The sequence below is a fragment of the Modicisalibacter coralii genome (genome assembly GCF_004117855.1).
GTDB classification, from domain to species: Bacteria; Pseudomonadota; Gammaproteobacteria; order Pseudomonadales; family Halomonadaceae; genus Modicisalibacter; species Modicisalibacter coralii.
Map to the genome: position 1 here is coordinate 1 of NZ_QWBW01000018.1, position 57236 is coordinate 57236.

Genomic DNA, 57236 nt, shown 5'->3' on the forward strand with positions numbered 1-57236 from the left:
GGCCGGATCATCGGGCCACCTCCACGGCGACGAAGCGCTTCGGGCGATGACGCGGCGGCACCGGCACACCCTGCACCACCAGACGTTGCTCCCAGGCCAGCAACGCCGCCAACGCCAGTTCCTGCTCCTCGGCATACTCGCTCAGCGACAGTTGCCGGGATGAGGCATGAAATAGATGGCCCAGCCAGTAGGCCTGTGTCGAGGTCAGCTCGTTCATGGTGCCCTCCTTCATGATGGGAGGCACCAGTCTGTCGTTGATGAATCGTGCCCGGAAGATGGGGTTTATGGAGCGCTTACCAGAACAGCACGCCCACCGCCAGGGTGGTGCACAGGGTGATCGAGAACCAGCGCCAGCGCGACAGCAGTGGCGTGGCGTCGTCGCCACCGATGCGGATCGTGCCCAGCGGCGAGAAATAGACCACCACCGCGAGCAGCAACAGATAGAGGCTCCCCAGGCTGAACAGCCACGAGAAGCGATCGAGAATCGCGTCGTTGAGCGCGCTGGCGGTCGCCAGGAACGCATCGAGATCGACATAGCTGGCGACCACCGCCGCCATCAGGATCAGGAAGGTCGGCCAGAACACCAGCGGCCGCAAGGCAGTCTGCATCAGGTTTCTCCGATTGTCATTGTCACTCGTCCCATGCGTCGAGATCATGCAACGACACTCTACCCAGGCTCAGCGCCGCGGGGACAAACGAACAATCGGTATGGGGCCATGCGCTACACGCATGGCCCGGGCAGGACTCGCGCCACTCTCGCCCAGGGCACGGCCGCCCGCGACGCGAGCGCGACAGACGACCGGCAAAGCGACAATCGCCGCTTGCGCTCCGTCAGTGGGCGCGAATCATCGCCGCCAGATCCTCGGAAACCGGCTTCAGCACCTTCGACCAGGAGAGATAGGGCATGCTGGCGGTGCCGTTGACCAGCACGCTGAACGAGCCCCGGTGCCTGAAGGTGGCGGCGCCGGAGCTGCGGTCGGAAAGGCAGCCCTCGGTCAGCCTTCGGCCATGCAGTCGCGATGCACCTTTTCCTGGAAAGACTCTACCGGGTTGCTGCCGCTGATATCGTAGGCGTAGGCCTTCTCCGACAGCGAACGCCACCAACGGCTCGCCTTGCCCATATCATTGGTCTCCAGGCCTCTCATGACCTGGCTCTTAGAGAGTCCATCCAAGCGTTTTTGCATGATGTCTTTCGCCACCGAGGCTTGTATCATGCAATCCGCCTCGTGCTGAGCCGGGTTATTGGCGGCCTGCGCCTGCCCCAGTGTCAGCAGGCTGCCCATCATTACTGCTACAATCTTGAGTTTCATGAACCCAGCCTCCTTGTAGAAATCAGGAAACAAAAAAAACGAAGCCCATGCTACGCGGAACAGAGAAATGAAAACCTATCGCGCAAACACGCCCTCATTCAAAACGAAGGATCAAGAAAGCCTTTTTCTTTAAGAAGACTTATGAAATTATTATATTTTTCACCAGACTGCCTATCATTAAATATTTTGACAACATCAATTGCTGAACGCCCATGAATATCTTCTCTCTCAGGATCAGCACCAGCTTCCAGTAGTGCCAAGGCGGTCTCATACTCATCACCAACCACAGCATTTATGAGTGGCGTCCTTCCGAACTGGCCGGAGAAATCAACATCAGCTCCAGAGTCTATCAAGGCTTCCACTTGCTTCAACCGCTTATCAGTCATAGACAAGAAAAGCAGTGTGTCATGCTCATCGATAAGCGTATTGGGATCAGCCCCTGCGCTCAAGACAGCCTTAATAAAATTTGGATCTGGGTTTTTATAAGCCTGATATAAGAGAAAGGTTTTATCATCAGGATTTTCCTTATCCCTTATGGTCAGATTAGGATCTCCTCCATGTTCCAGTAGATAACTCAAGCCATTTATATTAAGCTGCATCGTTACAACCCAGAAAAGCGGCGTCATCTCATCTTTGCCAGCTGCGTTGGGATCAGCACCTCGATCCAGCGCCCGCTGCATCGCTTGGATGTCACCGTCGCCAGCCGCTCGGGCCAATGCCAGCTGGGCTTCATCCTTGAAATAATACGCGGGCTGTTTGGAGTATCCCGTACAGGCCGGTAAAGTCAGCATCGACAGCAGTGCCGCACACAACCACATTGTCAATCGCATCAAAGGCTCCTTGCCTTTTATTCAAGCGGGTCAGCCTATACTTCGCTTTCAGGGCTTTCCCTGCCGGAGTTCAGGGGCAGTTGGATTTCATCAGTCCATGGTATGCTAGAAAACCAGTGCTAACAAACAATGCCACTCCTGTTGCACAAGCAGTTCTCAGACTCATCTGGTTAATCCCTATCTAGTTGCCCCCTGTACCGAGGCACTCTGCCGCCTAGCGTCACATCTCAGGAAAACTTCCAGAATGCTTATAGACCGACTACTGGCCGTGTATGGAATCGCTCAACCGCTGTAACACACTGGCGTGTTGATTTTCCCACACCATCGAAAATGGTGGGTCAACAGTACCGCCACCAGAACACCGGTGATAACCATGTATTCAACCACACCGGCGGCTCGTTGCCGCCAACATACGGATTTAGCCATACTTATTGAATACCGCACATCCTGCCGTGCTTAAAAAGCACACTCCAAATTTATTGGAAAATTCTTCACGACTGCTCCTGAGTTCTCTCGCAAACTAAAAATCAAAATCACCTAACGGAACCGCCAAGCATTTACAGAAATATTTTTTCATCAAAAACCTCCCTGCTTTCTCTGCATCCACTTCAGCCATATCAGCCATTTTTTTTGAATAGCCTTCCTTGTACTCCTTCTCTAAAATCGGATAAATCACCCCTCTAGGATCGTAGGTATCTTTGATCTGATCCATTAGCGATGACAATGACATTCTGTTTGCCGCTTCGGTAGCTCCGGCCTTCATATACATCTCATGGGACTTATAATACCCCATGGGAATTGTTGCACCACCTGCCACCGCCACGCGACATTCAGAGTATCTTTTTTGTTTTGCAACCATCTCCTCATACTTTTCTTCGTCGCCACTTTCTGCATAATACTTAACCCTGCGATCATAAGGCGGGGGGTCCGCAGGCATTGCACCGGGGCAGTTCTTCGCTTCCCAGTCATCGACAAACAGTTTCTTCTCACCTTCAGCTGAAACTGCTAACAATGGATAAAAAATGAGCGCAATCCAGAACACCCTGCAGAACAAAAAATTAACATTACTCACACCTCCCCCCCTCAAGAAATTATTACCAATCAAACGAGACAAAAACCGAAACTGACTCACACCATAAACCATCACACCCATAGGCAGGCTCTTGCTATCTTTGCCATGACTATGCGCGCCAGATTAACCGTTGCCCCAACTTCCACGCAGAAGCTAAAACGAAGGGTCAAGATAGCCCTTTCCTTTTAACGCCTTTACAAATTTCCTATAATCCTCACCAGACTCTCTATCATGAAACAACTTAACAGTATCTACAACAGATTTCCCGTTAGAATTTTCCAAACCAGGATCACCACCAGCATTCAAAATCGCCAAGGCAGTCTTATATTCTTGACCGATGACAGCAGAATATAAAGGGGTGTAATCGAATTTACTCCTAATGTTGACGTCCGCACCATATTTAATGAGCATTTCTATCTGGCCCAGGCGTTTATCCGCCATGGACTGGGATAGGAGAGTATTTTGATCATCATCCACGATGATATCTGGGTTAGCACCCGCCTCAAGAACCGCTTCGATAAACGCCGGTTCCGGGTTCCTATAGGCTTGATACAGCAAAATAGCCTTACTACGGCCAGGCGCGTCTTTGTCCACCGTTACCAAGTCAGGATCACCACCATGGGCTAACAGGTAACGGACTGCCTCGATATTCGGTTGCATGGTTACCGCCCAGAAGAGCGGTGTCATGCCATCCTCCCCCATGGTATTAGGGTCAGCGCCGCGATCAAGCGCCCGCTGCATCGCCTGGATGTCACCGTCGCCAGCCGCTCGGGCCAATGCCAACTGGGCTTCATCCTTGAAATAATAAGAGGGTTGTTTGGAGTACCCCGCACAGGCCGGTAGAGTCAGCATCGACAGCAATGCCGCACACAACCACATTGTCAATCGCATGAAAGGCTCCTTAACTTTGGTCCGAATGGCAGCAGCTTTTGATGCGCTTCAAGGGTACTCCCTGCCGAATTTTCCGGGCGAGAGATATCGCCATTCCATGACGACTGGAAGAGCATGAATCATTAGACAATCTGCCACCCAGCTACAAAACAATTGGCTTTACATTGAAAGCCCAGTCGTCAAGACTGCACAAACCCCAGAAGCATGGCTTACCGGATGATTCCCTCTTTCTCATTGCCCCCCCTGTCACCCACACGCACCATGCACGACCTTATATTCAAGGCCATACTAGCGTTTCTCAAAATGCTGCCATGGCAGGGAAAGGCACTCGCAAAAACACTTTTCCATCATCAATTCTTTTGCCTTGTCGGGTGACGACTCTGCCATGCTGACCACTTCTTCAGAATAGGCTTCTCGATACTCTTTTTCCAAAATCGGATAGATTGGCCCATTAGGGTCATATTGATCTTTTGCTTTTTCCAGGATGGATTCCAGCGACATCCTTTCCGCCGTCTCGACCGCTCCAGCTTTCATGTACATCTGATAAGAACGATAATGCGCTACAGGTATCACCACACCAGAGGTTATAGCAACATTACAACTCACATATCGATCATGCTTCGCCACCACTTCGACATATTTATTCTGGTTATCCATTTCCGCATAGTGCTTAATTCTACGCACATAGGGCGATGAATATATATCCTCTGCCGGCACTGCCCCAGGACAATTGGCAGCCTGCCAATCATCTGGCTCTGGTGTACCTTCTTCTGCCATGGCAAAGAGCGGAAAAAGGGCTAGTACCAGGAAGTATGGGAACCGCGGCAAAACTGTGAGACCGAACATCTCGACTCCTCGAATCATGAACAGCCCGGTGCGCAGAGACACTCATTCGCCTTGGTGAAACGCCCTATCAGGGATAGGCAAAGGATGGCATGCAAGACCGATGGACAGGCTGCCAGGCTTTGTAAGAAAACTGTCTGGACTCGGCAATACAGCGTTAAAAATCGGCTGGAGCGCCAGCCCGAGCTCGGCGCCCCCGTCAAAATGCTCATTTACACCCCGTAAACTGGTACGCCAGCCCGGTCCGCTTTTCGCCGATTTTTGCCTTGTCTTGCCTTCCCTCGCCGACTTTTCGTACAAACCCTAAAGAGCCTTGAGCAATCACTTGTCCCGTCGCCAGGGCATGCGCACACCACCATCAGTCGAGGGGGCAAAGTCTCAGGACAGAACGAAACGCACTCGGAAACGACCGGCAGTCTATCACTCGCTCGTCGGCCATCCTGTCAACGGGTGCGCAATCCGGCGTGCGACTTTCAAGGCAATTCTTGTAAGCAATGTCTTACCCATGCCCCTCGCAGATGCGGCGGATCTCTCAATAAGCGCGAATCATCGCCGCCAGATCTTCAGAGACCGGATCGAGGACCTTCGACCAGGAGAGATAGGGCGTGCTGGCGGTGCCGTTGACCAGCACACTGAACGAGCCCCAGCGCCCGCTCCGGGTGCGGAAGTAGCCGCCCAGGGCGCGCACCGCGAAGGGCTGGTTGAGCGTGCCGGTCTTGAGCATCACGTGGTCCTGGAACAGCGGGTCGCCGCGGCGGATGAAGCGCATCGGGCCGTTGACCGGCAACTGCAGGCCGGCGACGAAGGTGGGAAACAGCGCCGGGCGCTGGTACATGGCCGCGAGCAGCGTGTTGACGCCCTGGGCGGTGGTGCGGTTCTCGGTGGTCAGGCCGCTGCCGCTCTTCAACGTCAACGGGCCGTGACCGGGCAGCGACTCGGCGAACGCCGCGACCGCCGCGCCGCCCTCGGGCAGCGAGGCGCGGGGGGTGTCGACCAGATCCAGGCTCAGGGTGTCGGCCATGAAATTGTTGGAGTAGTTGAGCGTGCGCAACAACAGCTCCTGCAGCGGCTTGCCGTCGACCGCGGCCAACCGGGTCGCCGCCACGGGGGGTTGGGTCCTGCTCACCGCCGCCCCACCGGAGACCTCGATCCCGGCGCGACCGAGCATCGCCAGCAGGGTCTGGGCGGTCTGTTCGGCGGGGTCGGAGCTGGCACGATAGATGGCCCGGGGGTAGGTCCCCTGGGCGATCTTGCCGCGCACCACCAGCACGTCGCCCTGGGCATCGGTGACCCGCTCGGCATCGAGCCGGGTATCCCCGCCCTCGGCGACGGTGGTCACGTGGTTGTCGATGCGCGTGGTGGGTTTGACGGTATCGCAGCTGAGGATGCGCGCCTCGCCGCCCACCGTGTGCCCGGGCAATACATTGAGACACCAGCTGCCGTAGTTGACCGCCGCCGCGGAAAGCAACGCGCTGTAGGCGTTGTCGGCGCGGGATTCGGCCCGGCAACGGTCGGTGGTCACGCACTCGACCGGGCCGAAGCGCCACTGGCTGACCACCAGTTGGCCCTTGACCGACTCGACGCCCTGCTGACGCAGGCGCTGGATCAGCCGCCACAGGTCCTCGGAGACCAGCGCCGGATCGCCACCGCCCTCGAACACCAGATCGCCATGCAGGACGCCACGCGAATCGACCGCCCCGGTCGACACCAGCCGGCTGGTGAAGCGATGTTGCGGCCCCCAGCGATCCAGCGCCGCGGCGGCCATGTAGAGCTTGGACACCGAGGCCGGCGCCAGCGACCGCTGCGGGTCGATCTCGGCGAGCACCTCGCCGCTGTCGAGCAGCCGCGCCTGGGCGCCGATCCGGTAGCCCTGGTCGGCGAGTCTCGCCACGTGATCGAAGCCCGCGGCCAGGACGGACGACGCCCCGCCCATGAGGAGCAGGCACAGGACGGTGATGAAGGCACGCGGCATGATGTTTCCTCGACGTAGGGGATGAGTGGCCCGAACCGAAGACACTAGCCTAGTGGGCCGAGACGTCCGAGAAAACCTGAATCACCACCACCCCGCCGATGATCATCGCAATGCCCAGTACCGCCGGCAGATCGAGCGACTCGCCGAACCACACCACCCCGATCAGCGTGACCAGCACGATCCCCAGCCCCGCCCAGATGGCGTAGGCGATGCCCACCGGCAGGGTGCGCAGTACCAGGGTCAGCAGATAGAACGCCAGGGCATAGCCGACCACCACGCCCACGCTCGGCCACAGCCGGGTGAACTGCTGCGAGGCCTTGAGTGCGCTGGTACCGATCACTTCGGCGACGATCGCCATGAACAGGTAGACGTAGGCCATTCGGCTCCCTCCCGAAAGAATCTCGCTGCACGCCAGCGTTGCAGCCTGGTCCGATGGCCAAGGATTCTACGCTTTGTCTGAAAAATGTCTGCGCTCGGCCATACGGCGTTAAAATTTGACTCAAAATGCTCATTTACGGCTTGTAAACTCCGCTTTTTCGTCAATTTTTGCCTTGTCTGGCCATCGCTCGTCGATTTTTCAGACAGAGCTTGGCCGTGATCCCGGGGATGTCGAATCCTCAAGGCCCGGGCACGAGCCCCGGATCGTGGGGCAGATCGAGACACAGCCGCCACAGGGGCTGGCCGCTTTCGGCGTACTTGCGCTCGAAGGGCGTGAGGTAGCTCCCCGCCGGCGCGAAGGCACCCACCGCCGGCGCCGCGAGGCCGGCCTCGGCCGTTGCCAGCGCGAACTCCTCGACATAGACGCGCCAGTTGGAGCGCAATTCGAGACGCCCGCCCAGCGCCAGCAGCGTCGGAAAGACCGAATGACCGTGCCAGCGCAGCTTGAGCTGGGAGGCCTTGGGATAGGGGTTGGGATAGAGCAGATAGTGATGGCTGGGCCGCCAGCCCTCGGCCAGCGCCAGGCGCCAGAAGTCCACCAGATCGGCCCGCACCAGCAACGCGTTGTCGGGCAGCTCGCCGTGGTCGCGCGCCAGGCGATCGGCGCTGCGATCGATGCCGATCACCGCATGGCCGGGATGACGCCGGGCCAGCTCGCGGCTCGACAGGCCCACCCCGCACCCGGCATCGAGAATCAGCGGCCGGTCCTGCGCGGCGAACCAGTCCCTGGCGCGGGCGAAGGCGTCGCGGGTGTGATCGGCGATCGGCTTGCGCCAGGGGTGGCTCAGGGCGCGGGCAACGCGACGCGGGAGAGCATCGTGGGGGCCGCGCTGATTACTGGTGACGGAGCGGGAAATGGCGTGCATGAGCATTCGGTTGACGTGGACGGCGCCCAGTCTACCAGCCCCCGCCGGCAAAAAAACGGCGCATCCGGAGAGAACGCGCCGACACCAACTCGTATGACTCAAACAGCCGTTTCATCATAGCCCGATTCATGAGCGCATTCAAACAATCGTTTGACGACCGGATCGATCGATCTCCTCCTCTCGGGGTCGCTGCGTCGTGCCCGCGGCATGACGCCACTACGGGCCAGGTGCTATCATCGCGCTCCGGGCCCGGCATGGCGCACGCTGCGGCCCGGCTGTCTCGCACACCGATGCAACCCTGACGGTGCTGCGCTGTCAGGACTCGTAGACTCAACAGCACAACGAGGGATGTGGCTTGTCACAGTTACCCGTGATTGTCGGCATGGGCGGTGTCAATGCCGCCGGCAGAACCTCGGGCCACCAGGCGTTCAGACGTACGGTGCTCGACGCCCTGCCCGCCGAGGAACAGCAGCGCACCGTGGTCGGCCTCGCCGCCATGATGCAACTGGTGACCCGCCAGGCCGACGGCCACTGGCAGGACATTCACGGTAATCGCCTCGACGACGCCGAGATCGCCGCGCGCTTCCGCCAGCAGGTGATCGATCACACCCTGATCCGACGCATCGAGGACGAGGCCTTCAACGCCGACGGCATCCCCGCCAACCGTCAGGCCCAGTTGCGCCTCGACGCGCCACTGGTCTTCAAGGTGCGTCGCCGCCAGCTCCCCGACCCGCTGCCGGAAACCTGGCAGGTGCGCGATCTCGACGGCCGTCAGGTCGAGGTCAGCGTGCCCGCCGGCGTGCTCGATGTGCTGCTGCCGGAGCGCCGTCAGGCGCTGGTGCGCGCCGCCGGCCAGCTGCCCAGCGGCTTCGCCCCCGACCGTCTCTACCGCAGCGTGCACCACCCGCGCGGGCTGTCGATGGCGGTATTCGGCGCCAGCGACTGCCTGGGCCAGAGCGGACTCGACTGGGAGTCGCTGCGCGACGGCCTGGACCCCGACCAGATCGCCGTCTATGCCGGCAACTCCATCGGCCAGCTCGACGATCCGGGCTGGGGCGGCCTGCTCAAGAGCTTCGTCTCGGGCAACCGCGCCACCTCCAAGCAGATGCCGCTGGGCTACGGCCAGATGCCCGCCGACTTCATCAACGCCTACGTGCTGGGCAGCGTCGGCGCGACCGGGGCCATGCTGGGCGCCTGCGCGAGCTTTCTCTACAACCTGCGCCTGGGCATCGAGGACATCCGCAGCGGCACCCGCCGGGTAGTGATGGTCGGGACCAGCGACGCTCCGATCACCCCGGAAGTCGTCGAGGGCTTCCGCAGCATGGGGGCCCTGGCCGACGACGACAGCCTCAAGGCGCTCGACGCCCTGAGCCTGCTCACCGACGCCGACTACCAGCGCGCCTGCCGGCCCTTCGCCCGCAACTGCGGCTTCACCATCGCCGAGGCGAGCCAGTTCGTGCTGCTGATGGACGACACCCTGGCCCTGGAGACCGGCGCGCAGATTCTCGCCTCGGTGCCCGGCGTGTTCGTCAACGCCGACGGCTGGAAGCGCTCGATCTCCGCCCCGGGCATCGGCAACTACATCACCCTGGGCAAGGCGGCGACGCTGGCCCGCGAGATTCTCGGCGAACGGGGCCTGCGCGAGCGCACCTTCATTCACGCCCATGCCACCAGCACGCCCAAGAACCGGGTCACCGAGTCCCACGTGCTCGATGCCGTGGCGCGCGCCCATGACATCACCGACTGGCCGGTCGCTGCGGTCAAGGCCTTCGTCGGTCACTCCCAGGGCAGCGCCGCCGGCGATCAGCTGGTCAGTGCCCTGGGCAGCTTCGCCCATGGGCTGGTGCCGGGCATCCCCACGCTCGACGCGGTCGCCGACGACGTCCACGGCGAGCGGCTGCGGCTGTTCCGCGAGCCGCTGACCTTCGAGGCCGACGCCGCCTTCATCAACGCCAAGGGCTTCGGCGGCAACAACGCCACCGGCCTGCTGCTCTCGCCGGCGGCGACCGAGCGTCTGCTGGTCAAGCGCCACGGCCAGGCGGCCGTCGACGCCTGGCGCGAGCGCGCCGCCGATGTCCGGGCGCGCGGCGAAGCCTACCTGGCACGCGCCGATGCCGCCGACTTCGCGGTGATCTATCGCTTCGGCGAGGGCGTGCTCGAAGGCCCCGAGCTGGGTGTCGACGCCGACGGCATCCGGATTCCCGGTTACGCCCGCCCGGTCTCGCTGGCGGTGGACAACCCCTTCGGCCGGCTCGACGATTGATGCCGCGCCGCCGCGCGGGCGATTGTCGCGGTACCGGCCCTCGGCTACGCTGAGGGCCGACCCCGGCGGCACGTCAGGCCCGGACGACAGCGCAAGGCGTCGGCCGCAGCCCGTTTCGAGACAGGATTTGCCCATGAACATCGTCGTCTACCCCGGCACCTTCGACCCCATCACCAACGGCCATTTCGATCTCATCGAGCGTGCCGCGCGCATCTTCGACAAGGTCGTGGTGGCCATCGCGGCGAGTCCCGGCAAGCGCCCGGTGATGGATCTCGATGTCCGGGTCGAACTGGCCCGGGACGTCGTCGACGGGCTCGACAACGTGACCGTCACCGGCTTCAGCGGCCTGCTCACCGAACTGCTCGACCAGCAGGGGGCGCGGATCATCCTGCGCGGCCTGCGCGCGGTGTCGGACTTCGAGTACGAACTGCAGCTGGCCAACATGAACCGGGCCCAGGCACCGCATGTCGAAAGCCTGTTTCTGACCCCCGCGGTCGAGAACTCCTATATTTCCGCCACCATCGTGCGAGAGATCGCGCGCCTGGGGGGCGACGTCAGCCGTCTCGTCCATCCGCGAGTCGCTGAAGCGCTGCGCGCCCATTTCGATACCGAGCGTCAGCCAGGCCACTGATGATCCGCTGCGAGGACATGACCCCATGGCCCTGATGATTACCGACGAATGCATCAACTGCGATGTCTGCGAACCGGAGTGCCCCAACGATGCCATTTCGGCCGGGGAGGCGATCTACGTCATCGACCCCAACCGGTGCACCGAGTGCGTCGGCCACTTCGACGAACCGCAGTGTCAGCAGGTCTGCCCGGTGGACTGCATCCCGCTCGACCCCGAGCACCGCGAGAGCCGCGAGCAGTTGCTGAAAAAGTATGAGCTGATCAGCGCGGCCTGAGCCGCGCACTGCTCCCGCGCCGAAGTAACACCGTGGGGGCGCGAGTGCCCCTGCCCTCCCCTCTCGGGGGCGGTCTCGCGCTAGTGCGCAAACCGTCGATTCGCACCGTGCCGCCGGCGCGCGTATCCTGAGCGCCTTTCGACGATGCCAGCCCCGCATCCGCACGCGCCACCCCACGAGGACGACCGTTTGCCCACCGCCAACGCCCCCAATCGCCGGGTCTGGACCCTGGCCTGGCCGATCATTCTCTCCAACGTCACGGTACCGCTGCTCGGCCTGGTGGACACCGCCGTGGTCGGCCATCTACCGGAATCGCGCTTCCTGGCCGGGGTGACGCTGGGGGCGACGCTGTTCAGCTTTCTCTACTGGGGCTTCGGCTTCCTGCGCATGGGCACCACGGGGCTCACCTCGCAGGCGGTGGGCCGCGAGGACGACACCGCGGTGCGCAACCTGCTCGGCCAGTCGCTGCTGCTGGCGGCGCTGATCGGCACGCTGCTGATCGCGCTGTCGCAGCCGCTCACCGCGCTCGGCCTGTGGCTGCTCGACGGCAGCCGCGAGGCCACCGCACTGGCCCGGGAGTACGCCGCCATCCGCTTTCTCTCGGCGCCGGCGGTGCTCGCCAACTATGCGATCCTCGGCTGGTTTCTCGGCCAGCAGAACAGCCGCGTGACGCTGGCGATCATGGTCACCACCAACAGCGTCAACATCGTCCTCGACCTGATCTTCGTGGCCGGCCTGGGGATGACCAGCGACGGCGTGGCCTGGGCGACGGTGATCGCCGATTACACGGCGCTGGCGCTGGGACTGTGGCTGGTGCGACGCCAGTTGCGTGCGCTCGGCGGACGCTTTCTCGGCGAACGACTGTGGCGGCTCGCGGCCTACACCGAGCTGTTCCAGGTCAACGGGCAGCTGTTCCTGCGTACCCTGGGGCTGCTCTTCGCCACGGCCTTCTTCACCCGCCAGGGCGCCAGCCAGGGCGACGTGATCCTCGCCGCCAATGCCGTGCTGCTGCAGTTCGTGATGCTCACCTCCTACGGGCTGGATGGCTTCGCCCATGCCGCGGAGGCCCTGACCGGGCGCGCCATCGGCCGACGCGACTGGCGGGAATTCGTCAGTGCGGTAGCGGCGGCGACGCGCTTCTCGCTGCTCACCACCGGCGCGGCCATGCTGGTCTTCGCCGTGGCCGGCCACCTCCTGATAGCGCTGCTCACCGATCTGCCCAAGGTGCGCGACGTCGCCGCCGACTACCTGCCCTGGATGGTGCTGATGCCGGCACTGGCGGTCTGGAGCTATCTGCTCGACGGGGTATTCATCGGCGCCACGGCCACCCGCGAGATGCGCAACAGCATCCTTGCCGGGCTGGCGGTCTACCTGCCGGCCTGGTGGCTCGCCACCGGGCCGCTGGGGCTGGGCAACCATGGCCTGTGGCTGGCCTTCGTGCTGTTCACGGCGGTGCGCTCGGCGACGCTGGGCGGCTACTATCTGTATTACCGGCGCACGCGCTGGAGCGGCCAGGCATCCGCGGCACTGCCCGGCGAGCGTTGAAGCCGGTTGCGGCGCCGCCCCGAGGGGTGCGCTACGGTTGGAAAAAACCTCGACAACAAACGAGACTCGTCATGCTCAAGACTCTGTCGCGACCGGCGGTAAAACTGGTCGAACGCTACCTGCCCGATCCCTATATCTTCGTACTGCTGCTGACGCTGGTCGCCGCCGCGGCGGCGATCGGCGTCGAGCGCCAGACGCCGCTGGCGGTGCTGCGCTTCTGGGGCGACGGCTTCTGGAACCTGCTGACCTTCTCGATGCAGATGCTGCTGGTGCTGGTCGCCGGCTTCATGCTCGCCAGTTCGCCGCCGGTCCAGCGCATCCTCGCCCGGCTGGCCGCCCAGGCGGGCACACCGGCGCGGGCGATCGTGCTGGTGACGCTGGTCTCGCTGGCGGCGAGCTGGCTCAACTGGGGGTTCGGCCTGGTGGTCGGGGCGCTGTTCGCCAAGGAACTGGCCCGCCAGATTCGGGTCGACTACCGTCTGCTGATCGCCAGCGCCTATTCGGGCTTCGTCGTCTGGCACGGTGGGCTGGCCGGCTCGATCCCGCTGGTGATCGCCACGCCGGGTCACTTCGCCGCGGACCGGATCGGCGTGATTCCCACCAGCGAGACGATCTTCTCGTTTTTCAATCTGGCCATCCTGGTGGTGCTGTTCGCGGTGGTACCGCTGATCAACCGGCTGATGCTGCCCGACGAGTCGGACAGCGTCTACGTCGATGCCGACAAGCTGGGCAAGCCGGCCTCGGCCGAGGCCCGCCCGCTCATCGAACGTCCGGCCGAACACCTCGAGAACAGCAAGACCCTGGCCTGGCTGGTGGGCATTCCGGGTCTGCTGTTCCTGCTCGATCACTTCCTGCTGCGCGGCGGCGGGCTCAACCTGAACATCATCAACTTCCTGTTCCTGTTCCTGGCCATCGTGCTGCACCGCACGCCACGCCGACTGCTCGACAGCCTGCACGAGGCGATCAAGGGCGGCGCCGGCATCGTCATCCAGTTCCCCTTCTACGCCGGGATCATGGCGATCATGGTCCAGTCCGGGCTCGCCGAGACCCTGTCGCAGGGCTTCGTGTCGATCGCCAACGCCCAGACCCTGCCGTTCTGGTCGTTCATCAGCGCCGGCGTGGTCAACCTCTTCGTGCCCTCCGGCGGCGGCCAGTGGGCGGTCCAGGCACCGGTGATGCTGCCGGCGGCGCAGGCGCTGGGCGCGGACATCCCGCGCATCGCCATGGCGGTGGCCTGGGGCGACGCCTGGACCAACCTGCTGCAGCCCTTCTGGGCCCTGCCGGTACTGGCGATCGCCGGGCTCAAGGCCAAGGACATCATGGGCTTCTGCCTGATCCAGCTGTTCGTCACCGGCGCGATCATCGCCCTGGGGCTGACTTTCGTGCCCTGACCCCCGGCCGGCACTCATCATGGCGGGGCAAAACGTGTTACACCTAACGGCAAAACCACCGGCAGGACACACGATGAATCCCGACGACATGCCCCGCCAGCACGAACTGACCATGACCGTGCTGATGACGCCCGACATGGCCAACTTCAGCGGCAAGGTACACGGCGGCGCGATCCTCAAGAAACTCGACGAGGTGGCCTACGCCTGTGCCAGCCGCTACTCCGGCAGCTATGTGGTGACGCTGTCGGTCGATCAGGTGCTGTTCAAGCAGCCGATCCACGTCGGCGAACTGGTGACGTTCCTGGCCTCGGTCAATCACGTCGGCCGCTCGTCGATGGAGATCGGCGTCAAGGTGGTGGCCGAATCGATTCAGGAGAAAGTCATTCGCCATACCAACAGCTGCTACCTGACGATGGTCGCGGTCGACTCCCAGGGCCAGCCGGTCGAGGTGCCGCCGCTCAGGCTGGAAACGCCGCTGCAGCAGCTGCGCTTCGAGAAGGCCACGCTGCGCAAGGAACTGCGCAAGCAGGCCGAGCAGGCCTCTCGCGAGCACGACGCCCAGTACACGCATCAACCGCGTTGAGCGGCTTGACCGTCACCGCCCGCCAGGAGGCCGAATGAAATCGTCGCCGCTCAGCGAACGCCTGGGTCTGGCCTGGGACCTGCTGATCATCACGCTGGTGATCGTCAATCTCGGCCTGCTGCTGTTCGACAGCCTCTATCTGCTGCCCCCGTTGCGCGAGGGCTTCGCGGCCGTCGCGCCGGGGCTGGAAGCGGCCTACGCCGATCACATCCACGCCCACTTCTTCGCGATCGACCTGGCGTTCGTCAGCGTCTATGTGCTCGACGTGCTGTTCGGCTGGGCGGTGGCGATCATCGAGCACCGCTATCATCGCTGGTTCTTCTACCCCTTCGTGCACTGGTACGACGTGCTCGGCTGCATTCCGCTGGTCGGCTTTCGCTGGCTGCGCGTGCTGCGCGTGTTCGCCCTGCTCCACCGCCTGCAGCGCCTGGGACTGATCGATGTACGCCGCTGGGCCCTGTTCCAGGGGGCCCACAAGTACTACGAGATCCTGCTCGAGGAGATCTCAGACCGTGTCGCGGTTCGCCTGATCGGCAGCATCCAGGAGGAGGTCCGCCACAGCAACACCCTGTCGCGGCGGCTCGCCGACGAGGTGGTGGCGCCGCGCAAGGAACAGCTGGTGGAGGAGATCGCCGAACGGCTGGAAACGGGACTCGAGGGTATCTATGCCAACAACCGGGCCCTGATCGCCCGCTACGTCAGCGCCCTGGTGGGCCGGACCCTGCAGGAGAGCCCGGAAATCCAGCGCCTGCACCGGCTGCCGATGGGTCGGCAGTTCACCGGCGCCATGGACCAGGCACTCAGCGACCTGGCCAGCCGGCTGATCCACGAAGCGGTCGGCGGCCTGCGCTCGCCGGAGTTCTCGCAACTGCTGCGGCGCGCCGCCGACAGTGGCATGGATGTGCTGCTGGTCAGCGACCGGCGCAGCGAGCGGATCACCGAACAGGTGCTGATCGAGGTCCTCGAGCTGCTCAAGGAGCAGGTCGCCACCAAGCGCTGGCAGACCAAGTACGACTGATCACTCGATGGCCAGCAGCGTGTAGGGCGCCTCGCTGGCATGGCGCTCGTCGCCGCCGAATGCAACCGGCCACGGGGCGCTACAGGGTACGCCAGGGGTGGCCCGCGGGTGCCTCGAGGGTGGTGGCGATCGCCGTCAACGCCCGCTCCAGGGCCGGCCGGTCGGGTGCCGCGCTGGGGCACAGCCGGATCGCCTGGGGCACCGGCTCGCTGCCCACGCAGAACGGCTCGCCGCCGGTCACCCGCACGCCGTGCCGCTCGAGCTGACCGAGCAGCGCACCGGCCCGCCAGCCCTCGGGCAGGTTCAGCCAGAGATGCGAGCCATGGACCTGCCCCCGCGGCGAGTAGGCTGCCAGCCGCGCCAGGGCCAGCCGCTGCCGTTCCGCGGTCTCCTCGACCTGCCAGGCGAGCAGGCGGTCGGCCGCCCCGCTGTCGATCCAGCGACACACCGCCTCGACCATCAGCGGCGGTACCATCCAGCTCTGCGCCAGCAGCAGATTGGCCAGCCGCTCGTGAAGCACCGCCGGCGCCCGCATCACGCCGACCCGCAGCCCGCCGGCGATCACCTTCGAGGTACTGAACAGGTACAGCGTGCGCTCCGGCGCCAGGCGATAGAGCGGGGTATCGCGCGCCTGGGGCGGCATGTACTGAACGCCATCCTCGACCAGCCAGATGTCGTGCTGCCTAGCCAGCTCGACCAGTTGGTGGCGGCGGGCTTCAGCGAGTCGCGCGCCGGTGGGATTGTTCTGTTCGGGGGTCACATAGACCAGCCGCGGTGGCTGCTGGGCGCAAAGCCGCGCCAGGGCGTCGACATCGATCCCGTCATCGTCGAGCGGCATCCGCAACAGCTTGCGGTGGCACTGCTGGGCGGCATTGATCAGCCCGGGATAGGTCAGCGCCGCACAGGCGATACGCTCGCCGGGTTGGGTCAGGGCGTGCAGGGCGAGAAAGATCCCGTGTTGGCCGCCCAGGGTAATGGTCAGCTCGTCGGCGTCCATGGGCAAGCCCAGCGCGGTCAGCCAGCGCGCCAGAACGGCGCGATGCCGGGTCGTGCCGCGTTCGCCCTGATACCCCACCGCCTGTGCCAGCGCCTCGGGGTCGGCGGCGATCGACGTCAATGCCTCGGCGAGTCCGGCGGGCCGGTCGGGGTGCGGCGGGGGCAGACTGAGACTGAGATCGATCAGCCCGGGCGGCGCCTCGGCGGCGACGTGGCGAAAGCCGCTGTCGGGCGCGGCGCGCTCGCGCACATAGGTGCCACTGCCGACCCGCGCCTCGACCAGATCGCGACGCTCGGCCTCGGCATAGGCGCGGGTCACGGTGCCCACGGTGACACCGAGAGCATCGGCAAGCCGGCGTTGCGGCGGCAACCGCTGGCCGGGAGTCAGCTCCCCGTCGGCGATCGCCGCGGCGATGGCATCGGCCAGTGCGCGATAGCGGGTGCCGTCTGACGGCAGTTCGGGTACCCAGAATGTCATGGTGACAATAAATCCGTTGACGCCCTATCTGCGCCAATTATCCTTCCTTTACGCGCACAATTCAAAGAACCCTTAAAAATTGTAGGCATACAATATGGAAGCGTTCGCCACCCTCGGCCCTGCGGCCCTCTACATGATCTCGATGACCCTGACCCCCGGTCCCAACAACCTGATGCTCACCGCCTCGGGGGCCAACTACGGCTACTGGCGGACGTTGCCACACATCCTCGGCATCCTGGCCGGCTGCTGCGTGCTGTTTTCGGCCATCGCCCTGGGCCTGGGCCTGCTGTTCGAGCGCTATCCGCTGTTCCAGTCGCTGCTCAAGATCGTCGGCAGCGGCTATCTGCTGTACCTGGCCTGGAAGATCGCCAGCGCACCACCCCCCGACCTGAGTCTGCGCGGCAGCGGCCGGCCGCTGACTTTCTGGCAGGCTGCGGCCTTTCAGTTCGCCAATCCCAAGGCCTGGGTGATGGGCCTGGCGCTGATGGCGGGTTTTCTGCCGGAGGGCGGTACCCCCTGGCTGGCTGCGCTGCTGCTGGCCGGGTTCGCCGAACTGGTCGCGCTGCCCTGCATCTCGCTGTGGGCGGGTTTCGGCATCGCCGTGGGGCGCACGCTGAAAACGCCGCGCGCCTGGCGGATCTTCAACGTGACGATGGGGGCGATGACGGCGGGCTGCGTGATCTTCATCCTGGGCTGAAGGCCGGCCGCCGTGGCAATTCTTGGCAATCGCTTAAGTTTAGCTCGCTCGTGACGATATGAACTATTACGCAACGTCACGGGATGTTACGGCAATGCATGAGCCCCCGGCGGTCCTCTTCGCCCGCCAACCGATCTACGATCGCCGCCGCGAACTGGCCGGCTGCGAGCTGCTGTTCCGTCCCGCTCCGGGGGCCACTTCAGCACCGTTCGACGGTGACTTCGCCACTCGCCAGGTGCTGCTCAGTGCCTTCACCGAGACCAGCCTGCGCGATGTCTGCGAGAATACCCCGGCGTTCATCAACTTCGGCGCCGCCACCCTGACCGAGACATTGCCGTTCCCGCCCGGCGAGATGGTCATCGAGGTGCTCGAGACCGTTCCGGCCAGCGCCCCGGTGATCGCGGCGCTCAACCAGCACCGTCTCAATGGTTACCGGATCGCCCTCGACGACTACCGGCTCGAGGACAGCGGCCATCCACTGCTGTGTTTCGCCGATATCGTCAAACTCGATTACCCCGAATACAGCACCGACGGTCTCGCGCGGGTCATCGCCGCCCTGCGCCGCGATTACCCGCGCGTCCGGCTGCTCGCCGAGAAGGTCGAGACGCACGAGGACTTCGAGCGTTGTCTCGCGGCCGGCTGCGACCTGTTCCAGGGCTACTTCCTGGCGCGGCCCGCGCCGGTCCACGGCCAGCACCTGCCCAGCGACCGGCTCTCGGTGCTGCACCTGCTCGCCGAGCTCAACCGCCCGGATATCGGCTTCAACGAGCTGAGCGCGATCATTCGTCGCGACCCCTTCATCAGCGTACGTCTGCTGAAGATGGCCGGCAGCGCCTACTTCAGCCGCTCCCGCGAGATCACCTCGGTGCAGATGGCCGTCACCCTGCTCGGCAAGCGGCGCATCCTCAGCCTGGCCAACCTGATCGCGCTGACCCGGCTGGACGACAAGCCCCACGCCCTGCGACAACTGGCGCTGGCGCGCGGCGAACTCTGCCAGGCGCTCGCCGATCAGTTGCTCGACAACGGCGGCCCGGGATTCACGGTGGGCCTGTTCTCCTGCCTGGATGCCTTCTTCGATCGTCCGCTCGATCAGGTCCTCGACGAACTGCCGCTACACGACAGCCTGCGCCGTGCCATCCTGCATCATGAGGGCCCGCTGGGGCAGATCCTGGCGACGGCCAAGTCACTCGAGTGCGGCAAACTCGACGCCTTGGACTGGACGGGCCTGACGCGGCTCGGCCTGACGCCCAACGCACTGTCCCGGGCCCAACGGCGGGCCTTCGAGGCGGTAGGCGCCCAACGCTGAGCGGGCAACGCTGCCCTCAACCACAGTCAACCCGGGTAATCCGCCCACTCGCATCGAGGTGCAGATCCAGCCGCTGCGGCCGGTAATCCATGGTGTAACCCTGGCCCGGGCGCATCACGCGCACCTCGGAAGCGCCGCTGAGCGCGGCGGCGCGCGCCTGCAGCGTCTCGCGATATTCCCGCCCCTGCCAGTCGGCCAGCGCCGACGCCCCGCAGGCATCCTCGCCGGTCTGGCTCATCGGCGGCGGCGGTGGCGCCGGGGCCGGCTCGCGCAGCGGCGAACCGCCGCACCCGCCCAGCACAACGGCAGCGACCATCCCGGCCATGACGCGTCGAATCATCTTTCTCTCCTTGCACAAGGGACTCACCGAGGCGACCACTCGTTGATCCTGCGTCGGACGGTGTTATGGACGCCGCGAGGCACCCTCGATAAGGTCCTGAAATGTGGAGCCATCCAATGTCGATGGCTAGGCTCAATGGAACGACGCACGATACCGCTCATCGTACCCCGTCACCGACAAGAGGATGGAAGCTCATGGTCAGGATTGGCAATGTCTTGGGTCTCGTGGCCGGCACGCTGCTGGCGGCCGGTCAGGCCGTGGCGGCCGAGCCGCTGCGCGTGGCCTCGAAGATCGATACCGAGGGCGCCCTGCTCGGCAACATGATGGTCGCCCTGCTCGAGAACGCCGGCTACCCGGTCGAGAACAAGCTGCAGCTCGGCCCCACCAACATCGTGCGCAAGGCCCTGCTCGAGGGTGAGATCGACCTCTATCCCGAGTACACCGGCAACGGCGCCTTCTTCAGCAGCACCACCGACGACCCGGCCTGGAAGAACGCCGAGCAGGGCTATGAGAAGGTGCGCGACTGGGACCGCGAGAACCACGGCATCGTCTGGCTCGAGCCGGCGCCGGCCAACAACACCTGGGCCATCGCCGTGAAGCAGTCGCTGGCCGAGGAGAACGGCCTCGACACCATGGCCGATTTCGGCCGCTGGGTGCGCGACGGCGGCGACGTCAAGCTGGCCGCCTCGGCCGAATTCGTCGAGAGCGATGCCGCCCTGCCCAGCTTCCAGAAGGCCTACGACTTCACACTCTCCCAGGATCAGTTGCTGGTGCTCTCGGGCGGCAACACCGCCGCCACCATCCGCGCCGCCGCGGAGGGCACCAGCGGCACCAATGCGGCGATGGTCTACGGCACCGACGGCGCCATCCAGCCGGCCGGGCTCAAGGTGATGGACGACACCCAGGGGGTGCAGATGGTCTACGAACCGGCCGCGGTACTGCGCGAGTCGGTGCTCGAGTCGCACCCCGAGCTGCCCGAGCTGTTCGGACCGGTGTTCGCCAGTCTGGACCGCGAGACCCTGCAGCACCTCAATAGCCAGATCCAGGTCCAGGGCCTGCCGGCCAAGCAGGTGGCCCGGCGCTATCTCGAAGATCACGACTTCCTCGAGCAGTAGCGTCGCGTGCCGGCCGTTTTCCGACACGCCGACCGGCGCCTCGTCGCCAACCGGGTCCTGGCGACCCTGCTGGTGGCGGCGGTCGCCGGCAGTCTCCTGCTGCCCTTCGCCGCCATGGCACCCAACCGGCTGGTCTCGGGCGAATCGGTGGCGCTCGTCGCCGCTCTGAGCCCCTGGCAGACGCTGGTGCTGCTCGGCCTGGCCCTGGTACTGGGCGTGGCCTGCCTGGCCCGCCCGCTGGGCGAGCACCGCGGCGCACGAACGGCGCTGATCGCCGCGCCACTGGCGCTGCTGGTGGTGCTCTACGGCCTCGGCGATTACGCCACTCGCGCCCTGGCCGACGCCTCGCCCGCGGCGCGGGTCTCGCAGGGCGCGGCCTTCTGGGTGGCGGTATTCTGCTGTGCCTTGATGATGGTCGATGCCTTCCAGCGCCTGCGCACGCCGTTGTGGCTTTGCAGTATCTACGCCCTGGTGGTGCTCGGCGGTATCGTGGCGCTGTTCGCCGCCGGCACCTTCGATGCCCTGGCGATCATGCAGGAATACTTCAACATCGAGGACGCCTTCGCCGCCCAGTTCGTCACCCATCTGGTGCTGGTGGGCCTGGCGCTGGGTCCGGCGCTGGTCGTCGGCCTGCCGCTGGGGCTGCTGGCCCACCGTCGGCCCGGCGCGCGCGGACCGCTGTTCGGGGTGCTCAACTTCTTTCAGACGATTCCCTCGATCGCGCTGTTCGCGCTACTGGTCACCCCACTCTCGCGGCTCGGCGACGCGCTGCCGTGGCTGCGCGAGTGGGGCGTGTCGGGGATCGGCGCGGCACCGGCGATCATCGCGCTGATCATGTACTCGCTGCTGCCGATCGTGCGCAACACTCACGCCGGGTTCGCCGGGGTCGCGCCGGCGACCCTCGAGGCGGCAAGCGGCATGGGCATGACCGCCACTCAGGTGCTGTGGCGGGTCGAGATTCCCCTGGCCCTGCCGGTGATCCTCTCGGGGTTGCGCATCGTCACCGTCCAGGCGATCGGCCTGACCGTGGTCGCCGCACTGATCGGCGCCGGGGGGCTCGGCGCCTTCATCTTCCAGGGCCTCGGTCAGTACGCCATCGACCTGGTGCTGCTCGGCGCGGTGCCGACCATCGCCCTGGCGGTGGTCGCCGACTTCCTGCTGCAGATCCTGGTCACCGTCAGCCGCCCCGCCGGGGCCCGCTGAGCCGCCCCACCGAGAGACGAGGAATGATCGAACTACAGGGCTTGACCAAGACCTACGACGACAAGGACGTCGTCCAGGACATCTCGCTGCGTATCGAGAGCGGCGAGTTCGGCGTGCTGATCGGCCCCTCCGGCTGCGGCAAGTCGACCACGCTGCGCATGATCAACCGGCTGATCCCGCTGACCCGCGGGCGCATCCTGCTGGGCGACGAGGACATCAGCCATCTCAAGCCGGAGACGCTGCGCCGGCGTATCGGCTATGCCATCCAGTCGATCGGCCTGTTTCCGCACTGGACGGTGGCCGACAACATCGCCGTGGTCCCCCGGCTGCTCAAGTGGCCGAAATCTCGCATCGATGCCCGCATCGACGAGTTGCTGGATCTGTTTCACCTCGCGGCCGGCGAGTTCCGCGACAAGTACCCGCACCAGCTCTCCGGCGGCCAGGCACAGCGCGTCGGCGTGGCACGGGCGCTCGCCGCCGATCCCGAGGTCCTGCTGATGGACGAGCCGTTCGGCGCCGTCGACCCGCTGACCCGCGAGGTGCTGCAGAACGAGATGCGCCGCGTCCACGAGCGGACCCGCAAGACTATCGTCTTCGTCACCCACGACATGGACGAGGCGCTCAAGCTGGCCTCGCGCATCGCGATTCTCAACGCCGGTCGCCTGGTCCAGTACGACCGCCCCATCGAGCTGCTGACCCAGCCGGCCGACGCCTTCGTCAGCGACTTCATCGGCAAGGCCGACCTGGGCCTCAAGCTGCTCTCGCGGCGCTGGGTGAACCAGTACCAGGATCGTGCCCGCACCACGCCCGACGCGGCCTCCGGGCGGCCTTCCCACTACTGGGAGACCGACGCCACGGGCCGCCCCACCTGTCTGCATGGCGGCCGGCTCAGCGACGGCGATCCCGAGGCGCGCACCGCGGTCAACGACGAGTGGATCGCCACCCCGGGGATGCCCATGAAGGAAGCCCTCTCGCGAATGGTCTGGTATCGGGTGATGGTGCTGCCGGTCATCGACGAGAGCGGTCGGCTGATCGGCGAGGTGAGCATGGACGGCGTGATGGGCCGCCAGCCATGAAGCGGAACCTTCCCCACGGGCGCGATGCCCTGCTGCTCGTCCTCGGCGTGGCGCTGATTCTGCTGGTGCTGTTCATGGACGCGCTAGCGCCGCTGTTCCGCGCGGCCTTTCCGCAGCTCGACACCGCCGTCTACGCCCGCGAGAGCTTCCTCAAGCTCACCCTCGACCACCTGGCCCTGGTGCTGGTGTCGTCGCTGATCTCGGTGAGCGTGGGCGTCGCCGCCGGGCTGTTCGTCACCCGCCGCGCGGGGCGCGAATTCGAACCACTGGTCTCGGCGCTGGCGGCGATCGGCCAGACCTTCCCGCCCGCGGCGGTACTGGCGATCGTCGTCCCGCTGGCCGGTTTCGGCTTCGTGCCGACCATCGTCGCGCTGACGCTCTACGGCCTGCTGCCGGTGGTCCAGAACACCATCGCCGGACTGGGCACGGTGCCGACCGACACCCTGGAGGCGGCCCGCGGCACCGGCATGAGCGCCACGCAGATCCTCTGGCGGGTGGAACTGCCGCTGGCGATGCGGGTGATCATCGCCGGCGTGCGCGTTTCGGTGATCATCAATATCGGTACCGCGACCATCGGCTCGACGGTCGGCGCCCAGAGCCTGGGCACGCCGATCATCGCCGGGCTGGTCGGCGACAACATCGCCTACGTGATTCAGGGGGCGGTTCTGGTGGGGCTGCTGGCGATCGTCAGCGATCTGCTCTTCGAACGGCTGGAGCGCCGTTATCGCTTCGGTAGCTAGTGGAGCGGCGCAGTGCCGACAGGCGGGGCGTTGCTTGACAACCCGGCGGTAGCCCGCCGGGCGTCGGTACCGAGACTCAGCTGGCGGATTCCTGAATTTCTTCGCCGCCTTGTTCGATGTCTTCACCAGCGCCGTGCATGGTGTTGCAACCGCTCAGTACGCTGACACTCACCAGTGCCAGGAACATCAGTGCCGTCAGTTTCTTCATATTGAGTCCTCCCTAACTAGCCAATGAAGTCACCGCCAGTAGAGGCATCGGTCGTGCCACTCGGCAGAGCGCTCCGGCTCCCCCTGACGGTGCGGGTGACAAGACGTCACACCTGCAGCCTAACAGGCCGTGGGCGATTTCGCACACCGGGCGTTCACTGACCGGCGGCCTCCTCGATTTCCGAACCCACCTTCTGCACGTCCCGGCCGAAACCGTGCATGGTGTTGCAGCCCGCGAGAAAGACCAGCGCCGCCAGTGCGGCCAGCAGTAGGGTCTTGCGCATGTTCGTCTCCTGAATGACACACTCCGCCTTGTTATCGCCGATCGCCGCGTCGCGCACAAGCGGTGTCGCTTAGAAGAAGACCAGCCGCAGGATAATGGCCACGATCACCACCAGCGTCAGCGCCTTGACCCACTTGGCGCCGCGCGGCCCCATGTTGACGCGCACCGCCAGCCAGGCGCCGCTCATGCTGCCCACCGCCAGCAGCAGACCGTAGGCCCAGCGCACCTGGCCGTCGAGGAGGAACACCGCCAGCGCCGGCAGCGTATAGACCAGCACCACGAACACCTTGAAGACGTTGACCTGGGCCAGGTCGATCCTGAGCATCCGGTAGAGGACGGCGATGAACAGCACGCCCACCCCCACCTGGATGAAACCGCCATAGACCCCGATCGCGAACATCGCCAGATAGACCGCCGGGGTCAGTCGTTCCGGCGTCAGCGCCCGCGTATCGAGCCGCGGCTGCGGCAGCAGCATCATCACCGAGGCCGCGACCATGGCGACCACCAGCACCGTCTGGAACACCGCGTCCGGCACCTGCAGCGCCAGCCAGGCGCCGGCCAGGGACCCCAGCACCGCCGGCACCGACAGACGCAGGCTGATGCCCAGGTCGCGGGCCCCGGCACGGAAGAAGTTGCCCACCGCACTGACGCTCTGCAGGACGATGCTCACCCGATTGGTACCGTTGGCCGCCTGTGGCGGCAGGCCCAGGAACATCAGCAGCGGCAGGGTCAGCATCGAGCCCCCCGCCGCCAGCACGTTGATGAAACCGGCGACGCCGCCGATCGCCACCAGCGCCAGCCCTTCCAGCCAGGTCATCGCGACTCCTTTCGAGGCCGTCCATGGTCACGCCGGAACGCCGCGCCCCCGCCGTGCGCTCCATACGAGCACCGCGACGAAGATCGCCACCCCGACCAGATCGACGGCGAGCATACCATGCGGCCAGAGCATCAGGGCGCCGATCGGGAACATCAGCAGGCGCAGCCACCAGGACAGCTCATGCTCCAGATAGCCCTCGAGGCCGGCGATGATCGCGTAGATGCCGAACAGCGCCAGGGCGAACACCTGCAGCATCTCCTCGGGGGTGCCGGTGATCAGCGGCGACCAGACGAACAGCAGCGGCACGATGTAGAGCCCCTTGGCGATCTTCCAGGCGGTCAGCCCGGTGCGCATCTGCGGCGTCTCGGCGATCGCCGCCGCGGCGAAGGCGGTCAGGCACACCGGCGGGGTGACGTTGGAGTCCTGCGACAGCCAGAAGATCACCATGTGCGCGGCGACCAGCGACATGGTCAAGAAGTGCGGCGACAGCGCCTGCTCGTAGAGCTGGCTGGAGAAGGTATCGGGCACCTTGTCGAGCAGCGCCTTGGCATCGGCCGGACTCATCGGCGCCGACAGCGCCTGCAGTTGATCGGGGGCGGCGAGCATGAAGATCGACTTGGCCTGCTGCGGCAGGTCGCCGGCGACGATCAGATCGACCAGTTGGGCATGCGCCATCAGGTTGTAGAGCGCCGGCGCCGAGAGCGTCGCCAGCACGATGTACGAGGCGGTGACCGGCAGCCCCATGCCCAGGATCAGCGAGGCGATGGCGACCAGCACGATGGTCACCAGCAGGCTGCCGCCCGCCCAGTCGGTGATCATCAGCGAGAAGGTGTTGCCGATGCCGGTGGTCGAGACCACGTTGACGATCAGCCCCACGGTGATCAGCAGGATCGCCGTGGTGATCATGTTGCGGGTGCCCTGGACCAGCGCCTCGACGATCAGCCTCGGGGTCATCGGCTGCTTGGACAGCCAGGAAGCGACGACCACCGAGACGATGGCGATGCCCGCCGCATAGGTCGGCGTGAAGCCGTAGATCAGCGCCCACACCAGCACGATCAGCGGCAGCAGATAGTGCCAGCCGTTCTTGAGCACCGTGCCGATCTTCGGCGCGTCGGGGTCGTCGAGCTGCTGGGCGTTGCTGCGCTTGGCCTCGATGCGCACGAACATCGCCACCGACAGGAAATAGAGCAGCGCCGGCAGCGCGGCGACGCCGATGATGGTCAGATACGACACCTGAGTGTAGGAGGCCATGATGAAGGCCCCGGCGCCCATCACCGGCGGCATCAGTTGCCCGCCGGTGGACGCCGACGCCTCGACGCCCGCGGCGAAGCGCGCCGGGAAGCCGGCCTTGCGCATCAGCGGGATGGTGATCACCCCGGTCGACACGGTGTTGGCCACCGCCGAGCCCGATACCGAGCCCATCAGCCCCGAGGAGAACACCGCCACGAACCCCGGGCCGCCGATGAAGCGCCCGGCCGCGCAGCGGGCCAGCTCGATGATGAACTCCCCGGCGCCGGACTTGACCAGGAAGGCGCCGAAGAGGATGAACATGAACACGTACGACCAGGAGATGCGGGCGATCGAGCCCAGCATGCCCTCGCCGCCGATGTAGCTGCGAAACAGCACCGTCTCCCAGCTCAGGCCGGGAAAGTTGAACACCCCGCCGACGTACTTGCCCCACCAGGCCACGTAGGTCAGCGCGATCAGGCACAGCACCGGGATGAACCAGCCGGTGGTACGCCGGGCGAACTCGAGGATCAGCCCCACGGCGAGAATCGACACCACCCAGTCGCTGGTGACGAAGGTCACGCCCCGGTCGTAGAGGGCATCCTCGAAGGCCATCAGGTACAGCGCGCAGCCGATCGCGGCGACCGCCAGCAGCACGTCGACGGCGAAGATCGCGCGGCGGGCGCCGGCCTGACGCGGCCGGGCCAATGGCACCGACAGCGCGCACAGCGCGCCGAACAGGCCGAAGTGCATGGCGCTGGTCCACAGCGTGGAGAGCGTCGAGAAGGTATTGAAGTACAGATGCACCAGGGCGATGAGGATGGCGAAGGCGAACAGGAAGCGCCCCAGCCAGGGGTGCTGGAGGCGTTCGTCGGCCTCCTGGGCATCCTCGTCGCGGATCGAATCGAGTGTTGGGTCGCTCACGGCGATCTCCTGAAGAGCGGCGTGCGTCAGATCATGACAGGGGAAGCGAAAGGCGCCACGAGCCATGGCGCCTTTCGGCGGAGGTACCTTTCCGGCCAGGTTGACCGGGAAGGTAACCTCGTGACGTACCGGTGCTTATTCGGCGCCGTCCGCTTTCGGCATCAGCCGATCGGGGATCTCGATGCCCTGCTCCTCGAAGTAGCGGGCCGCGCCGGGATGCAGCGGCATCGGCAGGCCGGCGATCGCCTTCTCGATGGCCATCGCCTTGGTCGCCGGGTGGATGTTCTGCAGAAACGGCAGGTTCTCGTACATGGTCTTGGTGATCGCGTAGACGTCGTCGGCCGGGACGTCGGCGCGCACCGCCAGGATGTTGGGCTGGGCGATGGTATGGATCACCTCGTCCTGATTGGGATAGGTGCCCGCCGGAATGTCATAGGGCGTCCACAGCTCGAACTCGCTGTTGACCTTCGCGAGCTGCTCGGCATTGAAGTCGAGCGTGGTGATGTCGCCGCCGACGTTGGCGTAGGCGCGGGTCACCGCCGAGGCCGGCACCCCGGCGGGGATGTTCATGCCCTGGATGGTGCCGTTCTGCAGGGCGTCGGCGCTCGGCCCGTAACCCAGATAGGCGATGTCCATCTTGTCCGGCTCGATGCCCAGTTGGCCGAGAATGTAGCGGCCCGAACCCTCGGTGCCCGAGTTGCGCGCGCCGATCGAGAACGCCTTGCCGTAAAGGTTGGTCATGTCGTCGATGGTGCCGGAGTCGACGATCGCGTCCTTGACCACGAAGTGCTCGACGTTCTGCCACAGCATCGACACGCTGCGCAGGTTCTTGTAGGCCTTGGGTACCGGCCCGGTGCCCTTCCAGGCATAGGCGCCGTAGAGCCCCTGCAGGATGCCGAACTGCGCCTCGTCGGCATCCATCAGCTTGAGGTTCTCGCCGGAACCGGCGGAACTGATCGCCGAGACCGAGATCCCGGTCTTGGGCTCGAGCTTGACCTTGACCAGCGTCGACAGCGCCACCCCCACCGGGTAGTAGGTGCCGCCGGTGGTGGCGGTGCCCATGATGTAGTGGTGTGACCCGTCCTGGGCCAGGGCGGAAGAGGCCGAGACGCCCAGCGCCGCGGCGGTGGCCAGGCCGATGGCCGACTTGAGGAACTGACGCTTGTGCATGCCGTTTCTCCTTGTGGGAATTGGCGGTTATTGTGGTGAGGCCCACAAGACGTAGCAAAGCCCTTGCCAGTTGGCGAAAATGCTTTTCCGACAATTACTTGCCGATCTCGCCGCAGCAACTCGCCCCCGCTATCGGCAGAAAATGGCCGATGGCGAGCCCAGCGATCGGCCAATTCTTGCCGATCCTCGTGCCGCCACGGCCCCTCAGAGGGGGTCTACAAATTCGTCGAGCGAAGGCAAGACAAGGCAAAATCGGATGAAAAAGCGGAGTTTACATGGGCTAAATGAGCATTTTGAGGCCGATTTTAACGCTGTATTGCCGAGCGCAGGCATTTTGTAAACTCCCTCTCAGGAGACACCGCCATGACCGACTTCTCCCTGCACCAGCGCCTCGCCGCCGACACCCACTTGATGGTCGACCTGCCGCTGTGTCAGGTCCGGCTGATGGACGACATGCGTTTCGCCTGGCTGATTCTGGTGCCGCGTCGCGACGCCGTCGTCGAAGTCGACGACCTGAGCGAGGCCGAGCAGGACCGGCTGTGGCACGAGGCCACCCGGCTGGGCGCGGCGCTCAAGGCCGAACTCGATGGTGACAAGCTCAATCTGGCGACACTCGGCAACCAGGTGGCGCAGCTGCACTTCCACGTGATCGTGCGGCGCCGTGACGATGCCGCCTGGCCCGGCCCGGTATGGGGGGTAGGCACGCCCGAGCCCTACCCGGCCCGGGCGGTGGAGGCGTGGCGGGCACGCATCGAACGTCTCGCCGCGCCGCTGATGGCGGGTTGAGGGAAATCAGGCGCCGGGCGGCAACCCCTGCTTGGCGAGCACCGCCTCGACGGCCTCCGCGATATCGCCACTCCCTCGTCGAGATCAGTGGCATGTGGCGCGCGAAACCACCCGAGTCGACGAGCCACGGGGTGCCGAGCCCGGCGCGAGGTGGGGTTCAGCGGCCGGGAACGCCGCCCACGCAGTAGTACTTGGTCTCGAGATATTCCTGCATGCCGGCATCGGCGCCCTCGCGCCCCAGCCCCGACTGCTTGACGCCGCCGAACGGCACCTGGGGGCCGGTGATGTCCATGGTATTGATACCGACCATGCCGACCTCCAGCCGGCGCATGAACTTGCGGATGCGCGCGTCGCGATGGGTATAGACGTAGGCGGCGAGGCCGAAGAGGGTATCGTTGGCGGCCGCGATCACCGCATCGTCGTCATCGAAGGCGCAGATCGGCGCCACCGGCGCGAACGACTCCTCGCCGGCCACGCGCATCTCGGCGGTGAAGTCGGCGACCACGGTGGGCATGAAGAAGCGCGGCCCCGGCGCCTCGCGCTGGTCGCGACCGAGGATTCGCGCGCCCTTGTCGCGGGCCTCGTCGACCAGCGAGCGGGCCTTGTCGACGGCGTCGCGGTTGATCAGCGGGCCGATGGCGTTGTTCTCGTCGAAGCCGTTGCCTACCGCCATGGCGTTCATGCGCGCGGTGAAGCGCTCGACGAAGTCCTCATACAGCGAGCGGTGCACGTAGAGCCGATTGGCCGCCACACAGTCCTGGCCGCTGGTCTGGAACTTGGCGGCGATGGCGCCCTCGACTGCCTCGTCGAGGTCGGCATCGTCACAGACGATGAACGGCGCGTTGCCGCCGAGCTCCATGGCATTGCGCTTGACCGTGTCGGCGCTCTGGCGCAACAGCGAACGCCCCACCTGGGTGGAGCCCGTGAACGACAGCGCCCGGACCCGGTCGTCGGCGCAGACCCGCTCGGCGAAACGCTTGCCGCTGCCGGTGACCACGTTGAACTCGCCGCGTGTGAAGCCGGCGCGCTCGGCGAGCACGGCCAGCGCCAGCGCCGAGAACGGCGTCTGGGTCGCGGGGTTGACCAGCGTCGTGCAGCCCGCCGCCAGGGCGGCACCGACCTTGCGGGTGATCATCGCCAGGGGGAAGTTCCAGGGGGTGATCACCGCGGCGACCCCGACCGGCTCCTGCACGGTACCCAGCGAGACATCGGGCTTGTCGGCGGGAATCGTCTCGCCGTCGGCACGGCGTGCCTGCTCGGCGAACCAGCGCAGGAAGCTGGCCGCGTAGTCGACTTCACCGCGCGCCTCGGCCAGCGGCTTGCCCTGCTCCCAGGTCATCAGCCGCGCCAGCGCCTCGCGATGCTCGGTCATGCCTCGATACCAGGCGAGCAGCCTGTCGGCGCGTTCCAGCGCCGAGGTGTCGCGCCATTCGGCGAAGGCGCCCAGCGCGGCGTCGATCGCCGAGTCGATGTTCGCCGCCGACAGGTCGGGCACCTGGCCGATTGTCTGCTCGGTGGCCGGGTCGTCGACCGCCTGACGCGCGTCATCGTCGGCGGTGATCCAGTCACCGCCGACGAAGGCGCGTTCACGCAGCAAGGTCTTGGGATCATTCGTCATTGCCGTTCCTCCCTGAAGCCAATGAAAAGTGCCATCGGCGGGGGCCGGCATGCCGGAACCAGCAAGGTGTGAGCACAGGATCCATCGAGGATCGGCGATGAGCTATCCCTGGTCGCCCGGCATCGCCCCTCGTCGTGGCGAGGTACCCGGAGTATAGGTGCCGCCGCCAGGACCCCCAAACCGGCGTTTTTCAGTGGTCGGCGCCGGCCTCGAGAAAGGCCTCGCGGCGCAGGCCGTGGCGGTGCATCTTCTGATTGAGAGTGCGTCGGGGCAGGTCGAGTTCCTCGAGCACCGCCTGGATGTTGCCGCGATGGCGTGCCAGCGCGGCGCGCAGCAGCGACGCCTCGAAGGCCGCCAGTTGATCGCCGAGCGAGCCGGTCGCCGTGGTGCCGGCCTCGCCCGCCAGTTGCGGTACGTCCAGCCCCAGGGTGAAGCGCGTCGCGGCGTTGCGCAGCTCGCGCAGATTGCCCGGCCAGGCGTGATGGCCGAGGCGCGACAGTTGCTCGCCGTCGGCCTCGCGCTGCGGACGCTGATGGACTTCCGCGGCCTGACGGCAGAAATGGTTGAACAGCAGCGCGATGTCCTCGCGGCGTTCGCGCAGCGGCGGGATGCGCAGCTCGGCGATGGCCAGCCGGTAGTAGAGATCCTCGCGGAACTCGCCGCACTCGGCGAGCGCCAGCAGGTCCGCCTTGGTCGCCGCCACCACCCGCAGGTCGAGGGCGATCACCCGGTTGCTGCCCAGCCGGGTGACCTCGCCCTCCTGCAGCGCACGCAACAGCTTGACCTGAGCCGCCAGCGGCATCGACTCGATCTCGTCGAGAAACAGCGTGCCGCCGCTGGCGTGCTCGAGCTTGCCGACCCGGGTCTCCAGGGCGCCGGTGAAGGCGCCCTTCTCGTGGCCGAACAGCTCCGATTCCACCAGCTCCGGGGCGATCGCCCCGCAGTTGAGCGCCACGAACGGCGCCGTCTCGCCCGGACCGAACTCATGCAGGCAGCGGGCCACCACCTCCTTGCCGCTGCCGGTCTCGCCGGCCACCAGCACGTTGGCGCGGGTCGGTGCCAGGTTGGCGATCTGCTCGCGCAGGCGACACATGCCCGGCCCCTCGCCGAGCAGCCGGCCGGCCAGCCCGCCCTGGCGCAGTGCCTGCCGCAGACGGCGATTCTCCTCGCCCAGCCGCCGTCGCTCGCGGGCACGGCGCACCCGTTCCTCCAGACGCTCGGGCTCGAACGGCTTCTCGATGAAGTCCCAGGCACCGCGACGCATCGCCTCCACGGCCATCGGCACGTCGCCGTGGCCGGTGATCAGCAGCACCGGCAGCTCGGCATCCCGTTCGCGTACCGCGGCGAGCAGCGCCAGGCCATCGAGCCCGGGCATCTTGACGTCGGAGATCATCGCCCCGCAGTCGGCGCCCTCGCCCAGCTCGGCGAGGGCCGTCTCGCCGTCGGCGAAGGTGCGCACCGGGAGTTCGCCGAGCTCGAACCACTGGGCCAGCGATTCGCGCACGCCGGGGTCATCGTCGATCAGCCAGATCGGCAGTTCGCTCATGTCAGGGATTCCTCGCGGTCCCGCCGGGCCGGCACCTGGCGAGCCCGGGGCAGTTCGACGCTGAACGCCGCCCCGCCGCCGAGCGACGCGGGGCGATTCTCGGCACGGATGCGGCCCTCGAGATCCTGAACGATGCCGAAGGCGATGAACAGCCCCAGCCCCAGGCCGTCGCCGACCGCCTTGGTGGTGAAGAAGGGATCGAACAGGTGCTCGAGCACGTCCTCGTCGATGCCCGGTCCGTTGTCGGCGATTTCCAGGGTCACCCGGCTCTCGCCTTGCGACACGCTCACCGTCAGGCGCGGCGCCTCGATCTCGCGCAACGCATCGAGGGCATTGCGCAACAGATTGGTCAGCAGTTGCTCGACGCGCACCGTATCACCGGCGACGAGCAGGCTTCCGGCAGCGGCGTGCTCGGGCAGTTGCACGTCCAGCGCCACGCCCTGACGCGCCAGGCGCTCCTCGAGCAGGTCGAGGACGAAATCGAGCCGCGCGGCCAGGTCGACCGGCTCGCGCGCGCCGCCCTTGCGAGCGAACAGCTTGAGCTGGCGAATCAGGGTGGCGAGTCGCTCGGAGAGCCCCTGGATGCGCCGGAAATTGTCGCTCGCCGCCTCATCCCGGCCCCGTTCGAGCAACCGCGCCCCGCTCGCCGCGTAGGTGCGGATGCCGGCCAGCGGCTGGTTGAGTTCGTGGGCGATGCCCGCCGCCATGGTGCCCAGCGCCGCCAGCTTGCCGGCCTGGACCAGCTCGGCCTGGGCCGATTCCAGCTCGCGGGTACGCGCCGCGACACGGCTCTCCAGGCGCTCGTTGGCCTCGCGCATGATCCGCGCCTCGCGCTCGCGCAGCCACAACCGCTGCTGGCGCTCGCGCAACCACAGGCCCAGCAGCAGCAGGGCCAGGCACACCGCCCCGGCGAGCAGCACCGCGTTGCGGGCACTCACGTAGAGCGGACGCACCGGCACCAGGTAATGCATCCGCCAGCCCAGGGTGTCGAGCGCCCTGGCGGTGGTGAAGAAGCGCTCGCCGAGCGCCCCCGACTCGACCCACAGCGAGCCGTCGTTCAAGCGCTCGCCCAGCGGGGCGAGCGCGGCCCCCTGAAACTGACGCTGGGCGCGCACCTCACCGAGCGCCGCCGCATCCAGCCGGCCCAGACGGCGAAAGCGCCACTCGGGACGACTGGACAGGATCACCACACCGTTGGCATCGGTGAGCAGCACCTTCTCCCCGGCCTCGCGCCAGTCGGCCTGCAGCGACTCCAGCGACACCTTGATCGCCAGCACGCCGCCGATCGTGGCATCCTCCGCCGAGGCCGTGCGCACCGGCGCCGAGACGAAATAGCCGGGCCGCCCGGTGGTGCTGCCGACGGCGAAGAACTCCCCCTGACCGCCCTCGATGGCGGCGCGAAAGTAGGGCCGGTACTCGTAGCGATGGCCGATGAAGCTGGCCGGCGTGGCATGGTTGCTGGCCGCCAGGGTCAGCCCCCGGCGGTCCATCAGGTAGATCGCCTCGGCCCCCGAACGCTCGGCGACCCGCTCGAGATGGCGGTTGACCCGGCGAATCACCGCGGGGCGATCCGCCAGGGCGCCGCGCACCAGCGGCTGGCGGGCGAGCAGGTCGGGCAGATAGGTGAACCGTTCCAGCGCCCCGTCGAGACTGCTGGTGTAGAGCGCCAGGCGCGCCTCGGCGTGGCGCCGCGACTCGCGCAGGGCATTGTCGAACTGCCAGTGCCACACCCACCACAACACGGCGGCGATCAGGACGGCGCCCGAGGCGATCAGCAGACGGCGCAGGCGCCGACGGCGTATCGGCCCCACTCAGGACGCCCCGAGGCGCGCGCGGATCTCGTCGAGCAGGGTAGCGAAGCGCTGCGGCTCGATCCCGCGACCGGACTGGCGCCCGGACAGCGCCAGCCACGTGCCCCTGGCCGCCGAACGGGCCTCCAGGGTCAGCACATAGCCGGACCGCGCGGCGAGTACCGCATCGACCCGGCCCAGCTCGGCATCGGCCAGACGGATCACGAAACCGTGATCGACCAGCACCGCGATCCCCGCCTCGAGCGCCGGACGCATCTCGGCCGGGACCACCAGGCTGCGGGTCTCCGGTGTCGGCGCGACGCTGGCGCAACCGCCGAGCAACAACGTCAGCGCCAACGCTCCCCACAGGCGTTTCATGGCCGAGCCCCCGTATTGAGCAGACGCGACTCGATGGCACCGCTGACCTCGCGGCAGAAGGCGTCGCGATTGTAGGGACGGGCATCGACCACGTAGCCGCCGTCGTCGACCACGCTGGAATCGCGGGTCAGCCTCACGTCGTTCTCGCCGACCACCAGCGACAAGCGTTCGACCTGGACCGGGTCCTCGCGGAAGCCGACACCATAGCCCACGCCCAGCGCCGAGCGGCGTCCGAAGCTGCTCCACAGCGACGCCCCACCGAACCAGTGGTCGTCGACGGCGCCCAGCCCCGGCCGACTAGTGGTGCGCTCGGCGCCGACCACGCCCAGCTCGAGGTCGGTGCTACGGATCGTGAAGCCGCGCGCCTCGAGCTCGGGGATGGCGGCACGCACCCAGGCCTCGCGGCTGACCCCGGCGTCGCGCAGCCAGGTGCACGAGGCCGGCATGTCGGCGGCAGGCTGGGTCAAGGGGTCATGGCCGACGGCCTGACAACCGCCGAGCAGCAGCCCCAGAAGGGGTAGCAGAGTCCCGATTCGTCTCGTCATGGCGTGTGCCCCATCGCGTTGTCGAGTCCGCGTTCGCGGCTCGTCATTCCCAGCTTAGCGTGCCTTGCGGCGCGACGGCACCCGTCTTGCCATCTCCCGCGCCGGGACGATTCGCGCTAGGCTGACGGACTGTGCCGAGCCTTCCCGAGACCCCGACGCCAGGGCGGCTGCGAGGTCCCTCACGTGGCCCACGACAAGAGGACGCCAATGAAGATCCTGATCGCCCCCGATAGCTACAAGGACGCCCTGCCGGCCCGCGAGGCGGCCGCGGCGATCGCCCGCGGCGCTCGCCGGGCACGCCCCGACACCGAACTCGTCGAGTGCCCGATGGGCGACGGCGGCGAAGGCACGCTGGATGCCCTGCTCGCCGCCACCGGTGCCGAACGCCGCCTCGCCAACGTGCACGACGCCCTGGAACGCCCCGCCCGGGCCGCCTGGGGCTGGCATGCGGCGAGTCGCACCGCCTATGTCGAGCTCGCCGAGGCCAGCGGCCTGCAGGCGCTCCTCCGCGACGAGCGCACCGCGCTGCACAGTTCCACCCGCGGCGTCGGTGAACTGATCCTCGCCGCCCTCGAGACCGGCGCCGAACGGCTGATTCTGACGCTCGGCGGCAGCGCCACCAACGACGCCGGTGCCGGCATGCTCGTGGCGCTGGGCGCGCGGCTCGAGGACGCCGCCGGACGGCCGCTGGCCCCCGGCGGTGCGGCGCTGGCCGAGCTTGACCGGCTCGACCTCTCGGGGCTCGACCCACGCCTGGCCTCGCTGACGGTGGAAACCGCCGTGGACGTCGACAACCCCTTGACCGGGCCGCGCGGGGCGAGCGCGGTGTTCGGCCCGCAGAAAGGTGCCAGCGAGGCGGACGTCGAACGCCTCGACACCGCGCTGGGGCACTTCGCCGATCACGTCGCCCACGCCCTGGGCCGCGACGAACGCGATCATCCGGGCGCCGGCGCGGCGGGCGGCATGGGCTTCGCCGCCCGCGCGCTGCTGGGCGCCGAGCTGCGCCCGGGCATCGAGCTGGTAATGGCCCAGGCGGGCTTCGACACCCAGCTCGCCGGCGCCGATCTGGTGATCACCGGCGAGGGCCAGCTCGACGGCCAGAGCCTGGCCGGCAAGACACCCATCGGCATCGCCCGCCGGGCCCATGCCTGCGGGGTGCCCACGGTCATTCTCGCCGGGCGCCTGGGGGACGGCTGGCAGGCCGCCCACGCCGAGGGCGTGAGTGCCGCCTTCGCCCTGGCCGATGGCCCCATGGCGCTCGACGAGGCCCTGTCGCGCTGCGCCGAGCTGCTCGCCGACCGCGCCGAGTCGGTGGTTCGCCTGTTCATCGCCCAGGCCGATCCGATGTCATGATGTCGTGAGCCAAATCAATAGGATGGGACTATCCCCACGATGTAGAGTGTTGTCTGTCACCGCTCGATGAGTCCCGCTATCATCGAGGCAATTCGTCACACAGGAGGCTTTCCCATGTCGGATACCAACGCCATCGGTCTGCATCAGAGCAGTGCCAACCAGCTGGCCGAACAGCTCAACACGCTGCTGGCCAACTACCAGATCTTCTACATGAACGTGCGCGGCTATCACTGGAACGTGAAGGGCCAGCAGTTCTTCGAGCTGCATACCAAGTTCGAGGAGCTCTACACCGACCTGCTGACCAAGATCGACGAGGTCGCCGAGCGCGTGCTCACCCTGGGGCACCAGCCGCTGCACGCCTACAGCGACTACGTGAAGACCGCCGCCATCGCCGAGGACAAGAACGTCCACGACGGCGAGGCCTGCGTGCGCGGCATCGTCCAGGGCTACCAGACCCTGATCGAGCTGCAGCGCGAACTGCTCAGCCTGGCCTCGGATGCCGACGACGAGGGCACCGCCTCGCTGGCCAGCGACTACATCCGCGAGCAGGAAAAGACCGTCTGGATGCTCAACGCCTATCTCGGCTGACGCCGACTCGCTGACGTCCGCCCGAGATCGACGCGCCGCTCACCGGAGCGGCGTTTTTCATGCCCGGCCGGTTGTGGAAGTCACTGCATTGCCTATCCTTGGGGTGTCCCCGCTGACGCGACCCCCTTGTCCGCACGGACGGTCGCCCCAAGGTCAGAGGGGCAAGGCGGCATTCGGCCGCATCGCTCACTGTGCCGCAAGGAGGTAGCCATGAGCCAGAAACTGAGTGGCAAGCGCGTCGCCATTCTCGCCACCGACGGGTTCGAGGAATCGGAACTCGCGGTGCCGCGCAAGGAACTCGATGCCCAGGGCATCACGGTGCATATCGTCGCCCCCGAGAAGAAAGGCATCCGCGCCTGGGCGGAGACCGACTGGGGCGAGACCTACGATGTCGACGTCGCCCTCGACGACGCCGACGTCGCCAGCTATCACGCCCTGGTGCTGCCGGGCGGCTTGTTCAATCCGGATAGCCTGCGCATCAACGAAAAGGCCCAGACCTTCGCCCGGCACTTCTTCGAGGCCGGCAAGCCGGTCGCGGCGATCTGCCACGGCCCCTGGTTGCTGATCAACGCCGGCGTGGTCGAAGGGCGCAGGATGACCTCCTTCCCCTCGGTGGCCCAGGACCTGAAGAACGCCGGCGCCGAGTGGGTCGACGAAGAGGTCGTGGTCGACAGCGGCCTGGTCACCAGCCGCAAGCCGGCCGACCTCGACGCCTTCTGCCGCAAGCTGATCGAGGAGATCGGCGAGGGCCGTCACAGCCAGCAACACGCCTGATCGACACCACGTCGGATCGCTTGCGTCCGCCTCGCCCGACGAGGCGGACGTTTTGCGTCTGGCCACCGCTGATACCGTTTCCCGGGAGAGCCCCATGACCCGCCGCCCGTCACAGTCCCTGCGCAAGCTGCTGCGTCTCGCCGCCCGGCCGATGAAATCGGATCGCGGTCGCGGCGGCATCGTGGTGCACGCCTACCGGGGCTACGGCTCGGCGAGTCAGGTCTACCTGATGGGCCGGGTCTTTCACCAGCCCAGCCTGGGACTGCCGCTCGCCGAGGGCACGCTGGCCCGCGATCTGGCCGACGTGGTACGCCGCGGCGTGCGCTGGGGCGTCGGCGGCGCCGAGGTCACCCTGCGCCTGAACGGCAGCACGCTGACCGTGACCACCGACCGTGACGGCTACTACGATGCCTGGATGCCGCTCGACGAGCCGTTGCCGCAGGATCGCAGCTGGCACCGCGCCGAACTCGACGTGCGCGTCGACGACGCCCACACGGTCAGCGGCAGCGCCGAAGTCTACGTGCCGCCGCCGGCGGTGGACATGGTGGTGATCAGCGACATCGACGACACCGTGATGTACACCGGTGTCGCCAACAAGCTGAAGATGTTCTACCGACTGTTTCTCGAGAAGGCCGACCGGCGCACCGCCTTTCCCGGTGTCGCGCCCTTCTACCAGGCATTGTTCGCCGGCGCCGACGGCCAGCGACGCCGACCGATGCTCTACGTCTCGCGCGGGCCCTGGAGCATCTACGAGGTCCTCGAGGCGTTCTTCCAGCGCAATCGTATCCCGGTGGGGCCGATTCTCTTCCTGCGCGAATGGGGGCTGAGCCTGCAACGCCCCTGGCCACGCAAGGCCACCGATCACAAGGCCCGGGTGATCGAGCAGATGCTCTCGCTCTACGACACCCTGCCGTTCGTGCTGATCGGCGACAGCGGCCAGCAGGACCCCGAGACCTACGCGCGCATCGTCCGCGAGCATCCGGGGCGGATCCACACCATCTACATTCGCAACATCAACCAGGACGCCAGCCGCGCTGCGGCGATCGACCGCCTCGCCGAGGAGGTCGGCGAGGACGGCTGCAGCCTGCTGCTGGCGAGCAGCAGCGTGCAGATGGCCGAGCACGCCCACGACCAGGGGCTGATCTCGAGCGCCGGCCTGGAAGCGGTACGCCGCTCGCCGGATCTCGCCGACACGCGCGACGGCGACGCCGCCTGAGCGCCGCGCCGGCTCCTCAGGGGGCGCGCCCCTCGGCGAGCGCCTCGATCATCGCCCGCAGCAGTTGCCAGAACTCCGCCACCGAGTCGAGTTCGGCACGTTCGTCGGGCGAGTGGGCGCCGCGGATCTGCGGACCGAACGAGATCATCTCCAGCTGCGGATACTTGCCGCCGAGAATCCCGCACTCCAGTCCGGCATGGATCACCTTGACCGCCGGGTCGCGACCCGTCAGGCGCTGGTGAATCTCGCGGAAACGCGTCAGCAACGGGCTGTCGGGGGCCGGCGTCCAGCCCGGGTAGGCGTGTTCGACGCGGGTCTCGGCGCCGATCAGTCCGAACAGCGCGCGAAAGCGGTCGGCCATGTCGGCGCAGGCGCTGTCGCGCAGCGAACGCACCAGCGCGCAGAGATGAAAGCGCCCTGCCGCGAGACTGACCACGCCCAGGTTGTTGGAGGTCTCGACCACCCCCGGAACCTCGGCACTCATCCGCTCCACGCCACACGGGGCAACGTGCAGCGCCGCCAGCRGSATCYCGCTGGCGGTCGAGGTCAGGGCCTCGCCGGGGACCTGCTCGAGCGGCTCGAGGGCCAGCGTCAGGCCGTCGTCGACCCCGGCCAGCTCGGCGACCAGTTCCGCCTGCAGCTCGGCGAGCCGTGCCTGGGCCGCATCGCCTTCGCCCTCGCTCATCACCAGGCTGGCGAAGGCCTCGCGCGGCAGGGCGTTGCGCAGCGTGCCGCCCCGATAGTCGACCAGCCGCACGCCACACGGCGCCAGCGCACGCAGCACGCGCACCAGCAGGCGGTTGGCGTTGCCGCGCCCCTTGTGGATGTCGATCCCCGAGTGGCCGCCGACCAGCCCGGTCAGGGACAGTTGCCAGGCGCGCTCGTCGTCGCGCACGGCGCTTTGCGGCAGGCTGGCCTCGACCACCACGTCGGCACCGCCGGCACAACCGATGTAGACCTCGCCGCGGTCCTCGGAATCCAGGTTGAGCAGCAGGTCGCCCTCCAGCCAGTTCTCGGCCAGGCGCAGCGCCCCGCCCATCGACGACTCCTCCTCGACGGTGAACAGCGCCTCGAGCGGCCCGTGGCGCAGCGTGTCGTCCTCGAGCACCGCCAGCGCCGCGGCCACGCCCAGACCGTTGTCGGCTCCCAGCGTGGTGCCCCGGGCGTGCAGCCAGCCGTCGGCGATGTAGGTCTCGATGGGATCGCGGGAGAAGTCGTGGAGCTGATCGGCGTTGGCCTGGGCGACCATGTCCAGATGGCCCTGGAGGATCACCCCCGGGGCCTGCTCGCAGCCCGGCGCCGCCGGCTTCTTCAGGCGCAGGTTGCCCGCCTCGTCGACATCGTGGGCGAGGCCGCGAGCCGTGGCCCACTCGACGATGGCGCGCGCGATGCCCGCCTCCTGGCCGGACGGACGCGGCGTGTTGCACAGGGTACGGAAGTGACGCCACAGCGGGGCCGGCGTCAGCGTTTCCAGGTGTTCGTTCATAGAGGGGTATCGATCCTGATCGGTCTGTCGCGTGTCATTGTAGCGATGAAACGCCGGCAACGAAGCCCCCCCAGAAACGCCGACGCCCCGGCGTGATGGCCGGGGCGTCGGGGACTCAGAGAACGCAGCCGCGTTCAGTACTGATCGTCGTGATGCTCCTCGTAACGGGCGTCGATGATCGCCGTACCCGCCGCGGCGATCAGCACGATCATCACCGTGCCCAGCACCCAGGCGAAATACCAGGCGCCACGCTCGCCCAGCACGATGGTCAGGGCGATCGCCACCACGGCGATGAGCAGCCAGAAGAGAAAGATCAGAATCTGTTTCATGGTGCGCGCTCCGCAATCAGTAGGCGTGTTCGTCGTGGGCGATCGATTCCGGCGTCACCTTGCCGCGCATCACCCAGAAGGCCCAACTGGTGTAGATACCGATGATCGGGATGAAGACCGCGGTGAAGGCCAGCATCCAGCCCAGCGTGCCCAGGCTCGAGGAGGCGTCCCAAACGGTCAGGCTGTGGCTGGGTTCGCTGGAGGACGGCATCAGGAACGGGAACATCGCCGTGCCCAGCGTGACCAGGGTGGCGGCCCAGGCCAACGCGCCCAGCCACCAGGCCAGGTGCGACAGGCCGGCGCGGGCCGCGGCGATGCCGCCCAGCACGGCCAGGTAGACCGCCGCCGGGATCAGCCACAGCGCCGGATGCGCGCCATAATTGGCGAGCCAGGCACCGGACGCGGTTTCCACGGTCTTGTTGAGCGGCAATGCCGGGCCGGCGGGATCGCCGCCCGCGGTGATCTCGTAGCCATGCATCATCGACACCCAGATGCCGCAGATGGTGAACACCGCCAGGGCCGCCAGACCGGCGACGGTGACCAGCCGGCAGGCGCGCTCGCGAATCACCCCGGTACCGCGGTTCATCACCATCGCCCCGCCCTGATAGAGCGCCAGCGCCAGCGACATCACCCCGCACAGCACGGCGAAGGGGTTGAACAGGCTGATGAAGCTGCCGGTGTAGTAGGAGATCATGTTCCAGGAGAAGTGGAAGGGTACGCCTTCCAGCATGTTGCCCATCGCCGCGCCGAAGACGATCATCGGTACCGCGCCGGAGACGAACAGCATCCAGTCCCAGGCACCGCGCCAGCGCTCGCCGGGCAGCTTGCTGCGGTACTCGAAGCCCAGCGGACGCACGATCATCGACCACAGCAGCACCAGCATGACCACATAGAGCCCCGAGAAGGCGGTGGCGTAGATGGTCGGCCAGGCGGCGAACACCGCGCCGCCGCCGAGGATGAACCACACCTGGTTGCCGTCCCAGTGCGGGGCGATCATGTTGATCACCGCGCGACGCTCACCGTCGGTACGGCCCAGGTAGCGCAGCGCGGCGCCGACGCCCATGTCCATGCCGACCATCACCGCCAGGCCGATCAACAGCACGCCCAGCAGTACCCACCAGGTCACCTTGAGTAGAATGTACGGATCCATGGCTCAGGCCTCGCTCCACTGGGATGAATGACGTTGAGAGGTCGGCTCGGCAGGCGATTCGTGCTTGCCCTCGCTCGGCCCCAGGCGGATGAATTTCACCATCAGGAACATCTCGATGACGATGAACAGGGTGTAGAGCAGTACGAAGCCAATCAGTGAGAAGACCATGTAACCGACGCTGTGGGTGGAGGCAGACAACCAGGTCGGCAGTTGGCCGTAGACCGTCCACGGCTGGCGACCCAGTTCGGCGACGATCCAGCCGGCCTCGTTGGCGATGAACGGAACCGGAATCATCCACGGTGCCAGGCGCAGGAACCAGTTATGCCGATGCAGGGTACCGCGCAGCGAGTAGATGACCGCGAGGATCAGGAAGGCCATCATCAAGAAGGCCGTGACCACCATGACGCGGAATGACCAGAACACCGTCGCCACCGGCGGAATGGTGTCGGCCGCCGCCTTGGCGATCTGCGCATCGGTGGCCTGGGAGACGTCCTCGGCGTAGCGCTGGACCAGCAGCGCGTAGCCCAGGTTGTCCTGATGGGCGTCGAAGGTCGCCCGTGCCTCGGCATCGTCGGGGTTTTCGCGCAGGGTCTGCAGCGCGATCAGTGCCGGGATACCGTCGCGGATCTTGGTCTCGGCGTCGGCTTCCAGGTCGTTCACGCCGGGGATCGACTCGTCGAAGGTGTGGGTGACCAGCGGGGTGAGCAGGTAAGGCACCTGGACCTCGAAGTCGTTGCGCTTTTCCTCCTGGTTGGGCCAGGCGATCAGGTTGAAGCCGGCCGGTGCCTCGGCGGTTTCCCACAGCCCTTCCATGGCGGCGAGCTTGGTGGGCTGGGCGCTGCCGTTGATGAAGCCCAGGGCGTCACCCAGCGAGATCACGCCGACGGTGGCGAACACGCCGAACAGCGCGGCGACCCGGAAGGAACGCTTGGCCAGCTCGATGTGGCGGCGACGCAGCAGGTAGAAGGCGCTGATGCCCACCACGAAGATCGCCGCGGTCACGTAGCCGGCGATGCTGGTGTGGACGAACTTGGCCTGGGCCTCGGGGCTGAAGATCAGATCCGGCAGGCTGGTCAGCTCCATGCGCATGGTGTCGGGGTTGAACACCGAGCCGACGGGGTTCTGCATATAGCCGTTGGCGACCAGGATCCACAGCGCCGAAAGGTTGGAGCCCAGCGCCACCATGTAGGTCACCAGCAGATGCTTGCCGCGGGACAGCTTGCCCCAGCCGAACAGCATCAGGCCGACGAAGGTCGACTCGAGGAAGAACGCCATCAGCCCTTCGATGGCCAGCGGCGCACCGAAGATGTCGCCGACGAAGTGCGAGTAGGTCGACCAGTTGGTGCCGAACTCGAACTCCATGGTCAGCCCGGTGGCCACCCCCAGGGCGAAGTTGATGGCGAACAGCTTCGACCAGAAGTGGGTCATCTGCCGGTAGATGTCGCGCCCGGTGATGACGTAGATGGTCTCCATGGTCGCCAGCAGGACCGACAGGCCCAGCGTGAGCGGCACGAAGAGATAGTGGTACAGCGCCGTGGCCGCGAACTGCAGCCGCGACAACTCTATGACGGTGTCTAGTTCTTGCATGGCGGAGGTGCTCTCTATGATCCCTGCTGCGAAACCGGCGCCCGATGCGAGACGCAAGCGAGACCGGGGAAAGATACCCAATCAGGGTAAACCAACGCCCGAACGGGCCTTTTGACCTGCATCAAGGGCCGTTCAGGGGGGTGGCATCGACAGGCCGCGACGCGGCGTCGCAGGCGCTTTCATCGTCACTGGCGCCACCCGACAGGCCGCCCCCGGCGAGACGTCGGTAATCGGCGCAGTCGCGCATCAGCGTGGCGTGATCGCCCGCGGCCAATAGACGACCCCGTTCGAGCATCACCACGCGATCGACGTCGCGCACCCAGGCCATGTGGTGGCTGATCAGCAGCAGCGTGCGCCCCGCCAGATAGCCGTCCAGGTTGCGCCACAGGCGGGCCGCGGTGGCGTTGTCCAGCCCCTCGCAGGGCTCGTCGAGGATCACCAGGGGCGCGTCGCGCAGCAGCGCCCGGGCGATGCCCAGGCGACGGATCTGGCCACCGGACAGCTTGAGCCCCTCCTCGCCCACCAGGGTGTCGTAGCCCTCGGGGAGCGCCAGGATCTCGTCGTGCAGGCAGGCCAGCCGTGCGGCCTCGATCATCGCGTCCTCGTCGGCCTCGGGGTTGCCGATCAGCAGGTTGTCGCGCACCGTGGCGTGGAACAGGTAGATCTTCTGCGGCACGTAGGCGATGCGCGCGCGCAGGTCCTCGCTGCGATAGTCGCCGATCGGTCGGTCGTCCCAGTGCAGGGTGCCGCGCTCGGCTTCGACCAGCCGCAGCAGCAGCTGGGCGACGGTACTCTTGCCGGCGCCGCTGGGGCCCACCAGGGCGAGACGCTCGCCCGGGGCGATGGCCAGATCGAGGCCCTCCAGCGCCGCCGCGCCCTCCGCCGCGTGGCGCACGCCGACTCCGACGAAGCGCAGCGCATCCCCCGCGGGCGCATCGGCCGGGGTCCGGGGCTCGGCCACTGCCGGGCGCAACGCCTCGAAGGCGCGCAGCCGACGGGTCGCCGCACGCATCTGGCCCAGTGCCTGCCAGGCGCCGGGCAACTGGGCCACGGCCTCGAAACAGCCCATCGCCAGCAGCACCACCGGCGCGAAGTCCACTGCCGATACCCCCGGTGACTGCAGCCGCGGCACCATCAGCCAGGCGGTGGCCAGCACCGCCAGATGGGTGAGAACCAGCACCCCGGCCTGGGACAGCCCCGAGAGCCGCGACAGGCGCGCCTGACAGGCGATCCAGCGCCGCCCCAGTTCGTCGACCCGGCGGCGGCGTTCGTCGAGGGCACCGAACACCGTCAGCTCGCCGAGGCCCTCGACGGCGTCGACCACCTCGGCCTTGAGCGCCGCACCGACCTCGACCGCCTCGGCCCCGGGACGCCGCCCGAGCCGCTCGACCAGCGCCGGCAACAAGGCCCCGGCCGCCAGCAGCAGGGCCAGATCGACCAGCGCCACCGCCGGGCTGTAGACGGCGAGCACGGCCACCGCCCCGGTCACGCAGACCAGCGCCACCACCGCCGGGGTCAACAGCCGCAGGTAGACGTTGTCCAGGGTGTCGATGTCGGCGCGGATGCGCGCCAGCAGGTCGCCGCTGCGCAGGCCCTGCAACTGCAGCGGCGAAAGCGGCTCCACCTGGCGGTAGAACCACACCCGCAAACCGGTGAGCAGACGCAGCGTGGCGTCGTGGCTGACCAGCCGCTCGAGATAACGCCCGCCGGTGCGGGTGATCGCCAGGCCGCGGATCAACGCCGCCGGCGTGAAGTAGTTGAAGTCCGCCGACGCCAGCCCCGCCGCCGCCATGCTGGCCAGGAACCAGCCCGAGACGGCGAGCAGTGCCATGTTGGCGGAGACGGTCACCACGCTGAGCAGGATGCCCAGCACGAAGTAGCCGAGATAGGGGCGGGCCAGGGTCAGCCACCAGCGCAGATCGCTCATCACAGTGCCTCCCCGGCAGTGCCCGAGACCAGCCGGGCATAGCGCCCGCCGGCGGCGAGCAGTTCATCGTGGCTGCCCTGCTCGCTCACGCGTCCGCCCTCGAGCACCACGATGCGATCGGCGTGGCGCACGGTCGCCAGACGGTGGGCGATGATCACCAGGCTGCGCCCCTCGCCCAACGCCTTCAGGGCCGTGACCAGGGCGCGCTCGTTGTCGGCATCGAGATGCGCGCTGATCTCGTCGGCGACCACGAAGCCGGCGTCGCGCACCAGGGCCCGGGCGATCGCCAGACGCTGCGCCTCGCCGCCGGACAGACGCAGGCCGCGTTCGCCGAGCGGCGTGTCGAGCCCTTGCGGCAGGGCGGCGACGAAGTCCCGAGCCTGGGCCTGCTCGAGGGCACGCCACAGGGCCGCGTCGTCGACGCCCCGCCCCAGGCAGAGGTTGTCGCGCAGCGTGCCGAAGAACAGCCGCGGCTGCTGCGGCACCCAGGCCAGGGTCTCGCGCCAGGCAGCGATGTCGATCTCGTCGAGGGCCACGCCATCGACGCTGACCGCACCGCGATCGGGGCGCAGCAGGCCCAGCAGCATCAGCGCCAGGGTGCTCTTGCCGGCGCCCGAGGGGCCGACGACCGCGACCGTCTCGCCGGGGGCGATGCTCAGCGAGACGTCATCCAGCGCCGGCTGGCGCGGCACCGGTGCCTTGCCGGCGGTGGCGTCATCGTCGCTGGCGACGTCGTCGGCGGGATAGGTGTAGCCGAGCCCGGCCAGCTCGACCCGCGGCACCTGCCCCGGGCCGAGACCGTCGCGCCGCGTGCCGGTCCACTCCAGGGTCGGCGCGTCGAGCAGTTCGACGATGCGCTCGGCGGCCCCGAGGGCTTCCATGCGCGCGTGATAGACCCCGCCCATGTTGCGCAGCGGCAGGTAGAACTCCGGTGCCAGCAGCAGCACCAGAAAGCCCGACTCGAAGTCCAGCTCGCCCCACAGCAGCCGGAAACCGATCAGCACCGCGACCAGGGCGATGCTCACCGTGGCCAGGAACTCCAGCACCAGTGACGAGACGAAGGCCAGGCGCAGCACCTTGAGCGTGCTGGTGCGGTACTCGTCGGAGAGCCGTTCGATCAGCCGCGCCTCGCGCCGCCCCAGGTTGAAGACCTTGAGGGTGGTCAGCCCCTGCAGGGCGTCGAGGAAGTGCCCGGAAAGCTGGCCCATGCGCCGCCACTGGCGCTGGTTGAGCTTCTCCGCGCCCTTGCCGATGAAGATCATGAACACCGGGATCAGCGGCGCGGTGACCATCAGGATCAACGCCGAGACCCAGTCGATGGGCAGGATCACCGCCAGGATCGCCAGCGGGATCAGCGCCGCCAGCGCGGTCTGCGGCAGGTAGCGGGCGTAGTAGGCCTCGAGGTGTTCGACGCCGTCGGTGACGGTGTTGACCACGTCGCCGGTCTGGGCGCCGCGCTGCCAGACCAGCCCCAGCGCCTGCAGCTGGCCCATCAGGCGTTCGCGCACCGCGAGCTTGACGGTGCTCGCCGCCGTGAAGGCAAAGTGTTCGACGGCGTAGGTCAGCCCGCCGCGCAGCAGCAGGATCGCCAGCATGGCGGCGAACGCCGGCCACAGCGTGGCCAGCGGCGCCTGCTGGAAGATCGCGCCATCGGCGACGTGGGCGAGCAGGGTCGCCTGGACGATCAGCAGCACGCCGCTGGCGAGCCCCAGGCCGATGGCCCAGGCGACGGGCGTGCGTACGCGGCGGCTCTCCTGCTTGAGCCAGCCGAGGGGAGTGGTCGTTGTGGTTTGCATCGCGGAACCGGAGTCAGGGAGTCAGTCTGGTTATGGGACGCGGCGCACCGCCGTCCATTTCGGGCCAGTCTACGCGCTGTGCGCCTTCACCCCTTGACCTGCATCAACGTGGTTCACGATGCTGCGCCTCGAGCGCCTCGCTCAGGCGTGCCGCCAGCTCGCGCCGGTGCTGCAGCCGGGCCTTGCGCCCCGCCCCGCCCTCGTCTCCCGCCGGCGCGTCGCGGCCCAGAAAGAGCGGCGCCACCAGGTCGTCCCACGCCTCATCGCTCAAGGTTCGCGGCGACTGGTGACGCACGATTCGAAAGGCCCGCGCCAGCCACGGCCGCACCAGCGCCAGCTCGCCGCCCCCCGCGGCGAACCAGGCGGTGCGCTCGCGGGTCGCCGCGTCCAGCGCCGGCACCGGCGCCTCGTCGAGCAAGCGGGTGACCAGCCGGGGGGGCAGCGCGGCCAGCGCCGTGCCCAGCAGGCTCGGCAGCAGGCGCTGGAAGTCGTCGCGCCACCCCGACAAACGCGCCTCGGCAGCGGCGTGAAGCGCACGCCCCATCATCAGCGCGTGTTCGCCGCTGGCGGCCTCACGACTCAGCCCCAGGCGCAGACTGACGAAGCCCTGGGCGCGCCAGAAAGCGAGCAGCGTCGGCTCGGCACCGTAGCTGACACCCAGTTGATCGATACCGGCATCGTGCGCCCGCGCGGCCAGCGTCGCCACCAGCCGCGTGGCGATACCGCGCCGCCGCGCGGCGGGATGCACGGCGATGCGCTGGATGCGCCACCAGCGCGCCTCGGCGGCCTCGCGCCAGCCGCCGTGGGCGGCCAGCGACTGGGCGAGCAGATGCCCCCGCGGGCGACGCCGACCGAGCCGCACCGCCTCGGCCAGATCACGCGGGAAACCGCCCTCGGCCTGCGCCAGACAGACCCCCACGCAGTGCCCCGCGACGTCGGCGGTGAGCACCTGCACGTCCGGGGCATCGAGCAGCTGGCGCAGGTCGCCCGGCGTGGTGCGGTAGTGAGCCTGGACCAGCAGGCCGAACAGTTCGGCGAGGCGGCGCTCGTCGCCGGCCAGGGCCGCGCGGTCGAGGGTGCGATAGCGCAACCCGTCGCCACGCGCGAGCGCCGCCGCCACGTCGGCGTCCGTGGCGGGCTCGGCGTCGAGCAGCAGCAGGTCGCGGGTCAGCGCTTCGAGCGGATCATTCGGGGCCCAGCGCACCGGCGCGTCGAGCGAACAGGCGCGCCAGTCGGGGGTATCGCGGTCGAGTCGCGCGCGAAAGCGCACCGCGAACCCCCGCCCGGTGCCCTCGTAACCGTGCACGGTGGTGGCGAAGGCGAGCCGCGGAAACGCCGCCAGCCAGCGTCCGAGCAGCGGCGCGGGGATCGCCGCCGCCTCGTCGACGAACAGCGTGGGCGGCGAGCGCGGATCGACTCCGGGGCCGGCGAGCGCCGGCTCGACGGCGTCCGGCGCCAGAAAGCGCAGCACCGAGACACCGCGCGAGGTGTCGACCGAGAACGCCTGGCCCTCGCGCCGCCCCTCGGGCAGCAACGCGGCGAGGCGCGCGAAGACCGGCTCCACGGCGGCGGATCGCGGGGCGGTCAACCACAGCTCGCTCTCGCCGGCGGCCAGTCGCCGTGCCGCGGCGATGCCCAGCGCGGCACTCTTGCCGCGGCCGCGATCGGCGCTGATGACCAGCGGACGACGCCGGCGCAGGCGTTCGAGGCGTCTCACGGCCTGGGCCTGATCGGCCGTCAGGCAGTCGGCGTCCTCGACGGGAGACGGCGCGAAGGCCGGTGCCGCGGGCAGCGCGAGTGTCGGCAGGGCGGCGGCGGCCGGCCAGTGCAGGGTCAGCGGCGAGGCGGCGAGCTGCCGGGCGAGGCGGCCGAGCGTTCGTGCCGGCAGGCTCTCGCGGGCATGCGGCCAGGCGGCCAGGCGCGCGTAATCGGCATCGGGACAGGGAACGCCCTCGCGCCAGGCACGCGGGGTCAGCAGCACCAGCAGCCCGCCGGCGCGCACGGTGCCCGACACGGCGCCGAAGGCGTCGGGGTCGAAGCCGCCTGTTGCGGAGACGCCATCGATCACCACCAGATCGTGCTCGCCGCCCAGTCGGGTGCGTGCCTTGGCGGCGGGCAGCGCCGCGATGCCCGCATCCGGTGACGCGGGGCCCAGCCACAGAGGGTCCCGCCAATCGCCGGCACGCCACAGGGCCAGCCCCCGGGCGACGGCCTCGGCGGGCTCGCCGTCGACCCACAGCAGGGCACGGTGGCGGCGCGCGACCAGGCAATGGCGCAGCGAAGCGAGAGACTCGGTCAGGGAAGCGTGCATGGCGCACAGGATGCGTCATGCGCGCCGCCGAGGCCAGCGCGGTCAACGGCACAGGCCTCGGCGATGGGTGGCGGGCCGGGACGCCGTGGCGGCGGCCCGGTGGAGCGACTGAGGGTTCGACTCAGCTCAGCTTGGGCATGCCGGTGATATAGCCCACCGCGGCGCCGTAGCGGTCCTTGTAATTGGCGCGCACGTAGGGGTCGAGCGTCTCGCGGACCTTGTCGTGCAGCGGGCTTTCCCAGTCCCCGGGGTGCTGGAAGTTGCTCATGATGTAGGTCCAGCCATTGACCGAGTCGACGGCTTGCAGGCCGGTGGACTCGGCACCCGCCGGGCACGACATGAGACGGGCCAGCTTGCCGCTGTCGACGTTGTAGGCCCACAGGAAGTTGTTGACGTGGTTGCCGCTGTCCTCGCCGATGAACAGCGTGCGCAGCTCCTCGGAGTACTTGATGTTGTCCGGGTTGGCGATGCGCTCGGCATGCGCCGTGTTGCCCAGCGCGTCGGGCTCGGCCAGGTCCTCGCCGACCAGGTTGGGCGGCACCGCCATGTGCACCGACACCCACTCGCTGTCGATGGGCTGGCCGTCGCTGTCCTGCTGGCCACCGCGCAGGGTGTGCGCGTAGACCGCGCCGGCGACCGGCCCCTCGACATGGATCTCGTTGCTGCCGTCGGTCATCGTCTTGTAGATGTAGGACATGGCCGAATAGGCCGTCTTGTCGGCGGCGTTGACGGTGGTGCCTTCCATCTTGGTGAAGCCCATCGACGCGCCCTTGAGCGCCGCGTAGCGATGGGTCTCGAGGAAGGCCGCGGCCTTCTCCATGCCCGGCTCGAGCTTGATCCAGTTGGTCTTGCCGCTGTAGGGGATGCGGGTGAAGCTGGCGTCCTGCGGGTCCTCGGTGCGGATGTCCATGATGTCCGCCGCCTGGATGCCGTCGTCGACCAGTTTCTGGATCTCGGCGCTGGTGGCGTGTCCCAGGCGGATCCAGCCGATGTCGCCGGCGCCGGGCCCCACCCCGGAGACCTGGCTCCACTTGCCCACGTACAGCGTGCCGGACGACAGGTCCCGCGGCTGGTCGGCGACGAACATGAACAGCCCGCCGTTGGTGGCGTCGTCGCCCATCAGCACGGTGCGCTCGTCGGGCATGACCTGAATCAGCTCGTGGGAAATGCGCCCGAGGTTGTAGTGCTTGACGACGCTGCCGCTGCCGTCCGGATGGACGGTGACTTCCGGCAGGTGGCCGTAATTGTAGGGCGTACCGCGCGTCTCGTCGCCGAACAGATGCCGGCAGAAGCTCTTGAACTCGGCGTCGTCGGCGACCGCGGCGTCCGGCTCGTACTCCTCGCTGGCCAGGTGCGTGCCCCAGGGCGACAGGCTGGCGCCGCAGGTGATCCACAGCCCGCCCACCGGCGAGGTGTCGACGTTGTGGTACTTGACCAGTGTCAGCTCGCCGGTTTCCGGGTTCTGATCCAGGGTCAGCACCGCGATCGGCGAGGGCAGCCGGCCGTACATCGACTCGTCGGCGCCGTTGCGGGTGGTGTACTCGAACTGCACGACGGCGAACACCGGATTGCCGTACACGCCATCGACCCGGGCATTCTCGACCGTCAGCAGGCTGGTGCCATCCGGGCAGTCGGAGAAGAACTGGCGATTGCCGGCCGAGGGATCCAGGATCGGCCGATTGTCGATGTCGTAGTAGCCGCCGGCGACCAGCGTGCCGCCCTGGCCGTCGGGCACCCGGTCGCCGGTGATGAAGAAGGGATGATAGGCCAGCTTGACCTGGCGACTGGTGCCGTCACTCATGTGCAACTGCATCGCCGAACCGATGGTGGTGGTCGCCATGGCGGCCGGGTTGCTCAGCGAGGGCGCCGGCATCGGCAGGAAGCTCACCGAGGCCAGGGTGACATCGCCGGCGGCGAGCGCGGAACCGCTGGTCGTCAAGCCGGCGAGCCCGCCGGCGAGCGGCAACAGCGGAGCCCCCGCCATGAAGCCGAGCAGGCGGCGGCGGTTGCTATCGACAGACTGGGTCATGAGATGGTCCTTGGTCATCAGGCGGATCGGGTCACGGTCGACCGGCGCCGACGGTGCGTCGCGCCGGGTCGCTACGACCGGATGATCGCGCGCCAAGATGACGCGACGCTGACAATCATGTGTCCGTCACGACACTGCCCAGCGCGGCACGCTGGGCAGCGATCAGAAGGCACCACCCAAGACCCCGCCGGCCTACTCCACCAGCAGGTGTTCGAGGCGGATCGGCAGGTCGCGGAGGCGCTTGCCGGTGGCGTGATACACGGCGTTGGCGATCGCCGCGGCGATCCCGGTCAGGCCGATCTCGCCGACCCCGCGGGCCCCGAATTCATTGAAGGCGAAGTCCGGGTGATCGAGCAGCTCGACGTCGATCTCCGGCATGTCGGCATGGGTGGGGATCAGATAGTCGGCGTAGTTGTTGTTGACCAGCCGCGCGTCGCGCGGATCGTAATCGAGGCCCTCGAGCAGTGCCATGCCGATGCCCATGACGATGCTGCCCTCGACCTGATTGCGCGCCGTGGCGGGATTGATGGCCCGGCCGATGTCGAAGTCGCTGACCACCCGCGAGACGCGCAGCCGCGAGATGCCCGGGTCCCAGCGCACCTCGACGAAGTGCGCGCCGAACGAGCGGAAGCTGTAGCGGGTCTTCTCGTCGCCCGGCGCAGCCTGGCCGTCCCCGGTGACACTGGCCAGCCGGAGGCCCTCGAGTACCTCGGCGAAGCCCACCCGACGGCCGCCACCGTCGGTCAGCGTGCCCTGCTCGACGCCGAGGGATTCACCCGCGACACCGGCAAACGCCCCGCCATCGCCGGTGGCGACCTCCTTGAGGGCGTCGAGGGCCTGGCGGGTGGCCGCAGCCACCGCCGGCAGGGTGGTCGCCGTGGCCATCGAACCGCCGGAGAGCGGCCCCGCCGGCAGGCTGGACTCGCCGAGGCGTACCTCGATGCGCGACAGCGGCACCCCGGTCAGTTCGGCGACGGTCTGGGCGACGACGGTGTAGGTACCGGTACCGATGTCCTGGGTGCCGCAGGCGGCGGTGACGTGGCCGTCGGCGTGCAGCTCGACCCTCGCGGCGCAGGGCTGACGGCCGGCGAACCAGGTACAGCTGGCCATGCCCCAGCCGAGGATCTCGTCGCCGTCCCGCATCGCGCCGATGCCCGGCTCACGCCGCGACCAGCCGAAGCGGGCCGCGGCGTTGTCGTAGCAGGCATCGAGATGCTTGCTCGACCAGGGCAGATCCTTGCCGGGGTCGCGCTCGGCATGATTGCGCCGGCGCAGATCGAGCGGGTCGATGCCCAGCTCGCCGGCCAGCTCGTCCATCGCGCATTCCAGGGCGAACAGCCCCGACACCTCGCCGGGGCCGCGCATCGGGCAGGGCGTGCCGTGGTTGACGGTGACCAGCCGCTGGCCCACCGCGACGTTGTCGCAGGCATAGAGGCTGGGCGTGGCCGAGCCCACCGCATCGACATGGGTGTGCACGGGCGAGGTCTCGGTGGTGCTGTCGTGGCGGATCGCGGTGAGCCGCCCCGCCTCGTCGGCGGCCAAGCGCAGGCGCTGACGCGAGGCCGGGCGATTGCCGGTGGTGGCCATGTCCTGCTGGCGTGGCATCACCGTGCGCACCGGCCGCCCCACCTCGCGGGCCGCCGCCGCGGTGGCCACGGCATGGGGCCACATGAACAGCTTGTTGCCGAACCCGGAGCCGATGTAGTGCGAGACCACCTCGACGTCCTCCTCGGCGATGTCGAAGATCCGCGCCATCGCCTTGCGCTGGAAGAGCACCCCCTGGCTGGATTCGTGGACCCGCAACCGGCCGTCGCGCCACTCGGCGAGGGTGGCATGGACCTCCATCGGCACATGGCTCTCGGCGGCGATGGTGTAGGTCCGGTCGATGCGCACGGGAGACTGCTCCCAGGCTTCCCGGGGCTCGCCCCGGGAACGCGCCTGCCCCGCCTGCCACTCGCCGTCGCGGTCGGTGTGCAGCAGGCCGCTGATCGCCCCGGCTTCCTCGTGATACTCGGCGCGCACGGCGTGGGCCGCGGCGCGGGCCTGCTCGAAGGTCTCCGCGACCACCAGTGCCACAAGCTGGCCGTCGTAGTAGATGCGGGTGTCCTCGAACGGCAGGCGCACTTCGCTGACCACGTTCTGCTGCGCCATGCTGTTGGGCGACCGGGCCAGGGTCGGGAAATGGCCGTGGTGGAAGATATCGACCACCCCGGGCATCGCCCGGGCGGTTTCCAGGTCGAGCCCGGCAAGCGTGCCGTGGGCGATGCTCGCCGGCACCGGGTAGCCGATGAGCATGCCCGGCGCGCTGTGATCGACGGCGTAGTCGGCGCGGCCGGTGAGCTTGAACTCGCCGTCCACCCGCGGGGTGCGCTGGCCGATGGTCTGGGTCGTCATCCCTGATTCCCCCGTGTCGTGGTGGTCGTCCCGGCACGCGCAGTCGCGTCACGCAGGGCGCGCACGATCGCCTGGCGGGCCAGCGGGATCTTGAAGGCATTGTGCTCGCGGGGCACCGCGTCCTGCAGCGCCGCGTCGGCCGCCACCTCGAAGGAGCTCGCCACCGCCGGCTGGCCGTCGAGGGCCCGCTCGGCCTCCACCGCGCGCCACGGCTTGGTCGCCACGCCACCCAGGGCCAGACGCACGTCGCTGATCACCTCGCCCTCCAGGGCGACCACGGCGCCCGCCGAGGCCAGGGCGAATTCGTAGGAGGCGCGATCGCGCAGCTTGAGATAGGCCGCCCCGCCGCCGACCAGCGGCGTGTCGAGGGTGACGTGGGTGATCAGCTCGCCGGGGGCGAGTTCATGCTCGATCTCGGGGTGCTCGGCGGGCAGGCGATGGAAGTCGTTGAAGGCGATCTCGCGCCGGCCCTCGGGCCCTTCGAGGGTCAGGGTCGCGCCCAGGGCGGCCAGCGCCACGCACATGTCCGAGGGGTGGGTGGCGATGCACTGCTCGCTGACGCCGAGCACTGCGTGCATGCGATTGATGCCGTGCAGGGCATCGCAGCCGCTGCCCGGCTCGCGACGGTTGCAGGCCGCCGCGGCATCGCGGTAGTAGGGGCAGCGGGTACGCTGCATGACGTTGCCGGCGGTGGTCGCCATGTTGCGGATCTGGGTCGAGGCGCCGGCGAGGATCGCCTGGGCGAGCAGCGGGTAGTGTTCGCGGACCAGCGGGTGATGGGCAAGCTCGCTGTTGGTCACCGCCGCGCCGATGCGCAGCCGACCGTCGTCGAGGCGTTCGACCTCGGCCAGCGGCAGCCGGCTGACGTCGATCAGTGCCGCGGGACGCATGACGTCGAGCTTGACCAGGTCGATCAGGGTGGTGCCACCGGCGATATAGGCACGTCGGTCGTCGCCGCCGTGGATGGCGATCGCCGCGCCGGAATCCGTGGCGGTGTCGAAGGCGAAGGGTCTCATGCGTCCCCTCCCCGGCCGCGCGCCTCGGACTCGGCCTGACGGATCGCCGCGAGAATGTTCTTGTAGGCGCCGCAGCGGCAGAGATTGCCGCTCATCGCCTCGCGGATCTCGGCGTCGGAGTCGCCGATCCGCCCGTCGTCGAGCAGCGCCGCGGCGGACATCATCTGCCCCGAGGTGCAGAAGCCGCACTGGTAGGCATCCTGATCGAGGAAGGCCTGCTGCACGGGATGCAGGGCGCCGTCGCGGGCCAGGCCCTCGACGGTGGTGATCGCCCGGCCCTCGCACATCGCCGCCAGGCGCAAGCAGGAATTGATCGCCCGGCCATCGACATGCACGGTACAGGCGCCGCACTGGCCGTGATCGCAGCCCTTCTTGGTACCGGTCAGGCCGAGCCGATCGCGCAGGGCGTCGAGCAGTACCACGTTGGGCGCCAGGGTGAGTCGGTGGGTCTCGCCGTTGACGGTGAGCGTCACCGTCAGCGCGTCCGCATCCTGCGGGGGCGCGTCGGAATGGTCCATCATGCCGGTCCTCATCGAAGCGGGTCGGGGCCCGGGCGGCGTTGTCAGGACGCCGCCAGGGTCCCATTAACCCTAGGTAAGGAATCCGAGGAGGACAAACGCGACGCTAGCGCGTCACGCCTCGATCTTTCTCAGCAGGAACACCAGCGGCACGCTGGCCAGGTAGATCAATCCCAGCCACAGGAAGATGTCGTTGAAGGCCATCACCATCGCCTGCTGCGAGACCCGCTGGGCGATCATGCCCACCGCGGCGTGATAGGCATCCGGCACCGAGCCGGCGAGCATCGCCTGATACTTGGCGATTTCCGCGACGACCACCTCGCGGCCGGTGTCGATCGCCGGAATCAGCGCGTTCCAGTGGAAGTCCTCGCGGATGTCGCGCACCGTGTCGAGCAGCGCCAGACCCACCGCGCCCCCCAGGTTGCGCATCACGTTGAACAGCCCGCTGGCGTTGCCCACCTCGGCGGGCGGCAGGGTGCCCAGCGCGATCCGCGAGGCGGGGATGATGCACAGGATCAGCCCCATGCCGCGGATCACCTGGGGCAAGCAGAACTGCCAGAAGCCCGACTCCACGGTCAGATCGGCGTTCATCATGGTGCCGATGCCCACCAGCAGCAGACCGGCGAGCAGCAGCACGCGCAGGTCGAGCCGGTTGGAGAGCTGGCCGACCACCGGCGCGCAGCAGAACATCGTCAGCCCGGTGACGAACATCACCTCGCCGATCTGCAGGCTCGAGTAGTGACGCACGTAGCCGAAGAACAGCGGCATGATGTAGACCAGCCCGTAGAGCGCGATGCCGATGATGAACCCCAGCCCGGCGCCGAGCGCGAAGTTGCGGTTGGCGAAGGCATGCAGATCGACGATCGGATGGTCGTGGCGCAAGGTGCGGGTGAAGAACCACACCCCGGCGAGGACACAGACGACCGTCGTGATCAGGATCCGGTCGCTGGCGAACCAGTCGTCGCCGGGGCCCTCCTCGAGGACGAACTCCAGCGAGCCCAGGAATACCGCGATCAACACCAGGCCGATCACGTCGAGCCGCCGGGCCACGGCATGATCGGCCTCGTCGATGTCGAGGAAGGTCCAGGCCGCCCAGCACACCAGCACCCCGGGCACAACATTGGCCAGGAACAGCCAGTGCCAGCTCATCAGTTCGGTGATGTAGCCGCCCACCGTCGGCCCCACCGACGGCGCCATGGTCACCACCATGCCGATCACCGCCTGCACGCTGCCCATCACCCGCCGCGGGAAGATCGAGAAGCTCACCGCCTGGGTGATGGGGATCATCGCCCCGCCGGCGAACCCCTGGATGGCGCGCAGGATCACCAGTTGCTCGATCGAGGTGGTCAGCGCACAGCCCAGGCTGGCCAGGGTGAAGCCGGCGCAGGACAGGGTGAACGCCACCCGCGTCGACAGGATCCGCGTCAGCATGCCCGACAGCGGGATCATCACGATCTCGGCGATCAGGTAGGCGGTCTGTACCCAGGAGATCTCGTCCTCGCTGGCCGACAGCCCCGACTGGATCTCGTTGAGCGAGCTGGCGACGATCTGGATGTCGAGGATCGCCATGAACATGCCGAACACCGCGGCGAT

At 67.4% G+C, this 57236-nt stretch carries 52 protein-coding genes (1 of these 52 running past the window's edge); 18 read left to right on the forward strand and 34 right to left on the reverse strand.

The annotated features are described in order from the left end of the window. Window positions 1-7: 7 nt before the first annotated feature. The 10 genes from D0901_RS11195 to trmB all read right to left on the reverse strand — a co-directional run bounded on the left by D0901_RS11195 (window position 8) and on the right by trmB (window position 8222). Window positions 8-217, reverse strand: coding sequence for a hypothetical protein (locus tag D0901_RS11195; RefSeq protein WP_129140392.1), 210 nt, complete (start codon window positions 215-217; stop codon window positions 8-10). A 76-nt stretch (window positions 218-293) separates the two neighbouring features. Beyond that, window positions 294-608 (reverse strand): BCCT family transporter, encoded by a 315-nt coding sequence (locus tag D0901_RS11200; RefSeq protein ID WP_233440404.1) that lies wholly within the window; start codon window positions 606-608, stop codon window positions 294-296. Between the two features lie 387 nt (window positions 609-995). Further along, the gene (locus D0901_RS11205) at window positions 996-1310 is read right to left on the reverse strand and encodes a hypothetical protein (protein ID WP_129140393.1); all 315 of its coding nucleotides are present in this window, start codon (window positions 1308-1310) and stop codon (window positions 996-998) included. Between the two features lie 98 nt (window positions 1311-1408). After that, on the reverse strand, window positions 1409-2140 hold the full coding sequence (locus tag D0901_RS11210) for an ankyrin repeat domain-containing protein (protein WP_129140394.1): 732 nt from the start codon (window positions 2138-2140) through the stop codon (window positions 1409-1411). A 520-nt stretch (window positions 2141-2660) separates the two neighbouring features. Continuing rightward, complete coding sequence (locus D0901_RS11215) at window positions 2661-3293, reverse strand: hypothetical protein (RefSeq protein ID WP_129140395.1); 633 nt, start codon at window positions 3291-3293, stop codon at window positions 2661-2663. A 72-nt stretch (window positions 3294-3365) separates the two neighbouring features. Further along, window positions 3366-4103 carry an ankyrin repeat domain-containing protein gene (locus tag D0901_RS11220; protein WP_129140396.1) on the reverse strand — a complete coding sequence of 246 codons (738 nt, stop codon included), beginning with the start codon at window positions 4101-4103 and terminating at the stop codon, window positions 3366-3368. A gap of 288 nt (window positions 4104-4391) precedes the next feature. After that, complete coding sequence (locus tag D0901_RS11225) at window positions 4392-4949, reverse strand: hypothetical protein (protein WP_129140397.1); 558 nt, start codon at window positions 4947-4949, stop codon at window positions 4392-4394. A gap of 529 nt (window positions 4950-5478) precedes the next feature. Then, the gene (dacB, locus tag D0901_RS11230; protein WP_129140398.1) at window positions 5479-6918 is read right to left on the reverse strand and encodes a D-alanyl-D-alanine carboxypeptidase/D-alanyl-D-alanine endopeptidase; all 1440 of its coding nucleotides are present in this window, start codon (window positions 6916-6918) and stop codon (window positions 5479-5481) included. 49 nt (window positions 6919-6967) lie between these two features. Further along, a complete protein-coding gene (locus D0901_RS11235) occupies window positions 6968-7297 on the reverse strand; it encodes a DMT family transporter (RefSeq protein ID WP_129140399.1) in 330 nt (109 codons plus the stop codon). A gap of 238 nt (window positions 7298-7535) precedes the next feature. Then, a complete protein-coding gene (gene trmB, locus D0901_RS11240; protein WP_129140400.1) occupies window positions 7536-8222 on the reverse strand; it encodes a tRNA (guanine(46)-N(7))-methyltransferase TrmB in 687 nt (228 codons plus the stop codon). A 382-nt stretch (window positions 8223-8604) separates the two neighbouring features. On the opposite strand from trmB, the gene D0901_RS11245 reads away from it, so the two are divergent. From D0901_RS11245 to D0901_RS11275, 7 genes are all read left to right on the forward strand, one after another. After that, window positions 8605-10485 (forward strand): beta-ketoacyl synthase, encoded by a 1881-nt coding sequence (locus D0901_RS11245; RefSeq protein ID WP_129140476.1) that lies wholly within the window; start codon window positions 8605-8607, stop codon window positions 10483-10485. A 133-nt stretch (window positions 10486-10618) separates the two neighbouring features. Then, the gene (gene coaD / locus D0901_RS11250) at window positions 10619-11116 is read left to right on the forward strand and encodes a pantetheine-phosphate adenylyltransferase (protein WP_129140401.1); all 498 of its coding nucleotides are present in this window, start codon (window positions 10619-10621) and stop codon (window positions 11114-11116) included. 25 nt (window positions 11117-11141) lie between these two features. Continuing rightward, entirely contained in the window at window positions 11142-11390 is a 249-nt protein-coding gene (locus D0901_RS11255; RefSeq protein WP_129140402.1) for a YfhL family 4Fe-4S dicluster ferredoxin, read from the forward strand. A 189-nt stretch (window positions 11391-11579) separates the two neighbouring features. Further along, window positions 11580-12935: an MATE family efflux transporter gene (locus D0901_RS11260; protein WP_233440405.1), complete on the forward strand. Its 1356-nt coding sequence runs from the start codon at window positions 11580-11582 to the stop codon at window positions 12933-12935. Between the two features lie 71 nt (window positions 12936-13006). Further along, a complete protein-coding gene (locus D0901_RS11265) occupies window positions 13007-14326 on the forward strand; it encodes a short-chain fatty acid transporter (protein WP_129140404.1) in 1320 nt (439 codons plus the stop codon). Between the two features lie 73 nt (window positions 14327-14399). Then, window positions 14400-14909, forward strand: a complete 510-nt coding sequence (locus D0901_RS11270) for an acyl-CoA thioesterase (RefSeq protein ID WP_129140405.1) — start codon at window positions 14400-14402, stop codon at window positions 14907-14909. A gap of 34 nt (window positions 14910-14943) precedes the next feature. Continuing rightward, window positions 14944-15927, forward strand: a complete 984-nt coding sequence (locus D0901_RS11275; RefSeq protein WP_129140406.1) for an ion transporter — start codon at window positions 14944-14946, stop codon at window positions 15925-15927. 79 nt (window positions 15928-16006) lie between these two features. On the opposite strand, the gene D0901_RS11280 is transcribed toward D0901_RS11275, so the two are convergent. After that, complete coding sequence (locus D0901_RS11280; RefSeq protein ID WP_129140407.1) at window positions 16007-17401, reverse strand: aminotransferase-like domain-containing protein; 1395 nt, start codon at window positions 17399-17401, stop codon at window positions 16007-16009. A gap of 94 nt (window positions 17402-17495) precedes the next feature. Here D0901_RS11280 and D0901_RS11285 point away from each other — a divergent pair, with 94 nt between their 5' ends. Then, entirely contained in the window at window positions 17496-18098 is a 603-nt protein-coding gene (locus D0901_RS11285; RefSeq protein ID WP_129140408.1) for a LysE family translocator, read from the forward strand. Between the two features lie 94 nt (window positions 18099-18192). Next, window positions 18193-19404, forward strand: coding sequence for an EAL and HDOD domain-containing protein (locus D0901_RS11290; protein ID WP_162500859.1), 1212 nt, complete (start codon window positions 18193-18195; stop codon window positions 19402-19404). 16 nt (window positions 19405-19420) lie between these two features. Here the strand turns inward: D0901_RS11290 and D0901_RS11295 are convergent, their stop codons facing one another. After that, entirely contained in the window at window positions 19421-19744 is a 324-nt protein-coding gene (locus D0901_RS11295) for an I78 family peptidase inhibitor (RefSeq protein ID WP_224418807.1), read from the reverse strand. Between the two features lie 194 nt (window positions 19745-19938). On the opposite strand from D0901_RS11295, the gene osmF reads away from it, so the two are divergent. From osmF to D0901_RS11315, 4 genes are read left to right on the forward strand one after another with little or no spacing between them, the layout of a single operon-like run. Beyond that, window positions 19939-20859: a glycine betaine ABC transporter substrate-binding protein OsmF gene (gene osmF, locus D0901_RS11300; RefSeq protein WP_129140410.1), complete on the forward strand. Its 921-nt coding sequence runs from the start codon at window positions 19939-19941 to the stop codon at window positions 20857-20859. Window positions 20860-20865: 6 nt separating this feature from the next. Then, the gene (locus tag D0901_RS11305; protein WP_233440406.1) at window positions 20866-22062 is read left to right on the forward strand and encodes an ABC transporter permease; all 1197 of its coding nucleotides are present in this window, start codon (window positions 20866-20868) and stop codon (window positions 22060-22062) included. 23 nt (window positions 22063-22085) lie between these two features. Then, window positions 22086-23138, forward strand: coding sequence for an ABC transporter ATP-binding protein (locus tag D0901_RS11310; protein ID WP_129140411.1), 1053 nt, complete (start codon window positions 22086-22088; stop codon window positions 23136-23138). Beyond that, complete coding sequence (locus tag D0901_RS11315) at window positions 23135-23878, forward strand: ABC transporter permease (RefSeq protein ID WP_129140412.1); 744 nt, start codon at window positions 23135-23137, stop codon at window positions 23876-23878. The genes D0901_RS11310 and D0901_RS11315 overlap by 4 nt, the downstream gene beginning before the upstream one ends. A 76-nt stretch (window positions 23879-23954) precedes the next feature. Here the strand turns inward: D0901_RS11315 and D0901_RS11320 are convergent, their stop codons facing one another. The 5 genes from D0901_RS11320 to D0901_RS11340 form a co-directional block, all read right to left on the reverse strand. Then, window positions 23955-24086 carry an entericidin A/B family lipoprotein gene (locus D0901_RS11320; RefSeq protein WP_129140413.1) on the reverse strand — a complete coding sequence of 44 codons (132 nt, stop codon included), beginning with the start codon at window positions 24084-24086 and terminating at the stop codon, window positions 23955-23957. Between the two features lie 154 nt (window positions 24087-24240). After that, a complete protein-coding gene (locus tag D0901_RS11325) occupies window positions 24241-24369 on the reverse strand; it encodes an entericidin A/B family lipoprotein (protein WP_129140414.1) in 129 nt (42 codons plus the stop codon). Window positions 24370-24438: 69 nt separating this feature from the next. Next, window positions 24439-25185, reverse strand: coding sequence for a sulfite exporter TauE/SafE family protein (locus D0901_RS11330; RefSeq protein WP_129140415.1), 747 nt, complete (start codon window positions 25183-25185; stop codon window positions 24439-24441). A gap of 27 nt (window positions 25186-25212) precedes the next feature. After that, on the reverse strand, window positions 25213-27336 hold the full coding sequence (locus tag D0901_RS11335) for a TRAP transporter permease (protein WP_129140416.1): 2124 nt from the start codon (window positions 27334-27336) through the stop codon (window positions 25213-25215). 135 nt (window positions 27337-27471) lie between these two features. Further along, the gene (locus D0901_RS11340; protein ID WP_129140417.1) at window positions 27472-28506 is read right to left on the reverse strand and encodes a TAXI family TRAP transporter solute-binding subunit; all 1035 of its coding nucleotides are present in this window, start codon (window positions 28504-28506) and stop codon (window positions 27472-27474) included. 363 nt (window positions 28507-28869) lie between these two features. Between D0901_RS11340 and D0901_RS11350 the strand changes: the two genes are divergently transcribed. Then, window positions 28870-29292: an HIT domain-containing protein gene (locus D0901_RS11350; protein ID WP_129140419.1), complete on the forward strand. Its 423-nt coding sequence runs from the start codon at window positions 28870-28872 to the stop codon at window positions 29290-29292. A 157-nt stretch (window positions 29293-29449) separates the two neighbouring features. Here D0901_RS11350 and D0901_RS11355 read toward each other — a convergent pair whose 3' ends face one another. From D0901_RS11355 to D0901_RS11375, 5 genes are all read right to left on the reverse strand, one after another. Then, window positions 29450-30910, reverse strand: coding sequence for an NAD-dependent succinate-semialdehyde dehydrogenase (locus tag D0901_RS11355; protein ID WP_129140420.1), 1461 nt, complete (start codon window positions 30908-30910; stop codon window positions 29450-29452). A 190-nt stretch (window positions 30911-31100) separates the two neighbouring features. After that, window positions 31101-32456, reverse strand: coding sequence for a sigma-54-dependent transcriptional regulator (locus tag D0901_RS11360; RefSeq protein WP_129140421.1), 1356 nt, complete (start codon window positions 32454-32456; stop codon window positions 31101-31103). Next, entirely contained in the window at window positions 32453-34267 is a 1815-nt protein-coding gene (locus D0901_RS11365; RefSeq protein ID WP_233440407.1) for a sensor histidine kinase, read from the reverse strand. The genes D0901_RS11360 and D0901_RS11365 overlap by 4 nt, the downstream gene beginning before the upstream one ends. Continuing rightward, window positions 34268-34624 carry a hypothetical protein gene (locus tag D0901_RS11370; RefSeq protein ID WP_129140422.1) on the reverse strand — a complete coding sequence of 119 codons (357 nt, stop codon included), beginning with the start codon at window positions 34622-34624 and terminating at the stop codon, window positions 34268-34270. Beyond that, window positions 34621-35169, reverse strand: a complete 549-nt coding sequence (locus D0901_RS11375) for a hypothetical protein (RefSeq protein WP_129140423.1) — start codon at window positions 35167-35169, stop codon at window positions 34621-34623. Before D0901_RS11375 ends, D0901_RS11370 begins: the two co-directional genes overlap by 4 nt. Before the next feature lie 207 nt (window positions 35170-35376). Here D0901_RS11375 and D0901_RS11380 point away from each other — a divergent pair, with 207 nt between their 5' ends. From D0901_RS11380 to D0901_RS11395, 4 genes are all read left to right on the forward strand, one after another. Beyond that, complete coding sequence (locus tag D0901_RS11380; protein ID WP_129140424.1) at window positions 35377-36522, forward strand: glycerate kinase; 1146 nt, start codon at window positions 35377-35379, stop codon at window positions 36520-36522. A gap of 114 nt (window positions 36523-36636) precedes the next feature. Continuing rightward, a complete protein-coding gene (locus tag D0901_RS11385; RefSeq protein WP_129140425.1) occupies window positions 36637-37110 on the forward strand; it encodes a Dps family protein in 474 nt (157 codons plus the stop codon). A 210-nt stretch (window positions 37111-37320) separates the two neighbouring features. Beyond that, window positions 37321-37884, forward strand: coding sequence for a type 1 glutamine amidotransferase domain-containing protein (locus D0901_RS11390; protein ID WP_129140426.1), 564 nt, complete (start codon window positions 37321-37323; stop codon window positions 37882-37884). Window positions 37885-37978: 94 nt separating this feature from the next. Continuing rightward, window positions 37979-39100, forward strand: a complete 1122-nt coding sequence (locus D0901_RS11395; RefSeq protein WP_129140427.1) for an App1 family protein — start codon at window positions 37979-37981, stop codon at window positions 39098-39100. A 16-nt stretch (window positions 39101-39116) separates the two neighbouring features. Here the strand turns inward: D0901_RS11395 and D0901_RS11400 are convergent, their stop codons facing one another. From D0901_RS11400 to D0901_RS11455, 12 genes are all read right to left on the reverse strand, one after another. Next, window positions 39117-40586, reverse strand: coding sequence for an aminoacyl-histidine dipeptidase (locus D0901_RS11400; RefSeq protein ID WP_129140428.1), 1470 nt, complete (start codon window positions 40584-40586; stop codon window positions 39117-39119). A gap of 134 nt (window positions 40587-40720) precedes the next feature. Continuing rightward, window positions 40721-40915 carry a hypothetical protein gene (locus tag D0901_RS11405; RefSeq protein WP_129140429.1) on the reverse strand — a complete coding sequence of 65 codons (195 nt, stop codon included), beginning with the start codon at window positions 40913-40915 and terminating at the stop codon, window positions 40721-40723. Window positions 40916-40931: 16 nt separating this feature from the next. After that, on the reverse strand, window positions 40932-42065 hold the full coding sequence (cydB, locus tag D0901_RS11410) for a cytochrome d ubiquinol oxidase subunit II (RefSeq protein ID WP_129140430.1): 1134 nt from the start codon (window positions 42063-42065) through the stop codon (window positions 40932-40934). 3 nt (window positions 42066-42068) lie between these two features. Beyond that, entirely contained in the window at window positions 42069-43652 is a 1584-nt protein-coding gene (locus D0901_RS11415) for a cytochrome ubiquinol oxidase subunit I (protein WP_129140431.1), read from the reverse strand. 121 nt (window positions 43653-43773) lie between these two features. Beyond that, on the reverse strand, window positions 43774-45579 hold the full coding sequence (gene cydC, locus D0901_RS11420) for a thiol reductant ABC exporter subunit CydC (protein WP_129140432.1): 1806 nt from the start codon (window positions 45577-45579) through the stop codon (window positions 43774-43776). Then, entirely contained in the window at window positions 45579-47375 is a 1797-nt protein-coding gene (gene cydD / locus D0901_RS11425) for a thiol reductant ABC exporter subunit CydD (RefSeq protein ID WP_129140433.1), read from the reverse strand. Before cydD ends, cydC begins: the two co-directional genes overlap by 1 nt. A 103-nt stretch (window positions 47376-47478) precedes the next feature. Then, window positions 47479-49686, reverse strand: coding sequence for a tRNA(Met) cytidine acetyltransferase TmcA (locus D0901_RS11430; RefSeq protein ID WP_129140434.1), 2208 nt, complete (start codon window positions 49684-49686; stop codon window positions 47479-47481). A gap of 121 nt (window positions 49687-49807) precedes the next feature. Next, window positions 49808-51715 (reverse strand): PhoX family protein, encoded by a 1908-nt coding sequence (locus D0901_RS11435; protein ID WP_129140435.1) that lies wholly within the window; start codon window positions 51713-51715, stop codon window positions 49808-49810. A 192-nt stretch (window positions 51716-51907) separates the two neighbouring features. Beyond that, window positions 51908-54109, reverse strand: a complete 2202-nt coding sequence (locus D0901_RS11440) for a xanthine dehydrogenase family protein molybdopterin-binding subunit (RefSeq protein WP_129140436.1) — start codon at window positions 54107-54109, stop codon at window positions 51908-51910. Then, the gene (locus D0901_RS11445; protein WP_129140437.1) at window positions 54106-55125 is read right to left on the reverse strand and encodes an FAD binding domain-containing protein; all 1020 of its coding nucleotides are present in this window, start codon (window positions 55123-55125) and stop codon (window positions 54106-54108) included. The genes D0901_RS11440 and D0901_RS11445 overlap by 4 nt, the downstream gene beginning before the upstream one ends. Then, window positions 55122-55646, reverse strand: coding sequence for a (2Fe-2S)-binding protein (locus D0901_RS11450; RefSeq protein ID WP_129140438.1), 525 nt, complete (start codon window positions 55644-55646; stop codon window positions 55122-55124). The genes D0901_RS11445 and D0901_RS11450 overlap by 4 nt, the downstream gene beginning before the upstream one ends. Before the next feature lie 111 nt (window positions 55647-55757). Then, window positions 55758-57236: the 3' portion of a DHA2 family efflux MFS transporter permease subunit gene (locus D0901_RS11455; protein WP_203234856.1), read on the reverse strand. It continues 75 nt past the right edge of the window; only the last 1479 of its 1554 coding nucleotides appear in the window; its start codon lies off the right edge, out of view — the gene reads right to left on this strand; it ends in the stop codon at window positions 55758-55760.

Bases quoted from the DNA above. Each gene is read 5' to 3' on its own strand.
- D0901_RS11195 (WP_129140392.1), bottom strand. From the start codon at position 217: ATGAACGAGCTGACCTCGACACAGGCCTACTGGCTGGGCCATCTATTT.
- D0901_RS11200 (WP_233440404.1), bottom strand. From the start codon at position 608: ATGCAGACTGCCTTGCGGCCGCTGGTGTTCTGGCCGACCTTCCTGATC.
- D0901_RS11205 (WP_129140393.1), bottom strand. From the start codon at position 1,310: ATGAAACTCAAGATTGTAGCAGTAATGATGGGCAGCCTGCTGACACTG.
- D0901_RS11210 (WP_129140394.1), bottom strand. From the start codon at position 2,140: ATGCGATTGACAATGTGGTTGTGTGCGGCACTGCTGTCGATGCTGACT.
- D0901_RS11215 (WP_129140395.1), bottom strand. From the start codon at position 3,293: ATGGGTGTGATGGTTTATGGTGTGAGTCAGTTTCGGTTTTTGTCTCGT.
- D0901_RS11220 (WP_129140396.1), bottom strand. From the start codon at position 4,103: ATGCGATTGACAATGTGGTTGTGTGCGGCATTGCTGTCGATGCTGACT.
- D0901_RS11225 (WP_129140397.1), bottom strand. From the start codon at position 4,949: ATGTTCGGTCTCACAGTTTTGCCGCGGTTCCCATACTTCCTGGTACTA.
- dacB (WP_129140398.1), bottom strand. From the start codon at position 6,918: ATGCCGCGTGCCTTCATCACCGTCCTGTGCCTGCTCCTCATGGGCGGG.
- D0901_RS11235 (WP_129140399.1), bottom strand. From the start codon at position 7,297: ATGGCCTACGTCTACCTGTTCATGGCGATCGTCGCCGAAGTGATCGGT.
- trmB (WP_129140400.1), bottom strand. From the start codon at position 8,222: ATGCACGCCATTTCCCGCTCCGTCACCAGTAATCAGCGCGGCCCCCAC.
- D0901_RS11245 (WP_129140476.1), top strand. From the start codon at position 8,605: ATGGGCGGTGTCAATGCCGCCGGCAGAACCTCGGGCCACCAGGCGTTC.
- coaD (WP_129140401.1), top strand. From the start codon at position 10,619: ATGAACATCGTCGTCTACCCCGGCACCTTCGACCCCATCACCAACGGC.
- D0901_RS11255 (WP_129140402.1), top strand. From the start codon at position 11,142: ATGGCCCTGATGATTACCGACGAATGCATCAACTGCGATGTCTGCGAA.
- D0901_RS11265 (WP_129140404.1), top strand. From the start codon at position 13,007: ATGCTCAAGACTCTGTCGCGACCGGCGGTAAAACTGGTCGAACGCTAC.
- D0901_RS11270 (WP_129140405.1), top strand. From the start codon at position 14,400: ATGAATCCCGACGACATGCCCCGCCAGCACGAACTGACCATGACCGTG.
- D0901_RS11275 (WP_129140406.1), top strand. From the start codon at position 14,944: ATGAAATCGTCGCCGCTCAGCGAACGCCTGGGTCTGGCCTGGGACCTG.
- D0901_RS11280 (WP_129140407.1), bottom strand. From the start codon at position 17,401: ATGACATTCTGGGTACCCGAACTGCCGTCAGACGGCACCCGCTATCGC.
- D0901_RS11285 (WP_129140408.1), top strand. From the start codon at position 17,496: ATGGAAGCGTTCGCCACCCTCGGCCCTGCGGCCCTCTACATGATCTCG.
- D0901_RS11290 (WP_162500859.1), top strand. From the start codon at position 18,193: ATGCATGAGCCCCCGGCGGTCCTCTTCGCCCGCCAACCGATCTACGAT.
- D0901_RS11295 (WP_224418807.1), bottom strand. From the start codon at position 19,744: ATGATTCGACGCGTCATGGCCGGGATGGTCGCTGCCGTTGTGCTGGGC.
- osmF (WP_129140410.1), top strand. From the start codon at position 19,939: ATGGTCAGGATTGGCAATGTCTTGGGTCTCGTGGCCGGCACGCTGCTG.
- D0901_RS11310 (WP_129140411.1), top strand. From the start codon at position 22,086: ATGATCGAACTACAGGGCTTGACCAAGACCTACGACGACAAGGACGTC.
- D0901_RS11315 (WP_129140412.1), top strand. From the start codon at position 23,135: ATGAAGCGGAACCTTCCCCACGGGCGCGATGCCCTGCTGCTCGTCCTC.
- D0901_RS11320 (WP_129140413.1), bottom strand. From the start codon at position 24,086: ATGAAGAAACTGACGGCACTGATGTTCCTGGCACTGGTGAGTGTCAGC.
- D0901_RS11325 (WP_129140414.1), bottom strand. From the start codon at position 24,369: ATGCGCAAGACCCTACTGCTGGCCGCACTGGCGGCGCTGGTCTTTCTC.
- D0901_RS11330 (WP_129140415.1), bottom strand. From the start codon at position 25,185: ATGACCTGGCTGGAAGGGCTGGCGCTGGTGGCGATCGGCGGCGTCGCC.
- D0901_RS11340 (WP_129140417.1), bottom strand. From the start codon at position 28,506: ATGCACAAGCGTCAGTTCCTCAAGTCGGCCATCGGCCTGGCCACCGCC.
- D0901_RS11350 (WP_129140419.1), top strand. From the start codon at position 28,870: ATGACCGACTTCTCCCTGCACCAGCGCCTCGCCGCCGACACCCACTTG.
- D0901_RS11355 (WP_129140420.1), bottom strand. From the start codon at position 30,910: ATGACGAATGATCCCAAGACCTTGCTGCGTGAACGCGCCTTCGTCGGC.
- D0901_RS11360 (WP_129140421.1), bottom strand. From the start codon at position 32,456: ATGAGCGAACTGCCGATCTGGCTGATCGACGATGACCCCGGCGTGCGC.
- D0901_RS11370 (WP_129140422.1), bottom strand. From the start codon at position 34,624: ATGAAACGCCTGTGGGGAGCGTTGGCGCTGACGTTGTTGCTCGGCGGT.
- D0901_RS11375 (WP_129140423.1), bottom strand. From the start codon at position 35,169: ATGACGAGACGAATCGGGACTCTGCTACCCCTTCTGGGGCTGCTGCTC.
- D0901_RS11380 (WP_129140424.1), top strand. From the start codon at position 35,377: ATGAAGATCCTGATCGCCCCCGATAGCTACAAGGACGCCCTGCCGGCC.
- D0901_RS11385 (WP_129140425.1), top strand. From the start codon at position 36,637: ATGTCGGATACCAACGCCATCGGTCTGCATCAGAGCAGTGCCAACCAG.
- D0901_RS11390 (WP_129140426.1), top strand. From the start codon at position 37,321: ATGAGCCAGAAACTGAGTGGCAAGCGCGTCGCCATTCTCGCCACCGAC.
- D0901_RS11395 (WP_129140427.1), top strand. From the start codon at position 37,979: ATGACCCGCCGCCCGTCACAGTCCCTGCGCAAGCTGCTGCGTCTCGCC.
- D0901_RS11405 (WP_129140429.1), bottom strand. From the start codon at position 40,915: ATGAAACAGATTCTGATCTTTCTCTTCTGGCTGCTCATCGCCGTGGTG.
- cydB (WP_129140430.1), bottom strand. From the start codon at position 42,065: ATGGATCCGTACATTCTACTCAAGGTGACCTGGTGGGTACTGCTGGGC.
- D0901_RS11415 (WP_129140431.1), bottom strand. From the start codon at position 43,652: ATGCAAGAACTAGACACCGTCATAGAGTTGTCGCGGCTGCAGTTCGCG.
- cydC (WP_129140432.1), bottom strand. From the start codon at position 45,579: ATGAGCGATCTGCGCTGGTGGCTGACCCTGGCCCGCCCCTATCTCGGC.
- cydD (WP_129140433.1), bottom strand. From the start codon at position 47,375: ATGCAAACCACAACGACCACTCCCCTCGGCTGGCTCAAGCAGGAGAGC.
- D0901_RS11430 (WP_129140434.1), bottom strand. From the start codon at position 49,686: ATGCACGCTTCCCTGACCGAGTCTCTCGCTTCGCTGCGCCATTGCCTG.
- D0901_RS11435 (WP_129140435.1), bottom strand. From the start codon at position 51,715: ATGACCCAGTCTGTCGATAGCAACCGCCGCCGCCTGCTCGGCTTCATG.
- D0901_RS11440 (WP_129140436.1), bottom strand. From the start codon at position 54,109: ATGACGACCCAGACCATCGGCCAGCGCACCCCGCGGGTGGACGGCGAG.
- D0901_RS11445 (WP_129140437.1), bottom strand. From the start codon at position 55,125: ATGAGACCCTTCGCCTTCGACACCGCCACGGATTCCGGCGCGGCGATC.
- D0901_RS11450 (WP_129140438.1), bottom strand. From the start codon at position 55,646: ATGATGGACCATTCCGACGCGCCCCCGCAGGATGCGGACGCGCTGACG.